Below are 48,661 nucleotides of genomic sequence, written 5' to 3' on the forward strand. Positions count from 1 at the left end.
GAAGGCAATCGCAGGTGGCGGAGTTCCGGTGTCAGCCCTGGTTGGCCGAGCGGATATCATGAAGTTGCTTGTAGACAAAAAAGTAATTCATGCGGGTACGTTTAATGGCTATCCATTAGGTACAGCTGCTGTAAAAGCTACGCTGGAAATGTTGGGACGCAATGGAGGACAGGCGATGCACAGCATGAACCGCCACGCTGAGATGATGCATGACATACTCTGCCAGGAAGCAGTGAAGGTAGGTCTGCCTTTAATTGTTCAGGGTCCGTCTGGCTGTGCTTCTTATCACTGCTGCACGGAGCCGCTTACGGATACGGCTGATTATACGTTTGAATTGATGTCTTTTGATATTTTGTTAAATAGCAAGCTTGCTGAGCACGGTGTTCTGGTATCTACGCTCTCGCGGATGTATCCGAATATCCTGCTTGATATGCAAGATGTTGCCTGGTTCGGTGAGCGTGTCCCCGCAGCACTTGCAGAAATGAAAGAGATCTACGACGAGCTGATCTAACGGTAGCTCAATAAGGAGGTGATTAGGTATGCATAATCGACTCATTGCAATCATTGGCGCAGGGGTGATGGGATGCGCCACAGCACTGGATGTCGCGAGGGCTGGTTATCGTGTAATTTTGCAGGATATTTCGGCGTCGGTCATCGAACACGCCCCTGATGTTATACGTCGTGAATATCGTTCAGCTTGCTTTCTGAAGCAAGGGTACGGTCAGGTGCCCCTGGATCAGATCATGGAACGGATCTCGTTCCAGACACAAGATGAAGGTGTGGAAGAGGCAAGTATCATTATTGAAAATGTAACCGAGAACCTGGAGTTGAAAAAGGAAGTTTATGCACGACTATCCCACAAGGTTCGTCCGGATGTTTTATTTGCGCTAAATACAAGCTGTATTTCCGTGACAAAGCTCGCTTCATTTTTGCCTGACCCAGGTCGAGTCATTGGGGTGCATCTGATGAATCCGGTTCCCGTTAAATCCATGGTGGAGGTGATCAAAGGACATCATACAACGCAGGGTACGGAACATGAGATGGTAGCGTTTTTGGAAACTCTTGATAAAAGTCCAGTTGTCATAGAGGATCTGCCCGGGTTTGTCTCTAATCGCCTCTCGCACTTGTTAATGAATGAAGCGGCGTACATTGTACAGGATGGAATCGCTACACCCGAGCAGGTGGACGCCATTATGAAGAAGGGCTTCAATTATCAGATGGGGCCGCTGGAGACGGCGGATCTGATTGGTCTGGATACGGTAGTGCATTCATTGAAAGTATTGTACGACAGCTATCAGGACCCCAAATTCCGATGCTGTCCGATGTTGCAGAAAATGGTTGATGCAGGACAGTGGGGGCGGAAGACGGGTCAAGGATTCTATGCCTACTAAGATGAAAGGTGGCAAGACCATGGAAAAGCTCAAGGATATCAAGTGTATCGTTTGGGATCTGGACCACACCATATGGGATGGGGTTTTGCTTGAATCTGCAGATGTGCAACTGAAGCCGGGCTTAAAGGAGGTGATTGAAAAACTGGACCAGCGAGGTGTTTTGCACTCTGTTGCCAGTAAAAATGATGCAGAGCTGGCTTGGGCGAAACTAAACGAACTGGGCATCGCCGAATATTTTCTGTATCCCGAGATCCATTGGGATGCGAAGTCCGTCTCTGTTCAGCGGATTCAGCAGAACATTAATATCGGCATGGATGCCATTCTGTTTGTGGATGATCAACCTTTTGAACTGGAAGAAGTGCAAAGTGTACATGCTGACATTCAGGTACTTCATGCGGATCAATATGAAACCATGCTTGATGACCCAAGGCTGATGCCTCGATTCATTACAGCCGACTCTGCGTGCAGAAGGCAGATGTACCAGGCGGATACGCTCCGTAAACAGGCTGAGGAACAGTATGAGGGACCTTCAGAACAATTTCTGGCTACGCTTGGCATGAAATTTTCCATCTACGAGGCTACTGAGGATGACCTTCAACGTGCAGAGGAACTTACCGTTCGCACCAATCAGCTAAATGCAACGGGAATTACCTACAGTTACGAGGAGCTGTACCAACTGATGACCTCGCAGGACCATATGTTATTGGTGTGTGAACTCGAAGACAAATACGGGACGTATGGCAAAATTGGGCTTGCACTAATTCACATGCAGCAGAAAGTATGGCGGCTAAACATGCTTCTGATGTCTTGCAGAGTGATGTCTAGGGGAGCAGGGAGTGTACTGCTAACGTATATCATGCGTGAAGCTCAGAAGCAGGGCAAACAGATGCTTGCAGACTTCAGGGATACCGGAAGGAACCGGATGATGAATATCAGCTATCGCTTTGCCGGTTTCAAGCAGCAATCTGCAGATCAGGAAGGAAGAGTACTGTTTTATCATGATTTGCAGCAGGCTGTAGAATTTCCAGATTACATTGAGGTTTTAGTGCCCGAGGGGCAACATCAATAACAAGGGGGAAGGGCAGTGGATTATCGTCAGGAAATTCGGGAGTTTATCGGGAACAACCTCACCATGGATCATGAGGACACTCAAATTAATGATAATGACAATTATTTTGAGCAGCGGTTCGTCAATTCGCTCTTTGCGATGCGTTTGGTGGACTTTGTAGAGCGTAGATTCCAGATTGAGATAGCAAATGAAGATCTGGATTTGGCTAATTTCTGCACGATTAACCGTTTGCATGATCTTATTGAGAGAAAGTTGACTGAGAAGGAGGCGGCACTATGATTACAGCTAATCAGGCATCCATTCGTCCAGTCACAAGTCCGGCAACCAGCCCGTCCAACAAATATATGTATTTGTTTTTGGGAATTTCCTTTGGCACATGTTATGGAATCGCAAGTTTGTTCATGTTCTTTGCGGATTTTATTGTACCCATAACAGGTGAGTTAACCTTGATGCATCCACTTGCGATCGTTGCTCTGTATTCACCTTCCATTGCCGGATTAATTACATGTTATGTGATGGGCGGAAAGGAAGCATTAAAAGGAATGTTTATGAAGCTGGTTCCGCGCAGACAGGACCTGTTCTGGATACCGCTCATTATTGGAATTTCCATCATCTTTGCATCAACAATGCACTTTGGTTCCTTGTTATTCGGCATACCGGTCCCTGAACTGACATATAGTGTACCTGAAATGATCTGGTTGGGGATTGTGAATCTGATCAAGGAGACGGGGCTGATTGGTGGGCTGTTTGGCTGGATCGGATTTTTGCTTCCATTCTTGCAAGGGAAGTTAAAAAATAATATAACAAGTGGTCTGATTACCGGCCTGTTGTTCGGATTATGGGTGCTTCCGGGATACTTGATTTCCTCTTTTGGCACCTCAACCACTTACATATACTACGTTGTTCAGCTTATGGCATTTATCGTGTTCCAAAGTTATATCTTCAATGCAACCAAAGGTACACTTCTGTTTTATCTGCTTGCATTCTGGCTTGTAGCTACAGGAAGTCAAATTGATTTGTACTACTTTAATCCGCAAGTTCAAATTATGCAATTCTTCTTTTTTGCAATATCGGCTATTGTCATACATGTCATCTTCAAGCGTAAAAATGTGGATACTTCACTTCAGACATTCCCTGCATATGTTCTGGAAAGAAAGTAAGCCTGGTTATGGTGGTGGATAAGTGATGGAACCGATCTATTTGGAGCAGCTACAAAAGGGGGAGGGAAACAGACAAATGGTCTGTTTTCCTTATCTCGGTGGCAACTCCAACAGTTTTCAGCCCCTAGTGCCGTACCTTCCTGACACGGAAATTTGGGCGTTTACGCCCCCGGGTCATGGTCTGAACACCGAAACACCCCTGGAGCATATGCAGCAACTCGTAGAACTGTATACCAGCAAGCTGCTGGATGTTATACAGCCTGGCAGTCTGTTATTTGGACATAGTCTGGGAGGAATTACAGCCTACTTCGTTGCGCAGCGCTTATATCAGGAACGTCCAGATGTAGCTAAAACGCTACGGCTTGTGTTATCAGCCTGCAACACGCCTGACGAATGCGGGATGCAGAATTATGATCGGATGTCAGACGAAAATCTGATTGATCATCTGTTTTCCTATGAAGCTCTCCCGCATGAACTGATACATGAAAAAGAATTATTGAATTATTTTCTGCCCGTCATCCGGGCGGATTTCAGGATGCTGGAATCTGCAGCAACGCTTGAATATGAGCCGCTCTCATTGCCGGTGTTGTATCTGTGGGGAGAACGGGATCGTACCGTTACCCTTCAATCCGCGTTGAGATGGGGCCGATATTTTGGCACATCCATGAAGCTTCAAACCATCAAAGAGGGTGCTCACATGTTCATGATGCATCAACCTTCAACGGTGGCGCATTGTCTGACAAGCTTTATGACTCCAGATAAATAGGAACAACTTGTAGATGAGAGGAGCCATGTTCGTTTATGCTGCTACGAATGCTGAGAAACGATATAACGAGAAAAAAAGGGATTACGGCTGCTTTATTTATTTTTGTACTGCTGGCCGCCTTGCTGGTATCTTCGGGGTCACGAATGATTATGGAACTGACGAGTTCCATCCAATATCTATTTTCTGAATCCAAAACACCACATTTTGTGCAAATGCATGCCGGAGAACTCGATCAGGTCAAAGTGAATACATGGGCTGAAGAAAATGCCATGGTCCAGCAGCATCAGATTGTGGAAATGGTTAACATTGACGGCTCTAATCTGTTTCTCGGAGCAGAGTCCGAAAAGAACAGCGTTATGGACATTGACTTTGTTACACAGAATCAGGGTTTCGACTATTTGTTGAATCTGGACAGTGAGATTATTCAGGTGAACGATGGCGAGATCGCGGTTCCGGTATATTACATGCAGCAAAAAAAATTGAGCGTGGGCGACCAGGTTCGGATCGATAATGGTCAATTTGAGCGTTCTTACACCATCGTTGATTTTGTCCGTGATGCTCAGATGAATCCATCGGTTGTGCACTCCAAACGTTTTATCGTGAGTGCAGGGAATTTGCAAGAACTGAAGCAGAGCATCGGAGAGATGGAGTATCTCATCGAATTCCGGTTGACCGATCCCGGACTGACAAGTGAATTTACCCAGGCTTACCAAAATGCCGGACTTCCCAACGCGGGTCCAGTCGTAACCTATGGGCTGTTCCAGGTATTGAATGCCATGACCGACGGAGTTATTGCAGCCGTTATTATTTTGGTCAGTCTTGTGCTGATTCTGATTGCAATGCTCTGCATCCGATTCACGATGCTTGCGACCATCGAAGAGGATTATCGTGAGATTAGTGTCATGAAAGCGATAGGGATTGCAGAGAAGGATATTAAAAGACTGTATCTGATGAAGTATGTATTTATGGCGGGATTTGCATCCGTGCTTGGTTACATTGCATCACTTGGCGTTAACAGATTATTTGTTTCCAACATCATGTTGTATATGGGAAAAGCACCTGCAACCCTGTTGCATTTCGCGATTCCGTTATTAGCCGCTGGAATAATATTTGCCATGGTTGTTCTGTTTTGTCGAACGGTACTGCGGCGTTTTCGTTCCATCTCCGCGGTGGATGCTCTCCGTACCGGGAGCCTGGGAGATACACAGATCATTCGAAACCGGCTTAGTTTGTCCCGCAATCGCTGGTCTTCCGTACCTGTCTTTCTTGGTCTGAAGGAAGTGATACAGCGAATCAAGATGTTCCGATTATTGTTATTTGTCTTTGTAGTCAGTTCATTTATCATGATTGTGCCGGTCAACTTCCTGAACACTTTGCAGGCGCCAAGTTTTATCTCTTATATGGGTGTTGGACAAAGTGATATTCGCATTGACTTGAGGCACACAGACGATGTGGAGCAGCGTTATGACAATCTGGTTGCCCAGATCCAAAATGATAAAGACATCAAAACGTATTCCCCATTGGTAACAAGCCAGTTCAAGATTAAAAATGCGGAAGGAAGTTACGACAATCTGAGTGTAGAAACTGGGGATTTCAGTATTTTCCCATTGTCTTATGTTAGCGGTAATGCGCCAACAACCGAGAATGAAATTGCGTTATCTGATGCCAACAGTAGCGAGCTGCGCCTGAAGACTGGTGAGCAACTTACCTTGCTGGTTAATGGCAAGGACCAGATGATGACGGTCAGCGGAATATACCAGGACGTTACGAATGGTGGGAAAACGGCGAAGGCCTTATTACCTTACAACAAGGATAGTGTGTTGTGGTATGTGGTCAGTTTGGATCTGAATAATCGCGGGGACATGGCTACCAAAATTGCTGAATATGAGGCGGCTTTCTCGCCAGCCAAAGTAACCGATCTTCAAGGTTATCTGGATCAGACGTTAGGCGGAACCATCCAACAATTGAAAATGGTGACGATGCTGGCCTTGGTCATCGGTGTCTTCATATCTATTTTAATTACAGCACTGTTCCTTCAGATGTTAGTAGCCAAGGACAACAACGACATTGCTGTACTAAGAAGCCTTGGGTTTGCCTTGTCTAAAATCAAGTTCAAGTATGTCGTGATGTCACTTGTCATATTAATCTTAGGGGTTGTTACTGGAACGATATTGTCCAATACGTTGGGTCCGTTGCTGGTTAGTGCCATTATGTCGACGTTTGGTGCTTCCAATATTGTCTTTGTTGTTAACCCGTTACAAGCATATATTTTGTGTCCATTGTTACTTGCAGGCACGATTGTACTGACAGCATGGATTAGTATCCAATCGATCAAGGAAACGAGCATATCCAAAATGATTGTCGAATAGGGAGGATCAACGATGACAACTATACTTGAGGCTAAAGACGTGAATAAATCCGTAGCGATCGGCGAGAATGAAGAACATAACATCTTAAAAGATATCAACCTTCAATTAAAAAAGGGAGAATTTGTTTCCATCATGGGGCCATCTGGCTCAGGCAAGTCTACCTTACTGTACAACATAAGTGGTATGGATCAGATTAGTGCTGGAAGTGTCTATTTTAATGGCAAAAAAATATCGGCATTTGAGGAGAGGGATCTGGCAAGTCTACGTTTGACCAAGATGGGATTCATCTTTCAAAATATTCATCTGCTCAAGAATCTGAATCTATTAGACAATATCGTACTTTCCGCGTATCTGGCCAAGAATAGCAGCAGAGAAACGATTAATACACGGGCAATGTCATTAATGAAAAAAATGGGGATTGATGAGCTTGCTGGGCATAACATCACCCAAGCCTCAGGCGGACAGCTTCAACGGATTGCCATCTGCCGTGCGCTGATCAATAATCCAGATATTTTATTCGGCGATGAACCAACGGGGGCGCTGAATTCCAAATCAACGTATGAGATCATGGATATTCTGGGCGATATTAATGCAACGGGTACAACCATTCTGCTGGTGACCCATGATGTGAAAGTCGCTGCCAGATCGGAACGTGTACTGTTTATGATGGACGGTAAGCTGGTTGCAGACAGAAATATTGGAAAATATGCAAGAGAGCGTCAGGATCTGAAAACAAGGGAAAGCCATTTGGCGCAATGGTTGACTGAAATGGGGTTCTAAAAAAAGAACTCCATGACTACAATAGACCGACAGTCGGTCGAACGTATCGGAGGCCAGGATATGAGACTGATAAAAAACCCGGAAGAACGCAGGAACGAGATTTTGGATGCCGCCGAGATTCTGTTCATAACAAAAGGGTACACCAAAGCTACGGTCATGGATATCCTTCAGGCGTGCAACATTGCCAAGGGTACATTTTATTATTATTTTCAGTCCAAGGAAGAGGTCATGAACGCCATCGTCATGCGTTTTATTCTGAGCGGGGAGGCATCGGCCAGGCACGTGGTGTCCGATCCCAAACTGAATGCCCATGACAAAATTTTTCGCATCATGATGGCGCAGAATCAGCCTGACGGCAGAAAACATGATCTCATCGAGCAATTGCACAGTGTTCATAATGTGGAGATGCACCAAAAGAGTCTTGTTGAGACGGTAATTCGATTAAGTCCCATCTTGGCCGAGGTGGTAGAGCAGGGCATTCAGGAGGGGGTATTTCATACACCTAACCCAAAGGAATCCATCGAATTCCTGCTCGTATCGTCACAATTTTTGCTGGATCGAGGCATCTTTCAATGGGAGGAGGAAGAACTCCAAAAAAAGGTTGAAGCATTCACACATATTATGGAACGTGTGCTGGGAGCAGAACAAGGAAGCTTCGCCTACGTCACTCGCCTTTATTTTCCGAATCAAGGTTAGCCGAGAAAGGAGTATTATCCATGGAACATACCGTTCAAAAATCATTTAAAAAGTTTCTGGTCGTATGGTTCGGTCAGCTCATCTCCATGATTGGGATTGGACTTACGGCCTTCTCCCTGGGGGTGTATGCCTTCGAAAAAACGAATACGGCAACAAGTGTTGCATTGATTACCTTATTCACGTTTCTGCCGAATATCCTGCTTCGACCTATTGGAGGGGTACTGGCAGACCGATTCGACCGTCGAACGATGATGATTATCGGCGACCTGGGGTCGGCAGCCGGTTTGATTTTCATTCTGTCCATTATGCTCACAGGTGATATCCAATTATGGCATATCTATGTGGGAGTGGCCTTTAGTTCGGTGTTTTCCGCGTTGCAGAGCCCGGCATATAAGGCCTCTGCTACGGACCTGCTGGATAAGGATCAATTCTCAAAAGGAAGCGGTCTTGTACAACTGGCTGAATCCTCGAAGTTTCTGTTTTCACCCATCATTGCGGGCATTCTGCTTAGTATAACAACCATTGAAGTCATTCTGGTCATTAATATTCTGACATTCCTGGTTGCCATTCTGGCTGTGCTGGTTATTCGGAAGAGCATGAAGGTGGAGCGAGAGGATCGAGAAGGAAAAAACTGGATCACCGATATTCAAGAGGGCTGGAGAGAAGTTGTAACCAACAAGGGAGTACTGTTGCTGGTGGTGATTATTTCACTTGTCACCTTTTATCTGGGATTCCTGGAGACACTCATTGGTCCGATGCTTCTGTCATTCACGGATGCAAAGACACTTGGAACGTTTCAGTCTGTTAGTGCCATCGGCATGCTGATTAGCAGCTTGTGCATCGGCATATTTACAATAACAAAGAGATATGCAAGTGTACTTGTGATGGGGCTGATTTTGTGCGGTTTGTCCTTTTCGCTTCTGGGGATATCCACTAACATTTATTTTATTATCTTCGCAGGTTTTCTGTTCCTGTCATCGCTGCCGTTTGTCAATATGAGCGCAGATGTGCTGGTGCGAAACAATATCGCCAACGATAAGCAGGGCAGGGTATGGGGAATCATTGGTATTCTGTCACAACTCGGGTTTATTATCGCGTACAGTTTGGCTGGATTTCTGGCCGACCATGTGTTTAATCCGTTGCTGATGGAGGGGGGAGCACTGGCTTCGTCTGTTGGTCAAATTATTGGAACTGGGCCAGGCAGAGGTATTGCCTTTCTGTTTATCATCGCGGGTCTGTTTGTTATTCTGATCGCAATAATCACATCCCGTTTGAAAATGATCAAATCTCTGGAGCAGAGCCCAGATATAGCGGCTCCATCCGATGTTGGCGGGTTGGCGCACGATTAATTCGAATCCAACAGCGTAAGCCCTTGTCCGCAGCAGCGTGTGATACTTCTTCTGTACGAAGAAGTTGTTCACACGATGAAGCAGACAAGGGCTTTTTGTGCTGAGGAGTCAGCAGATGTACTTAGAAAAGATGGGTTTGTGTATTTAGATTGTCGGTGGAGCTTACCCTTTAACCGCCCCAGAAGTTAGTCCTCCTACAATATACTTTTGCCCAATGAGGAACACAATCAACACAGGCAATGACGTGAGCACGATATCGGCACTGACCAGATTCCACTGGGCACTGAATTGTCCAAAGAAGTTATATACAGCCAGCGTCATCGGCCACATCTCCACTGTATTCAGCATATAGAGTGGGGCAGTAAACTCATTCCAGACACTCAGGAAATTAAGAACAAATACCGTTACCAGCACCGAGGTTAACAAAGGTACAATGATTCTCAGGAACAGCTTGATCCCGTTACATCCGTCCATGATCGCGGCTTCATCCAGCTCCTTCGGGATGTTAGACACAAACGCATACGTAATGAACAGCGAGATTGGAATCCCCATAGCCGTGTAGAGCAGAATCATGCCGACATGTGAATTGATCATACCCATGGACTTCATGACTTCCATCAGCGGAATGTAGTTAAGCGGTAGGGTGATACCAAGAATCAGGAAGAAGTACAGAAACTTGCTGAGCCTCGAATGGTTGCGAGATAACGTGAAGGCCGAGAAGGCCACAACAAACACCAGTAGCAGAGAAGAAGCCCCAGAATGCAGCAGACTGTTGAAAAAGGAACCGCCCAAATGTCCCTGTTCATAGACAATTTTGTAATTTTCGAAAATAAACTTCTTGGGCAACGTCAGTTTAAGCACTTTGGCCTCGGCGTCCGACTTGAATGAATTCAGTACAATGACGACAAAAGGAATCAGGACCACCAGGCTAAGCAGCCAGGCGAGTACATTTAACCCGATCGAAGCCAATCTTTTTCTCAATCGCATGTCAGTATTCCACCTTTCGGTTCATCAAACGAATGATGAAAAAGGAGATGATTGCCATGATGACAAACAGGATGGTGGATAGTGCACTTCCGAGTCCCCAATACCCTTTGGCAAAAGAGGAATAGACCGCTGTGTTAATCACATCTGTTGCGTTACCGGGTCCACCATTGGTTAACACGTATACGGCATCGAAAACTCTCAGCCCATATGTAATATTAAGCACCGTGGCGATGGTAATGGTAGGCATCAGCATCGGAATCGTGATTCGGAACAGCTTCTGCCCGAATCCGGCGCCATCAATGGATGCTGCTTCGTAATAATCACGGGGAATGGCGAGCAGTCCGGCGATGAACAGCACCATGATGTATCCCATGCCTTTCCACGTATCCACTGCCATAATGGATGGCATGGCCCAGGTCAGGGAGCCCAGCCAGTTCTGGGCGAGAACGTCCAGTCCCATGGAACGCAGGGTTACGTTAACGAACCCGTTGTTGGGGTCAAGCAGACTTTTGAACACAAGTCCAACAATCAGGAACGATAGCACCTGTGGTGAGAAGATAATCATCCGATGCAGATTGGCGGCCTTTACACCGCTAACCAAGAGTAGAGCCAGAAATAAGCCCAGCACGGTCTTGGCGATGGATGTAACCAGGGTGAAGAGGACTGTGTTTTTGATAAAAAGCAGATAGGTCGGATCCCCCGCCAGAATGGTGCGGAAATGCTCCAGACCGATAAAGTTCTTCTCCGAACTATAACTGTTCCAGTCGGTGAAGGAGTAATAGATGCCCAGCAGGGCGGGAGCGACAATGAACAGCAGATATAACACAATCGCTCCAGATGAGAAATACCAGGGATAGATTTTGTTCGCATTCATAATCCGTAACACCTTTCCTTCCTGCCAAAATACATGAGCGGGCAAACGCCCGCTGCATGTAACGTTGTTCAGCGTTTATATTTATCTGAGATGAGCGCTGTTACTACCACTTCTCATCTTTCAGCACTTTGGCTTGTTCAGCACGACGTTTATCAATATTTTGCAGAATCTGATCCGGTGTCATTGCGCCAGCGAACATGCCTGACAAGTCCTTGCCAATATCCATCCATTGTGGATCAATGTATTTCACAGCGGCCTGCATAACCGTACCTTTTTCATGATCTTTCTCATAGTCGATGTAGTCCTGTGTCAGCTTTGGTTCGATTTCCGGCCAGCAGATCGTCAGGTTGCCTTCACCTTCATCGAACACACGCTGCAGATGATCATGCTCGGTAATCCAGCGGAAGAATTTCAGCACTTCTTCGGGATGTTTACTGTTTTTGTTACCAAACATCGCAGCCGATCCGCCCGGATTCACTCCAATCGTCTGATTATCTCCCCACGGCATGACGAAGAACCCCATATTGTCTTCCATTTCCTGATACGCTTCGGACACTTCCTTTTCCGTACCTGGCACCCGTAGCAGCATGGCCGCTTTCTCCTGACCAAACGCTTCAATGCCCGCTTCTACCGTATTGGACAAGAAGTCTTTGCCGAAATAACCGAGATCCGCAAATTCTTTCAACTGTTCAATGACCGTCCTAAGCTGTGTCATATCTGCGACTTTCATCTCATTGTTGTTTAATTTCTCGTAAGTTCCCGCTGTTGTTTGCTCATAGTTAGGTCCCGTTTCGAACAAAGGCAGAACCTGATACCACCCGCTGGCAGGTGCTTGATAGAACGGAATGATGTCTTTATCCTTAATTTTCTGGCTGATGGCCTTGAATTCCGCATAGGATGTAGGAGGCTCTATGCCGAGCTCTTGGAAGATACGTTTGTTATAGTACACATACCAGATTTTCGTTGGCGCAAAAGAAACCCCGTACACCTTGTCATTATGACTGACAGTTGGCAAAATCTCTTCAGACATCCGACCTGTGAATTCCTCATTGGTCAGGTCAATGGCATTCTCCTCCGGTCTTACGTTAGCCGGCATGCTCAGTGGGTCCACATCGACATTGAAAATATCAGGTGCTTCGCCAGAAGCGAGCTTCACCTTGATCAGGTCACGCCACTGTGCGTCAGGCACGACCTGGAAGTCAATTTTGACACCCGTCTCCTGCTCATATTCCTTGGCCATCGTCTGCATGATGCCTGTACGCGGAATACCGGATTGACTTGTTCCAAACGTGAGAGTCACCTTACCCGAACCTTCCGTACTTTTACCTGAGTTGCACCCGACAAGCAGCAGAGTGGAGAGCAGGAGCACACTTGCAAGCGAAAATAGAAATCGTTTTCTCATCATTGAACCTCCCGGAATATAAAGAAAATTGTCACTTGCCGAAACGCTTTATGTAAGCGTATTCTTATGTGGATAACTTTACTGTGAACAAGGGATGTGCTCAATAGACAAAAGCGTTCTGTTGGGTGGACATTTTCGAATGGTGTGACAGATATCATCATAGGACGAGGTGTGTGAGGATTGCGATATCGATTTGGAACGCTTCAGCAAAGTCTGTTTGCCTATTACTCTGCGGTATTTATTATCTTTTCGCTGATTGTGGCGGGGCTTCTGTATGTATTTCTCGCAAGTGACATTCGTCAGCGAAGTGAAGAACAGCAAAGACAACTGGGGGTATCAATTGTCAGTAACCTGGATCAGGAAGTGGTGAAAATGAACAACTTCTCCATGAATATCGTGTATTCCAATCTGGTCAAAGAACACTTCAGTCACTACTTGGCACCAGCAGAAGACAGTGAGCAGACAATGACGAGTGATCCGGCATTGTATAAGGATACAACCACACTAATTGACGTCATTCTCGCGATCATCAGCAGCTCCAATACAGCCAAGCAGGCCAACATCTATGATGTGAACGGCAAGATGCTGGGAGCGGGTGCATTCAACGGTCAACTGTCGGTAGACCTGACTCAGCGACCGTGGTACAAGGAAACCTGGGAGCGGAGTGGCTGGCGAGTGATCCAATTGTTAGAGGGCGGAGCCTTGCCCATGCCGACCGGCGAGGGTAACTCAGATCAACCTTACATTTCGCTTACCCGTGTATACAAAGATGGCAATTATGTCAGCCAGGGTGTCGTTGAGATTTTGCAGGATGCCGGAACCCTGTTCCAGCATTTGAATGATTTGCAGACAAATAACGACGATCTTCGGATCTATGTAGTGGATGAACAAAATACAAGGTTGTATCCACTTTCTTCGGATGCCGATGCTTCTCAAGCAGGCCATTTCGATGATGTGGACTTGATTCAAAATCTTTCATTTCCGCCTGATACGATGCAGGAGATCACCGATCCTATGAGTCAGTCCAAACAGATGATGACGTACATGACGTCACAGGAGACGGGATGGACCGTTATTGTCATGCAGTCCAAACAGTCCCTTTTCGCGAGTCTCAACCGGATGGCTATGATGTTTATCGGTGCCACGTTAGCTACTCTCATGCTGATTCTGGTTCTCTCGTATCTGATCTCCAAACGGGTTACTTTGCCGCTACATCGTTTGCAGCGCATTATTCAGAAAACGGGTGTGAATGATCTGGTATCGGGTCAGGATTCCGGTCAGTTGTTCAAGCTGGAGCATCCCGGTTCTATTCGGGAGATGGATGAGCTGAATGATACGTTTATCCGGCTGAATCAACAGCTTGTGCAATCGTTTCAGGACAGGCTGGCGATGAAATCTCAGGAGACAGAAGCGAGATTACTGGCGCTGCAATCCCAGATGAACCCGCATTTTCTCTATAACAACATCACTAATATTAGCATCATGGCGGAAGAGGGCATGAATGAGCAGATTGTCGCGTTCTGCGCCAATATTGCGTCTATGCTGCGTTATATTTCTACTCCGGGAAAGAATGGGGTTCCCCTGTCTCAAGAATTGGATTATTGTGAGCGATATCTGGAGTGTATGAAGATTAGGTTTGAGGATGATCTACACTACGAGTTTCATATTCCGGAAGAGATGAAGTATATCCAGGTTCCGATGCTGATGGTACAACCACTACTCGAAAATGCCATGAAATATGGACTGGGTGATACCCCGCCATGGAAACTGAATATTACTGGAGATATGGATGCGGCACAGCAGACCTGGCAGATCCACGTGGAAGACAACGGACCTGGCATGGAACCCGAGGCACTTGCCAAGATCATGCATTACATCGAACAGTCACAGGAGTGGGAGCGTATGCCTGACCTCGAAATCAACGGCATGGGACTCAAGAATATATGGGTCCGATTGAAATTATGGTATGGCACGGCAGCCCACATGCAGATTACAAACAAGCCTTCCGGCGGTGTCCAGATTACAATAGGTGGTTCCATTCGAAAGGAGCATGACTGAACCCGTGACAATCAAATATAGAACGATTATTGTGGAAGATGAAGCCCTGATTCGCCGGAATGTCTCGCGCAAATTCAGAGAGTTGGACACCCGGTTCGAGGTGATCGGTGAAGCGCGGAACGGTCAGGAAGCATTACAGCTCATTGAACATTCTGTACCTGATCTGGTTGTAACCGATATACAGATGCCGGTAATGAATGGATTGGAACTCGCCAAACATCTGTACTTTGCCTATCCGCATGTGAAAATTGTCATTCTGAGTGGTTATCATGAATTCGAATATGCACGGCAGGCGATCAGTTACAAGGTGGAGGATTATCTGCTCAAACCATTATCGGAAGACCAGCTTCGTACACTGCTGGATGCGATGGAATTGAAGCTTGGGAGCGCTGTGGATTCGCTTGCCCATGTCAGTGCCGTACTGGATGAGCAGGTGAAGCCGGAGGATATCGCAGAGGCCGTTAAGTTGTATTTGAAGCAGAATTACATGCATGAGATTACACTCCAGGACATGGCGGGACAGATGTATTTTAGTGTGGACTATCTGGGAAAGTGTTTTAAGAAAGTAACGGGTGAGACTCCGCTAAAATATATGACAGGCCTGCGGATTAATGAAGCGAAGCGCATGCTCGTTACGCACGAGAATATGGATATCAAGACTATTGGTGGAGCGGTAGGGTATAGTGATTCCCACTATTTCAGCCGGATCTTCAAAAACAAAACGGGCATGTACCCTAGCGAGTACCGACTGCAATTGCAGGAACGAAAAAAAGCCCTGTCCATGGATGATGAGCACCATGTTGACTTGAGCTGATTACTGGGCCAGAGCTTCTTCGGTTATTTTGCGAATATCAAACGGGGAGCGGATACCTTCTTCGATCATGTCGGGGAGAATCTGTTCCAGGAAATACTGCACACAGTGGAGGTCGATATTTTTGATTTTTACCAACGCATAACGGTACATAACGATAAATTCTTTCTCCGTATTGCCACGTTGGAGCTCAGCAAAGGCTTCATATACCTGATCCATCTTGTCTGCGACTTCGAGAATCAGTCCTTCAACCGATTGGTCTTTGCCCTCACGCAGCTGTCTGCGGAAAATAGGCTGGAACTCTTCAGGAATATTTTCATTAATAAAATGTTCAACCATGCCTTCTTCCACCTTTTGCAGCATCGAACGCAGCTCCAGTGAATAATGTTTGACGGGTGTTTTGATATCACCGATGAAGATTTCGCCATAATCGTGACTGCTCGTAATTTCGTATAACTTCTTCCAATCGATGGTGGTTCCATGTTGCTCCTCAATATCTGCGAGCGTTTTGGCGTACTGTACGACTTTCCAGGAATGGGCGGATACGCTGTGTTCTTCGAATTTGAATTTGCCAGGTGTACGAATAATACGTTCAAGATCGTTTAGTGACCTGAAGTACGTGTGAATTCCCATATAAGCGTTCATCCTTTGCTGGTTGAGTATAAGTGTGAGTATCCATCGACTATACGCCAGTTATGTCAACTGTGGATTAACGCGGATAGCGACGAAGGTAAAATGAAGTTTTAATTCTCTATAGAAGGACAAGAGGATGAAAGGGAAACGTACAAGAGAGTAGCAGCTTATCGACAAACAATAAAAAGCCACGATGTGTGACTGAACGTGAGTTCGGCATCCATCGTGGCTTCAGTGTGTAGATGTTGTGCTCTAGCGCTACATAAGTGCAGTTGAATCAAGAATTATGATTTTTTACGTACCGGCGAAGTATACCAGTACGCCATTCCAACAAAGAGGGCACCGCCGATGATATTACCAAGCGTTACCGGAATCATGTTATGGAACCAGCCTGCCATCGTGATTGTATCCGGGTGGTTTGGCAGCAACCAGGATAAAGACAGCAAAGTCATATTGGCAACACTGTGCTCATAACCACTTGCGATAAATGCGTACAGACACCACCAGATCAGAACAAGTTTGGCGATATCTTCTTTGGAGCGAGCTGCCATCCAGATCGCCAGACAGACGAGCCAGTTACAGAGAATGCCGCGGAAGAACAACTCAGACACGGGCGCCGCCATCTTTTTGGCAGAGACAACGAATAACAGATGTTCCGGTGTGGCCGTTTTGAATAGACCGCTACCGACTATAAGTAAACTTAATAGAATTGCGCCGAGCAGGTTACCAACAAAGACGAGCCCCCAGTTCTTCAGCGTTTCGTTCACTGTGGTTCGGCCTGCCAGTGTACTCATGGTAAAGAACATATTGTTACCTGTAAACAGTTCCGATCCGGCAAAGATAACCAGCGTGAGCGCGAGTCCGAAGGACATGCCCATCAACATAGTTTGCAGTGGTGACTGTGCCGCAAGGAGCGGAGCACCAATACTGAAGATCAGAACGATGCCAAGCCCTACATAGGCACCAGCCATCAAGGCAGCAACCATATATCGTGACAGGCTTGCGTTCATTTGATCCCGTTTTTTAACCGCAGCTTCAATAATTCCCTCAACACTTGGTGTATACATCATGGTTTCCCCCATTATTTTGCATCAATCTTCGAACGTTTCAATGGAGCTATATTTCAATCCAGACCTGGCCGTTCTCTACCTTCACTGGATACATCTGTACTTGACCGTTGTCTGGTGCTTGCACAAGACCGGTAGTCAGGTCGATTTTCCAATCATACAGCGGATCGTACAGATAATGCCCGGACACGATGCCTTCAGCCAGCGGCCCACCCTTAGGATGGGGGTTGTGATTATCCGCAGCGAAGATGGTACCATCCGATGCAAGAAAGACAGCAAGCTGATGATCCTTAATCTCAACTACTCTTCCGATTCGTGGCAGGAATTCTTCAACTACTCCGGCAGGGAAGTAGGTGCCTGATTGTTTTGTCGTCATCTTAAACCACTCCTTATCTATATTTAACATTCCGGCAGTATTAATCTGCAAGCTTACTTATGGACGAGCTGATACTTCGATGCCATGGAACATTTTACTTTGGCCTTCTTCATTGCGAATCGCTTTTTGCCAAGGTTCTTCAACATGCTCAAGTGCAAATTCAATCCGCTGCATCAACGCTTTACGTTCCTCAAGGTTATCCACAACAACCGAACGAATATGCTCCAGACCCATGCGTTCCACCCACTCGGACGTCCGTTCCAGATAGTTACCTGTCTCGCGGTAATATTGCATGATGGCGCCGCACAGTTCAATCAACTCTTCATCCGTTTTCACTTTGCATAAGGAATCAGCCAGTCTTGCTTTAATACCGCCGTTACCACCGATGAAGATCTCCCAGCCTCCGTCGTTACCAACGATACCGATATCTTTGGTACATGCCTCTGCACAGTTTCGCGGACAACCGTTGACGGCATATTTAAACTTGGCTGGCAGATCCAGACGTTCGAATTTACGTTCGATGCGAGCACCCATGGCCATGGAATCCTGTGTACCGAAGCGGCAGAATTGGGAGCCGACACATGTTTTGACCGTACGCAGCGATTTGGCGTATGCATAACCTGAAGGCATATCCAGTTCAGCCCAGACTTTGGTCAAATCTTCTTTTTTGACACCAATCAAGTCGAGACGCTGACCGCCAGTCACTTTGACTGCTTTCACATCATATTTGACCGAAACGTCAGCGATGCGTTTGAGGTCTGCCGGTGTAGTTACACCGCCATACATCCGAGGTACAACCGTATACGTTCCATCTTTTTGAATATTCGCGTTCATACGTTCGTTAACAAAACGGGATTCTTTCTCATCTTCGTGTGTGTCTGGTGCAATCATGCCAAGGTAATAGTTGATCGCCGGACGACATTTGGAACAACCTTCTGGCTGACTCCAACCCAGTACATTCATGACCTCTTTGGTCGTTTGTAATCCTTTTTCACGAATCTCGGCTACGATTTCATCTCGACCCATGGAAGTACATCCGCAGATGCCCTGTTTGGCTCCAGTACTGAAACTGTCTCCAAGTACATATTGCAGAATCTGTTCCACAACCGGTTTACACCCACCGCAAGAGCGTGTTGCACCGGTACAGGCTTTGATTTCATCAACAGTGGTAAGGCCCTGGTTTGTAATTACATCAACAATGGCTCCTTTGGTTACCCCGTTACATCCACAGACGATTTCGTCCTCGGGCATCGTTTCAACAGAAGTTGCTTTCTTATGACCGCCGCAGCCTGTACCCATGAGTGAACCGTACAATTCCTCGGTCATTTCGGTTTGATTTTTAATCAGTTTCTGCAATTCGGCAGAATCCGTAATGTCACCGAAAAGAACAGCGCCGACCATTTTATTATCACGAAGCAGAATTTTTTTGTAAGTCCGTTTCCAGTCATCTTTGTGCGAAATGACGGTGTGCTCTGGACTGTCGATGAATTCACCGGTTGAAAAGACATCTACACCCGAAATTTTCAATTTCGTGGATACAACTGAACCTTCATAAGGAGCGGTCTCCACACCGCAGATATGTTTCGCCAGAATCATACCTTGTTCAAACAATGGGGCAACGAGGCCGTAACATACCCCGCGGTGCTCTGTACATTCCCCGACCGAGTACACATTCTCAAGTGAAGTCTGCATATAGTCATTCACGACAATGCCCCGGTTGACTTCCATACCGCTTTCCCGAGCTACGACCGTATTAGGTTTAATCCCTACAGCCATGACAACAAAATCAACATTCAGAACCGTATCATCTGCAAAACGTATCCCTTCAACGCGTTCGCCGCCCAGTAGTTCGGAGGTCTGCGCACCCATTTTGAAGCGGATACCCTGACGTTCGAGTTCCGCCTTCAACATGGCTGAAGCTTGTGGATCAAGCTGACGCTCCATCAGATCTTCCATCAGATGCACTACGGTAACTTCCATGCCAAGTTGTACCAAACCTTTGGCAGCTTCAAGGCCTAGCAGTCCGCCCCCGATAACGGCCGCTCGTTTATACTGCTTAGCAGCTTCCAGCATGACATTACAATCGGCGATATCGCGGAAACCGACAACACCTTCTTTGTCATGTCCTGGTACAGGGAGAATGAAGGAGTTGGAGCCAGTCGCAATGATGATTTTGTCATAAGGAACGCGAGTTCCATCTTCAGTCACAACTTCGTGTGTCTCGGCATCGATTCGTGTAACCGTTGTGCCTGTGTGCAATGTAATGCCGTAATCTTCATACCAGTGAAGGTCGTTCAGCACGATGTCATCCAGTGTTTTGCTTCCTTCCAATACATAGGACAACATAATGCGGTTGTAGTTAGGGTAGGGCTCTGTGCCAAAAACAGTAATATCAAATCGCGATGTTAATTTCAAAATTTGTTCTACGGTACTGATTCCTGCCATTCCGTTACCTATGATAACGAGTTTCTCTTTTTTTCCGTTCATGTGTGTATGCCTCCTTGGATAGACGCTGTACATTACCAACAATTTTAGTGGTTTATATTTGAAATTATACAAGTAGTTGACGACAGTTTATGTGATTTAATTCACTAATAAAGATAGAAGAGTCATAAATATAATAGTGTGAGCCCTATCACAGAAAGTTATATTTATTTTCATACAAATAAGAAATGCGAACTATTGTTCTTATTTTGTTTTCGTTGTAAAATCGGAACTGGGCCGTATTGTTCCCGATTTCTTCGAAAGGACGTTTTTGCATCATGATGGGAAGATCCCACCTTATTATCGGGACAGGCGTGTCGCTTTCTGTTCTGCAGTTGGCCGGTATGCCGGTGACTGCACCGGCAGTTACGGTTGCTCTGATTGGTTCGTTATTGCCTGACATTGATGAGCCAAATTCGCTGCTGGTATCCAGAGCCTTGCCTAACAGTCTGATCAGGTTGTTACAGACGATTCTGTTGCCCACAGCTGTATTTGTGTACTTCTATGTTCATGCCAAACCATGGAACCTGTTGCTTGCGATCCTCATTGCGCTCGTGTCATTCCTGCCTTCACGTTCGCTTCGCAAAGTGTTGATGTTTGTGATTGGACTTGGGCTGGTCTTCTATGGTCACGCGTTCGCACCGTGGAACTTGATTGCAGGCAGTTTGTTAATGCTCTGCACCACACTGACTCATAGGGGACTGACACATACCCTATACGGAACCGCAATATGGGCGGGCTTGTTGTACAGCACGACCCAGCAGCAGGGACCGGAGATTTGGGTAGCGGGAGGCACGGCATATGCGATGCATCTGTTGGCCGATTCACTAACCAATCGGGGTATTCGTCCGTTACCACCACTTAAGTGGCGCATACGGGTGAATCTGATGAGTACAGGGACCAAGCGTGGGGCCGTTGTAGAGAATGTCTGCATTGTGCTTACTCTTATTTTGGCCTGGATTGCATTCTCACCGCTATTTCTATAGCCATCCAAAAACGCCAGCCCGCATATTGTGGGCTGGCGTTTACAGGTATGGATTTCATAATGAATAAATCGTAATAACCTAGCCAATTCAGGATTGAGAAGGAGAATCAGTCAGGTCGTCAATATCGGAAGAACCGAATACAAATAAAACAACAAGAATGACAATGATCAGTAGTTCAGCGAACCCATTTCCGTCAAAGTCAGACATCACTTCAACCTCATTTCTTGGCGTTTAGGAATTGATTCTCTGTTGGAAAGCCCGTATAACGTCATTCAACGTCATATCGCCACCGATCTCATCGAGGAATTGCACCAGTTTGTCTTGATTCGAGGGTGTAATATTTTGTAGCGATTTATACTGCCCGACCAGTTCAACGACCAGTGTAGCTTCTCGAAACAACGTGACCGCATCCACTCTTAACTTCCCACTTACCAGTAATGCTGCAACGATAAGTTCCAGATTTCTTCCTTTAAGGTTGCCATTGAGAAGGGTGTTTGCGGCATTTGTTTTTTTGGAACCTTTATTCGATTTTCCGTTCCTTCTCACTGCCATAAAAGGTCCCCCGCTGCTTGGTGTTTAATTCATCTTCCGTTATTGTATCTTATGTGTAATTCCCTATAATGTTCGGCCTATTAATCTACGTGTCTAACTGATATCGTTGTGAATATAAAAAAAGAGACCTCCCGATGGTTAGGAGGTCTCTTGTCAACTGTTACGCGTTATTAATTATGGTATTCATCGTTGTCCGATCCAGACCTTTGACCAACTTCACGATCAGTTCTTTGGCCGCATCGTAGTCATCCGTATGAATGATGGAAGAAGAGGTATGGATATAACGTGCGCAGATACCAACAACTATTGATGGTACACCAATGCCACTCAGGTGAACTTGACCTGCATCCGTACCCCCTGGTGAGATGAAATACTGCATTTTAATCTGATTGGATGAAGCCGTATCTTGAACATATTCCACCATTCCGCGATGGGTGAACATACCCGGGTCAAAAATACGAAGCAATGCTCCTTCTCCGATATGTCCAAATGACTGTTTGTCACCTGTCATATCATTCGCCGCGCTACAGTCAAGTGCAAAGAAGATATCAGGCTGAATCAGATTGGCCGCCGTACGTGCACCGCGAAGCCCCAGCTCTTCCTGAACCGTTGCACCAGCATAAAGCGTGTTAGGCAGTTTTTCCTTGTGCAGCGCTTCAACCAGTTCAAGTGCAAGTCCTACGCCGTAACGATTATCCCACGCTTTAGCCATAATTTTCTTAGGATTGGCCATAGGCGTAAATTCACAGATCGGCACGATCTGCATCCCTGGATGAATGCCCCAGGATTCTGCTTCCGCACGGTTGTCTGCTCCAATATCGAGATACATGGAATTCAGATCAACAGGTTTGTTCCGCTGGGACTCGTCCAGCAAGTGTGCAGGTGTAGAACCTACAACTCCGGTAATCCGACGATCAGGTGTGATGATTTCCAATCGTTGAGACAGTACAGCCTGACTCCACCATCCACCCAGTGGACGGAACTTGATCATACCTGTTTCGGTAATGCCAGTAGTCATGAAACCCACTTCGTCAAAGTGTCCGGCTACCATAACTTTGGGACCGGATTCCTCCCCGCGTAATACACCAAATAGACTCCCCAGGCGATCCTGGACGAACTCATCGGTATAAGCGGAAAGCTTATCTTTCATCCAGCCGCGAAGCTCACGTTCAAAACCGGATGCGGAAGGAAATTCCGTCAACGTACGGAACATATCCATCGTTTTTTCATTCATGTGTCAACAACTCCTCTGTTGGTATGTATTTCAGGTCACAGTAGAACGGCTACCCGCCTGTTGTCCTTTTAAGATGTAGTTCAAAAAGTCTTTTATCTTTTTGAACATGCACTTTAATATGCTGAGGACTTGTTATTTAACCACTGGTCACATTACAGTATGAACCTTGCGCAAGTGATTGTCCATGTTTATGTCACGTATTTAAGGCATATTTTGGGCGCTTACCGTGTCCAAGTTTCATGACTCTATCCGCTGTAGTCGCAGTCCTGATGCCACTTCAATGAATATGAATATATGGAGGAGATGTCATCATTTTGTGAAGTTCTTTATTTCAATATTTGTTTGTCTGTTTACAGGAAGGAGCTAAATATCCAATGAAGCCTCCAGAAGAGGGCACGGAAAAAGTACTGTTTATCGTTCTTTTTATCTTGCTCGTGATTGTTCTTCTTTATTTATAGACGTCTCTAAAAGTCCTCAGATCCGGCGTATTCCCATCTTGCTTTCACAACATGATCTTGTTGGAAACATATGCTGTCTGTCGCCGGATACATAACCTTCCGATTATTAACAAACAATGAATATAGGATTACACACATTGGCATTCAGCCGTAGCTTTGAACCATTTTCACATAGAGGAGGTCTTGTATCTTGCCAGCTCAATCTGCATCCGGAAGCGAAAAAAAATCATCGTCCCTGTCCATGGATGAAAAGGAGTACAAAAAAGTCGCAAAAAAACATGAGCCGCCTCGTCCAATCCTGAAAAATTGCCTCAAAGCATTTCTGGTTGGGGGTACCGTCTGTTTGATTGGACAGGCCATTCAAGAGGCTTTTATGGCCGGTTTCGACATGACATCGAAGGAAGCTTCCAGTCCTACGGTGGCGGTCATGATTCTCATATCGGTTATTCTAACGTGTCTCGGCGTTTACGATAAAATGGCTCAATGGGCAGGAGCGGGAACGGCTGTACCGGTTACCGGATTTGCCAATTCCATGTGTTCTGCTGCACTGGAACATCGTGCTGAAGGACTGGTGCTCGGTGTAGGGGCCAACATGTTTAAACTTGCTGGTTCCGTTATTGTGTTTGGTGTCGTGGCAGCATTTGTCGTAGGGATCGTTTATGCCTTTTTGGGATTTGGAGGTGGGCACCTGTGAAACGATTGGGTCGCCAGACATGGCAGTTTGAGAATCGTCCGCGGATCATCGGTAAATCCGCAGTTGTAGGACCAGAAGAAGGCGAGGGTCCACTGTCATCTGATTTCGATTATGTCTACGACAACCTCGAGATCGGCGAGAAAACGTGGGAAAAGGGAGAACGTAAACTGCTCGAACAGGCCTCCCAACTGGCTTTGATAAATGCAAATATCACCAAGGAAGAGCTTCAATTTTTTGTTGGTGGAGATCTGATGAACCAGATTATCAGCAGTTCCTTTTCAGCGCGAAAACTGGGTGTGCCTTACTTGGGTGTCTTTGGAGCCTGTTCTACTTCCATGGAAACGTTAGCGTTAGCGTCCATGATTGTTGACTCCGGAGCTGGCGATTATGTTCTTGCAGGAACGGTGAGCCACAACTGTACGGTGGAGAAACAATTTCGGTATCCGACGGAGTATGGCTCCCAAAAGCCGCCTTATGCGCAATATACCGTCACAGGAGCAGGGTGTGGTGTGGTCTCCCGTACTGGTGATGGTCCCGTTGTTACCAAAGCCACCATTGGACGCATTATGGATTTGGGCATCAAAGATCCCTTTAATATGGGTTCAGCCATGGCGCCAGCAGCAGCCGACACTATAATCTCTCATTTCAGGGATACGGGATTGGAACCCGGCTATTATGATCTCATTGTGACCGGGGATCTGGCTTCCGTCGGTCTGCCAATTACGAAAGAGCTTTTGCAAAAAGAAGGCATTCCAATGGAACAGACAGTTTTTAATGACTGCGGCCTGATGATCTATGATCGGGAGAAACAGCCTTATGTGGTTGCCGGGGGAAGTGGCTGCGGATGTTCTGCCACCGTCACCTATGGTCATATTTTGAACCGGATGCAGAAGGGTGATCTTAAACGGGTGCTCGTTGTTGCTACCGGGGCGCTGTTATCTCCGATTTCGTACCAGCAGGGTGAAAGTATTCCTTGTATTGCACATGCCGTAGCCATAGAAAAGGAGGGATAAAGGTAATGCAGTTCTTGTGGGCATTTATTGTTGGCGGTTTAATCTGTGTTATCGGACAGCTTCTAATGGATGGGGTTAAACTGACGCCAGCTCATACCATGAGTACACTTGTTGTGACAGGTGCGCTTGCGGATGCATTTGGCGTGTATGACCCCTTGGTTAAATTTGCAGGTGCGGGTGCTACCATCCCCATCACAAGTTTCGGTAATTCCTTGGTGCACGGGGCATTGACGGAGCTGGAAAAAGAGGGATGGCTGGGTGTGATTACAGGGATTTTCGATCTGACTGCTGCGGGAATATCGTCAGCGATCATCTTTTCTTTTCTCGCGGCATTGGTCGTTAGACCAAAAGGCTAACATAGAATGAGGAATCTCCTTGAACATATTGCGATTCAGCAGAGGCTCCGGATAACTTTTATCCGGGGCTTTTTTGTCGTATTCATGCGAGAACTGCGGTGAATCTGACGGGCTGGAAACAAATTGTGAGTTCCTTCGAGTGTACTCGTGACTCTGGATCATGTACAATAAAAGGAAATCTGTATGCTTTTTTAGGAGGTTAGACCACATGCCTGTGCGCAAAGAGTCGATCCAAATCATATCCGCAGTTCGTTCTAATCTGGAATCCTGCATTATGGGGAAATCCTTTGAAATTCAACTTTTACTTACAGCTTTGCTTGCAGGCGGGCACGTTCTGATTGAAGACGTACCGGGAACTGGCAAAACGCAGTTAATCAAGGCATTATCGAAATCCATGCGCGGTGAGTACCGACGTATTCAATGTAATCCTGATATTTTACCTAGTGATATTACGGGCGTATCTGTGTTCCATCCGAAGGATGAGCGTTTTTATTTCCGGCCAGGTCCTGTGATGACCAACATTTTGCTAGCTGATGAGATTAACCGGGCCACAACAAAAACCCAATCGGCTCTGCTCGAAGTGATGGAGGAGCGCAGCGTAACCGTTGATGGCGATACGTATGATCTGCCACATCCATTCATGCTCTGTGCAACTCAGAATCCGATTGATTTTGAAGGTACGTATACGTTGCCGGAAGCACAACTCGACCGGTTTATGTTGAAAATAAGTCTAGGTTATCCCGATAAGGAAATTGAGAAAATCCTATTGAAACAGCATCAGCTCGGTCAGCCTGTAGATCGCCTTGAATCCGTGACTCATATGGACCAGATCTCGGCAATTCAGCAGGAGATTAAAGAGGTCTTTATCGGTGATCCGGTTATGGACTATTTGCTGGATGTTGTTCGTCAAACCCGCTCCCACCCATCTGTATTGCTGGGTGCCAGCCCACGGGCAGCCATATCGTTCATGATGGCCGTAAAAGCCTTTGCATTCTTGCAGGAACGTGATTATGTGCTTCCGGATGATGTGAAAACGATGGCCCCTTATGTGATCTCTCATCGTATTGTGCTTCGTCCCGAATCGAGACTGGACAGTATGAGTTCCGAGGCCGTTTTGAATGCCGTACTCCAGCAAGTACGCGTGCCCGTCTCCATGGGGCAATAGTTCATGAAGCCGCTTTTGAGAACAGTGAATAGAGGGTTACGCCACCCACGCGTATGGAGCATCGCAATGGTGTGGATGTGCTGTCTGGCTTATGTTTTGTTTCAGGGCGGGAAGACATCCCTTATGTTGCTGTCGATGGTGACCCTGCTCGGTGTATACCTTGCCATTGCTGGATTTAGCGGGGTAAGACGTGCTCAAGGAGTTCGTAGGTTATCTTCTGGTCCAGACCACGAAGAATTGCTGCATGCGGGTGACCAGGTTCAAGTACAGCTGAGTCTGACGATTCCGGGATTCCTCCCGCTTCCCTATGTTGTTGTGCGTGAAATGCTGCATCGGCATAACGGAGAATCGTGGTCGTTCAAGGAAAGTTTGATTCCCAATATGCGAGGTAATGGGGAGCTGTCATTCCAGACGCCACCACTTGAGCGGGGGAAGTATGTTTTTTCAGAAACGGAATGTGCCAGCGAGGACATATTTGGACTGATTGAACATCGAGGAAAGTTTAAGGCCAAAGGTGAGTTTCGCGTACTGCCAAGAACGGCATTTATTCCATATTGGCAGCTTTACGACCGCAAATCACGGTTATCCGGTCCTCAGACGGCGTTAACCCGCTCACGGAGAGAGACCACTCAGATCAATGGTGTACGTGACTACGTATACGGAGATCGACTTTCCCGCATTCACTGGAATGCAACGGCAAAGACAGGGAACTGGAAGTCCAAGGAGTTTGAACATGAGTCTGTGCCCAAAACCGTTCTGGTTCTGGATGCGCTGGCATCAAGTTATGAACATGGGGATGCATTTGAAATTGCCGTTTCCACGGCTGCTTCTCTGCTGGAGTATGGTGTCAGGGAACGAATGGGGATGGGGTTGTTGACATTGTCAGACCAGACATCCTTCATGGCCCCCAGTGAAAGTCTGATGGAACGACAGAAGATGATGCATCATCTGGTGGATATTCAATATAACGGTCAGGATACCCATCTGTTGCCCGGCGTGGAAAGAATTGCACGTCAACTGCCTCAGGGAGCTTACTTTGTTGTGATTTCTCCCCAGAAGGATGAAAAAATAATGGAACTGTTGCGCTGGGCCGATACGCGGGGTATGACTCCATGTCATATTCTGATCGATACCAGTGAATCCCGCCGGAGTGCCGAGTGGAATGCCATGTTGCGTGGAAGAGGCACGAGGTCATTCACTGTTTCTCACTTGCAGGAGCTTCCAACGGTGATGGGGGGAGGTTCTGTATGAGTACAAAAGGAAATGAAAGTATTGCAGGCAAACGATCCTGGTACCATGCAGCATCATTGCTCTGGATTTTCCTGATTGGAATGCAGTGGATTTCATTTACGCAGGAATCGTGGTACACGGAGACAACTTCTCTGGTGTTATGGACACTTGCAGCGGTCAGTGTACTGGAGGTCATTCTGCCCTTCAAAACGATCTATCGGGCGATCATCAAGGCGGTCGTTGTTGGTTACATTTTGCATAAAACGCTAATTGATTATACGGTATACATCCCTTATGGCTCTTTAACGGACCGAGCGGAGCAATTCATATTACACATGACGCCGTACATCTGGTTCTCCCTGTGTGCATGGGTGATGCTTGAAGCTGCGCTTCGACTCGTGACCACAACACGTCGCATTCTTGTTTTTCTGGGTGTTAACATCATTTCGATGGGGATTCTCGATTCTTTCACCCAGATTCCACTCTGGATTGAAATCGCGTGGGTGATGTTTGCGGGGATGGGATGGCTCGTATGCCAGCATTTCCGTAACTATCAGCTACAGTATCCACAAGGTTGGAAACGAATCATCCGGTATCCTTATAAAGTCCTGGCCAATATTGCCATTATCTTTTCTTTGATTATTGTAGCCAGCGTTAATATGCCTGAGATTCCACCCACCTTGACGGACCCATATACGGCGTGGCGTAACTATACCGGAACTTCCACAAGTCAGGCTGGTAACGGAAACCTTGATATTCCCGCGGGTACCGAATCGGGATACAGCAGGGAAGACAATCAGCTTGGTGGAGGATTCAACTTCGACTATACCCCTGTCATGTCTGTCACGACCAATGAGCGTAGTTACTGGCGCGGTGAGACACGTGCAGAGTATACAGGCACAGGTTGGGATGACCGTGGACGGGGTACGACAGAGAATGTTCAAGCTGGACAGCCTCTGGAGAACCAAGAATCCGGTAATGTGAATACCAAACAAGTGACTCAGAATGTAACGATGCTGAATGATAATGTCTATCCGATTCTCTTTGGTGCTTATTCGATCTCGGAAGTGAGCTCAATTAATGGTGAGGACAGAACGGAACGGATGTTGTGGAATGCTGAACAGGCTGAACTGCATGTGGTGACAGACCGTCAGCAACCGCAGTATCCCAAGACGTATACTATCGTATCGGAAGCCCCTGTGATTGTGGAAGATGAGCTTCGTACGAAGTCATTTGAAGATCTGTATAACAGTAATCCGGCAGATGATATGTACTTGCAGTTACCATCCCGTTTCCCTGACCGGGTGTCGAATCTGGCAGCCGAGATAACGGCATCTGCGAATACTCCGTATGAAAAAGTGGCATTACTGCAAAACTATTTACAAACTAATTTTGAATACACAAACAATCCGGATTTATCTCGAAAAGTAAGCAGCGACTTTGTGGAAGGTTTCCTGTTCGATATTATGGAAGGCTACTGTGACTACTTCTCCACTGCGCTGGTGATGATGGCGCGCTCGGAGGGCATTCCTGCTAGGTGGGTTAAAGGTTATGCGCCTGGACAACTGTCTCTGAATTCGGACATGCAGGCCCCACGTCAACCTGGCGCGGAGATTGAGACGACCTACACCGTTACCAATGCAGATGCACACTCCTGGGCAGAGGTTTATTTTGGTGAGTATGGCTGGATTCCTGTTGAAGCAACGCCGGGCTTTGATATGCCGCTGCTGACGGAACAGCCTGATGTACAGCCTGTAGATGAGCCTGAAGAACAGCCAGAAGAGGAGCCGGTACAAGAGGAAGAACAGACCCCTGCACCTGAGCAGACATCGTCTGCCATCCCAACTTTTGTTATCTGGGCTGCAGGAGCCATTATTGTATTGTGGGTAGCCTATATGTTCTGGCGTAATCGTTTCTCCATGCGATTCTTCCTGCTTCGTCTACGGACAGGTGGACCGCTCACCCCTGAACAGAAGGTAGTGGCAGAGACCGAGCGTTGGATTCAGTATGTGAAACGCAAAGGGTTGACCCGGAGCGGAGACGAGACACTTCGTGAATCGGTAGCCCGCTGGAGCCAGGCAAAACCTGCTGCAGAAGCAACATTGTATGAGCTTCTCACGAAGTTTGAACAGACTCGTTACAGTCCGGCGTCCGTAACTGCCGACGACTGGAAGGGCGTCTATCAGACCGCCTTGAAGCTGCGGAAGGAACTGAAAGCGGAACGGGCATAGTTGTTGCCCGTCCCGTTTTTCCTTTTTTCCTATGCCATCAGGCGCTGTATGCATTTTCAGGAAAGACGGATTTGTGATATAGTGTGTCGTATGAAACTGAGGTGACTTCTTTGTTTAAAATGTTAATGCCCAAGCTGCGTGTAGACACGGTTTTTGACATTAATCTGGAAGAGCTGTACGCTCAAGGCTACCGTGGAATTATAACTGATCTGGATAACACACTCGTTGGAGCCAAAGCCCCTGACGCTACGCCCGAACTGATTGAATGGTTTGCACGTGTGAAAGAGGCAGGTTTCAAGCTGATGATTGTGTCCAATAACAATTTGAATCGTGTATCCCTGTTTGCGACCCCGCTGGATATCCAGTTTGTGCATAGTGCACGCAAACCATCGAATGTACCGTTTCGTAGAGCAATGAAAATGATGGAGTTATCTCCTGAAAAAACGATTGTAGTAGGTGATCAGATGCTTACGGACGTCTATGGAGGGAACCGAATGGGGTTATATACCGTTCTGGTACTGCCAATCTCCATTGGGGACGAAGGTTTTATGACCCGCTTCAATCGACGCGTGGAACGGATTGCTCTAACGAGTTTACGCAAGAAAGGCTTATGGCTTGAGGAGGAAAAGAAGAAATGACAGAACCGCATAACGGCAACCTTGCCGTAAGGTGCAGCGGATGCGGCGTGCATCTGCAAACAGAAAATTCGGAATTACCAGGGTTTATCCCCGAGAAGGCATTGGATCGTGAACCGGTTATATGCCAACGCTGTTTCCGTATCAAAAACTACAATGAGTCATCATCCGTTACGGTGGATCAGGACGAATTCCTGGCGCTGCTTAGCAAAATCGGGGATAAGGATGCACTTGTCATCCATATCGTTGATTTGTTTGACTTTGATGGCAGTATTATCTCCGGTCTGCAACGTTTTGTAGGCAACAATCCGGTATTGCTTGCTGTGAACAAAACGGACTTGCTTCCGAAAGTAACTAACTGGAACAAGATTCGCAACTGGGTACAAAAGCAAGCCAAAGAACAGGGTTTGCGTACCGTGGATGTAGTCTTGTGCAGTGCAAAGCAAAATCAGGGCTTCGACCGTCTGCTTGAGCTTGTTGGAACCTATCGCGAAGATCGTGACGTATATGTGGTTGGCGGCACCAATGTGGGCAAATCCACACTGATTAACCGTCTGATCCGTGATTACAGCGATCTGGAGCAGGAACTGACCACATCCCGTTATCCGGGAACAACGCTGGACATGGTGAACATTCCGTTGGATGATGGAAAATATATCATTGATACGCCCGGAATCGTTTATCCATGGCGTTTCAGCGAGATTGTTTCACGTAAGGATCTCGCTGCCATCATGCCGGAAAAACCGCTTAAACCCGCTGTGTATCAGTTGAATTCCGGTCAGACGCTGTTCTTTGGCGGCATGGCTCGATTTGACTTTGTGGAAGGTGATCGCCAGTCGTTCACTTGTTTTATCAGCACTGCGCTTGATATTCACCGGACGAAGCTGGAGCGTGCAGATGATCTGTACCGCGACCATCTGGGAGAATTGTTGTCTCCGCCAACCCGTGAGGATGCAGCAGAGATGGCTGAATGGACCAGACATGAATTCCGCATCAAACGCGGCAGTCAATCGGATGTATTCATCTCGGGTCTGGGCTGGATTAAGGTTAATGGCGATATTGGAGCGCTTGTTGCTGTTCATGCTCCAAAAGGCATTCGTGTACAGATCCGCCCATCCTTGATCTAGTAATCTCAGAAGCTGTACATCAGATGGATCGGAGGCGGACCTATGTCTGAGCAGAACAAATTCAACTCTTCACTTCCCGTGTTGCTTGGTGTTATGGGTGATCCTATTGCTCACTCCAAGTCTCCGGCAATGCACAATGCGGCTCTGCAGGCTGCAGGAGTGAATGGAATGTATATGCCACTGCATGTTCATCCGGATCAACTGGAAGCGGCCGTTCGCGGAATTGTGGCACTGGGCTATCGTGGTGTTAATGTGACCATCCCGCACAAAGAGCAGGTGATGCAGTATCTGGATGTGATCGATGAAAGTGCTCGCCTGATTGGTGCGGTGAATACCATCGTTAATGAAGGTGGAACACTGACAGGGTACAATACGGATGGTATTGGTTATGTCCGATCGTTGAAGGAAGAGGCTGTGCCTGAGCTTGCGGGCAAACGTATCGCTGTCCTGGGAGCAGGTGGAGCAGCGAGAGGTGTCATATATGCACTTGCACTGGAGAAGCCTGAACGGATCCACATTCTGAACCGTACAGCGGACAGGGCTATTACACTTGCTTCGGATTTACGAGGCCATGGCTTGGGAGAAATCTCGGGCAGTGGCATGGAAGACGCTACAACGGTACTGGCTACGGCTGATATCGTGATTAACACAACGGCTGCCGGAATGCACCCGCATGTTGATGACGTACCGGTTGATCCTGCACTAATTCGTGAAGGCGCAGCTGTGAGTGATCTGATCTATAATCCGCTGGAAACTCGCCTGCTTCGGGAGTCGCGGTTACGTGGATGCACAGTGCACGGTGGTCTGGGTATGTTTGTATATCAGGGCGCTGTAGCCTTTGAACATTGGCTCGGCATCCCGGCTCCTGTGGAGACGATGAGACGTGCAGTGCTAAACAGTTTTGAAGTGTGAAAATGATATTAAGAGTACAGGCAGACGACGAGTGCAGAACCAATCTGAAGAAACGAAGTGGTCGCATTTATCACCGGATTTTCCCTTTGTGAAAAGGGATCAGAAAAATCTGGGGATAACAGCGATCGGAAGATGGTACTGCAATCGGAGTCACCTTGTGTACTCAGTGATCATTTTCACCATTGAAAAATAATAATTGAATGGTCAGGTCCGGACAGTTTTTGCGCTGTCGATCAGGGCCTGCTCAACATAAGGAGTATGGAGTATTCATGTTAAACGGTAAACAAAAGCGCTTTTTGCGGTCACAGGCACATCACCTGACCCCTGTATTTCAGATTGGTAAAGGTGGAACCAACGAGCACCTGTTCCGTCACATCGAAGATGCGATTGAGAAGCGCGAATTGATGAAAGTGCAAGTGTTGAACAACAATGACGAGGACAGAAAAGAGATGGCAGAAGAAGTTGCCCGTGAAACGGGAAGTGAGCTTGTACAACTCATCGGTAACACAATCATCCTGTACAAAGAATCTCGCGATAACAAACAAATCGAACTACCTAGATAAGGGAGCGTGACGCAGGTGAAGATCGGCATCATGGGTGGTACGTTTGATCCGATCCACATGGGACACCTCCTGGCAGCTGAAGCGGCAAGGGATTCACATGCACTGGATGAGATCTGGTTCATGCCTTCCCATGTTCCACCTCACAAACGCGGAGCCGGAGCTTCGGGACAGCAACGTCTCGATATGACGGAAGCGGCTGTGAATGGTGTGCAGCAATATGAGGTGCTGGGTATCGAGATGGAATTGGGCGGCGTGTCTTATACCATCGATACGATGAAGGAACTGTGGCGTCGCCATCCTGAACATGAATTTTATTTCATTATCGGGGCGGATATGGTGAACTATCTCCCCAAATGGGAGCAGATTGAAGAGCTTGCAGAACGCTTAACCTTTATCGGAGTTGGTCGGCCGGGCTTCCAGTTACATCTGGATGATTTACCAGACGAGTTACAGGATCGGGTCCTGCTGGCCGAGATGCCCTTGGTCGATATTTCATCGACAGCCGTACGCAGACGTCTGGCCAAAGGTCATTCGGTACGCTTCATGATTCCTGATGAAGTGCACCAATACATTGTAAGGAGCGGTTTATATGGCACTAAGCCGTGATGAACTGATTCAAGCCGTATCCGGACAAATGCCGGAAAAACGCTGGAAGCATACACTGGGTGTAATGGAATCGTCAGTGATGTTGGCTGAAAAATACGGTGCTGATCCTGTGAAAGCAGATCTGGCAGCGATATTGCATGATGTGGCGAAGTACTGGCCCGTAGCGAAGATGGAAGCGGTCATCCGTGATAACGGGTTAAACCAGGAACTTCTGCAGCATGACAAGCAACTCTGGCATTCCGAAGTCGGTGCTTTTGTAGCCAAGCGTGATTACGGTGTGGAAGATTCCGAAGTTATTAATGCCATCCGGTGGCATACCTCGGGTCGGGTAGGCATGAGCTTGCTGGACAAAGTGGTATGTCTTGCCGATTACATTGAACCGGGACGAGATTTCCCGGGAGTGGATCACATTCGCGAACAGGCTGAACGTAGTCTGGAGGAAGGTTTAATTGCCGGATTCGATTCGACGATCAGCTTGCTGATCTCGCAACGACGTGTCATTTATCCTTTGACCATGCTGTCGCGGAATGACTTAATTGCACAATTATAGATTATGGAGGTTGGTTCATGACAGTATCATCGAAAGAACTTATGAATATGGCGGTTGCTGCCGCTGACGACAAAAAGGCATCCAACATTGTAGCGTTGGATCTGATTAATGTTTCCCTGGTGGCAGATTATTTTGTTATTTGTCACGGGAATTCCGATACACAGGTACAAGCCATTGCCACTGAAATTCGCAAACAGGCTCATGCAGCCGGAGCGACGATCAAAGGTATCGAAGGTATGGATTCCGCACGTTGGGTATTGATGGACATGGGCGATGTTGTTGTTCATATCTTCCACCGTGACGAGCGCGAATATTACAACATTGAACGACTATGGTCTGATGCCAAAGTGGTGGAAACTGTATGAGTTTGATTGCTGGAACAGTCGTCTCTTTGCCGGTTTCACGTGAAGTGTCTCCGTTTGGCTTCTTTTTGACGACAGGATCGGAAGATGTACTGCTTCACTACACCGAGTTAACACGGGATATTAAAATTGGTGAGACGCTTGAGGTATTTGTATTCTTTGATACAGAAGATCGTCTGGCCGTAACGATGAAAAAGCCTTATCTCATGCTTGGCGAAATGGCACGACTGGTTGTGGCTGATGTTCACCCACGACTGGGCTGTTTCTTGGAAATGGGTCTTGGACGGCAATTGCTGCTTCCTATTCGTGAATTGCCTGAACTGGAAGAACTGCGTCCTCAAGTGGGGGATGAAGTCTTTGTAATCATGGAACATGACAAGCAGGGACGTCTGCGTGCCAAATTGGCCGGGGAACGTGAGCTTTCACCATTGTCTTTCCATGCGCCAACTTCATGGTTAAACGAGTGGGTTGAAGCGACGGTATACAAGCCACTGCAGATGGGTACTTTTGTACTTGTAGAGGGCGGTGTACTGGGCTTTGGCGCAATTGGTATGATTCATTCATCCGAACGTAGTCATATGCTGCGTCTTGGTGAAAAAGTGAAATGTCGGGTGACACTGGTACGTGAAGACGGACGTGTGAATCTGGCGATGACTCAACTCAAACAAGTTGGACGTAACGAAGATGCAGACAAGCTGCTCGCCTTTATGAAAGAACGCCCTATGGGTGGCATGCCATACTCGGATGCAACTCCGCCGGATATCATCAAGCAACGCTTTGGCATCAGTAAGTCTGCCTTCAAGCGTGCCTTGGGCAAATTGATGAAAGACGGATTGGTGGTCCAAAAGGAAAGCTGGACGTATCTGTCCGAATCTGCTCCTGCGGATCAAAGTGAAAACAAGTAATCTTCCTGATTAAATAGTTGTAATATGGAACTCGGATAAGGCAGGGATAGGCTGGGTAAACACCGGATGCCCCTGTTTTTTCTTTTGTTAACAGGATTGGAAAATGAAATTGAAAGTGCGGTGCCTGACATGTCTTACCGGAAATTTGCCTATGTGTATGATGAATTAATGGAAGATATGCCTTATCCGGACTGGATAAGGTTTGCAAGAACAGCATGGGAAAAGCATGGAATGCCCAAAAGTGTCGCTGAACTTGGCTGTGGAACGGGCTCCATTACGATCCCGCTCGTGAACTCCGGTTTCGAAGTTACAGGCATTGACCTCTCATCAGATATGCTGTCGGTTGCACGCAGCAAGATGGAGGCTACGCCTCAGGGTCATCGCTTGTATCGTGAGGGCAGTGTCCGTTGGGTGCAGCAGGATATGCGGGAATGGCGAGTTCCGGAACCTGTGGATTCGGTGATATCTTTCTGTGATTGCGTCAATTATTTGCTTGAACAAGAAGATGTCGTTCGAACATTCCAGCGGACATACGAGATGCTGAAGCCTGATGGAACGTTCCTGTTTGATGTGCATCATCCCAATACCCTTATTCGTTATGATGAAGAGCAGCCTTTTGTACTGGATGAGCGCTCCGTGTCGTATATTTGGACATGTGATCTGGATCAGGATCGCTGTGAGATCGAACATCATCTCAGTATTTTTTCGCGTGTGGATGATGGTAGCAAGGATATGTATCAGCGGTTTGAAGAAGTTCATGTCCAGCGTGCATATAACCCGGACTGGATGAAGCTTGAGTTGTCCAAGGCAGGTTTTAGAGACGTGAAGGTATATGCGGATTTTGAATGGAAAGAAGCTGGAGACAGCGCACAGCGCTTGTTCTACGTGGCTGTGAAGTAAGAGCGAATAATGAGAACTGTCCTTATGGTGCATAAGGGCAGTTTTTTGTTTGATTTTTTTATGGAGAATGAATAGCAATAGTCTTAAATAGGGTAGAGGAATGCAAGAAAAGACATAACGACGTGACAAAAAGTATTGCCAGTTAAAGTAAAGAAGGTGATAATAGTCGGATAGAAAGCGTTTTCTGAGGAAATAAATCAAATGTCAATGTGAGGTGTAGAAATGGAAAGTACATATAAAACAAGACTTACGTCAGAACAGTTGAATGCCATAATAGAGCAGCATTTCTCTGCAAGTATACAGGACTACAAGGAAATGGTGGATGGCTGGGCCAATCATGCATATCTCATTACACTGAGTGACGCACAGCGAGTGGTACTCAAAATTGCACCGTCGGCTTCGACAAATCTGATGCGCTGTGAGCAGGATTTCATGATTGCTGAGATTGAGGCACTACGCCTCATCACGGAGCTACAGGATGTTCCCGTACCCCAAGTGCTGGCTTATGATGATTCGTTAACTATGGCTTCAGCGCGTTATTTTATCATGGAGTACATGTCTGGAACACCCTATAATCAGGTCAAGGATCAATATTCTGCGGAAGAGCAGGAGGCCATTGAACACCAGCTCGGTCGGTACAATCGTCGAATTAATGAAATCAAAGGCGAGAAGTTTGGATATTTCTCGGAGCAAAAACAGCAATATTCCACATGGAAAGAAGCATTTATGAATCTGATGGATGATATTCTTACCGACGGGGAAGAAGCCGGAATTACATTTTCAATCGATTATCCTGAATTGAGACGCTTGATTGAAGAGAAATCGGATGTGCTGGACGATGTAAAAGAACCTGTTCTTGTGAGTTGGGATCTGTGGGATGGCAATGTTCTAGTAGACAAAGGTCGTATCACAGCGATTATTGATTTTGAACGTTCACTGTGGGCAGATCCTCTGATGGAGCATTATTTCAGTCATTTTAACTATACACCCGGTTTTGTGAAAGGGTATGGGCATGAGATTACGACTGAAAGTGAGCTGAAAAGAAGAAGTCTCTATGACTTGTACTTTGATCTGGTGCTGCGCATTGAGTGCGCTTATCGTCAATATGATAATCAGGAACATGTGAATTGGACCATTCATAATCTGGAGGAAGGCATTGAGCGTTTTCGGTTATCCTGAACAGCAACGAGTATTATTGAACGGTACGAACCGTGTGACTTAAAAGGGTCATTATAACGTGTAATATTGACTTTGGGCTTGCTTTTTTATATAATGGTCCCGATATTGTATACATATTTCGATGATAAGGATCAGTAGTAATTCCTGTACATAACAGAGAGCCGGCGGTTGGTGCAAGCCGGTTGACAGTGATTTGCGAACTCGCCTTGGAGAAATGCGGTGATTACACCATTCTGTTTAACCTGCTTGTATAAAGCTTGGGTTCAGGAATGGAAATCCGCATCGGTTAACCGCCGTTACAGGTCCAAAGGGAGTGGATGACGAAGCACGTTCGTCCACTAACTAGGGTGGTACCACGGGAATTCAACCTCTCGTCCCTAGCGCTGCAAACGCTACGGGATGCTGAGGTTTTTTTGTTGCAATTAAAGCTAAAGTGAATAACCTGAAGGAGGAACAATAGATGAGTGAGAATAACCAGCCGAAACACGGCTATCAGCCACAAGTCATGGAAAAAAGTTGGCAGCAATATTGGGATGCAAATAAAACGTTTAAAACGGGTGAGGACCCTGCTAAACCGAAATTTTATGCACTGGATATGTTCCCTTATCCATCCGGTTCAGGTCTGCACGTAGGTCACCCGGAAGGATATACGGCAACGGATATCGTTTCCCGTTACAAACGTATGCGCGGTTACAACGTATTGCACCCAATGGGTTGGGATGCTTTCGGTCTGCCTGCTGAGCAGCATGCACTGGATACAGGTGAACATCCACGAGATATTACATTCCGTAATATTGACAATTTCCGTCGCCAGATCAAATCGCTTGGTTTCTCCTATGACTGGGATCGTGAGATCAGCACAACGGACCCTGAATACTATAAATGGACGCAATGGATCTTTATTCAGCTGTACAACAAAGGTCTGGCTTATGTAGATGAAGTTGCAGTTAACTGGTGTGAAGCCCTTGGAACGGTACTTGCTAATGAAGAGGTTATTGATGGCAAGAGTGAACGCGGAGGACATCCGGTTGTACGCAAACCGATGCGTCAATGGGTTCTGAGAATTACCGAGTATGCAGAGCGTCTGTTGGAAGACCTGGAAGAGCTGGATTGGTCTGAAAGCATCAAGGATATGCAGCGCAACTGGATCGGTAAATCGACAGGGGCGGAAGTTGTATTTGCCATTGAGGGTCGCGAGGAAGTTATCAAGGTGTTCACTACCCGTGCGGACACATTGTTCGGTGCGAGCTTTGCAGTACTGGCTCCGGAACATGAGTTGGTAGAAGCAATTACAACCGATGACCAACGTGAAGCTATTCAGGCTTATCAGGAGCAGGCTTCTCGTAAGAGTGATCTGGAACGTACAGATTTGGCCAAAGACAAAACAGGTGTATTCACTGGCGCTTATGCAATCAACCCTGTTAATGGTGCAAAACTGCCGATCTGGATTGCTGATTACGTTCTTGCAGGTTACGGCACAGGTGCGGTTATGGCAGTTCCGGGTCATGATGCGCGTGATTGGGAATTTGCGAAGCAGTTCGGTCTGGATATCATCGAGGTTATTCAAGGTGGAGACGTTACACAAGAGGCATATTCGGGTGATGGCGCACATGTGAATTCCGATTTCTTGAACGGACTGAACAATGAAGAAGCGGTTGCCAAGATGATTGCTTGGTTGGAAGAGAACGGTAAAGGACAAGGGAAAGTGACCTATCGTCTGCGCGATTGGCTGTTCAGCCGTCAGCGTTACTGGGGTGAGCCAATCCCGATTCTGCATCTGGAAGACGGAACGATGAAGACAGTACCTGAGGATCAACTTCCACTGCTGCTGCCTGATATCGACCAGATCAAACCTTCGGGTACAGGAGAATCACCACTGGCGAATGTTACGGAGTGGGTGAATACGGTAGATCCGGAAACGGGAATGAAGGCACGTCGCGAGACCAATACCATGCCACAATGGGCGGGTAGCTGCTGGTATTACCTGCGCTTTATCGATCCGCGCAATGACAAGGAACTGATCTCCAAGGAGAAACAGCAGCAGTGGCTGCCAGTTGATCTGTACATTGGCGGAGCAGAGCACGCCGTACTTCACTTGCTGTACGCTCGTTTCTGGCACAAAGTGCTGTATGATCTGGGTGTTGTGGAGACCAAAGAGCCTTTCCACAAACTGGTCAACCAAGGTATGATCCTGGGTACCAATAATGAGAAAATGAGTAAATCTCGTGGTAATGTCATTAACCCGGATGAAATCGTGAATGAATTCGGTGCAGATACATTGCGTCTGTACGAGATGTTCATGGGACCATTGGAAGCGACAAAACCGTGGAATGCAAACGGGGTTGAAGGCATGCACCGCTTCCTGTCACGTGTATGGCGTCTCTTCATTAACGAAGACACAGGAGCCATCAATGACAAGATTACGGTGGACGGTGGAACGGATGAGTTCAAACGAACTGCTCACAAAACGATCAAAAAGGTTACGGATGATCTGGAACATCTGCGCTTCAACACATCCATCAGCCAGCTGATGATTTTCATCAACGATGCATACAAAGCGGACACACTGCCTCGTGAAGCGATGGAGAAATTTGTGCAGCTGTTGTCACCACTGGCACCGCATATGGCAGAGGAACTGTGGAGCCGTTTGGGTCACGAAGGTGGGATCTCTTACGTGGCTTGGCCTGAATATGATGAGTCCATGACAGTGGATGCGGAAGTAGAAATCGTTGTTCAGGTAAATGGTAAAATTGTAACTCGTGCTACGATCGCGAAGGATCTGGATGCACAGGGTATGCAGGACTTTACGATGGAGCTGGCACCTGTTAAGCAGGCGCTGGAAGGCAAGACCATTCGCAAGGTCATTGCCGTTCCAGGCAAACTCGTTAATATTGTTGCCGGTTAATCTCACCGGCTCGGAATAGTTCATCCAGCTTTAACAAATCTTCATCATATTTGTCATGTGTCGTGTGGATCAGGTTGTCGAAAACGCCGTCAAGACTAACCTTCAGCAGTGCGAGTGCCTGAGCGGTAATACCGCCAGGTACAGCGACACGAGCCTGAAGCTCTTGCGGGGTGTATCCTCCTTCGGTGAGCAGCTTGCCTGTTCCCAGGAGCATTTCGCCAGCCAGAGCGCAGGCATCTGCCCTTTTGATGCCTGTCAGCTTCACTGCACTTTCGATCCACTGTTCCAAAAAGAACGATATGAATGCAGGTCCGCAGCTGGAGAAGTCGGATGTGATTCGTGTACAGGCTTCATCCACTTGGTACGGCCTGCCTATATGACTGAGCAGACTTTCCAACACAGCGCGGTCTTCACTGGTCATTCGTTCGCCATGTATGCAGAGGGATGCTCCACTGCCGACTTGGTGTGTGACGCTGGGAATTACCTTGGAGACTTTGCAAGGAAGTGAAGATTCCAGATGTCGCAGCTGCACGGGACTGGTGATCGAGACAATTATATGATTGGGATTCACGACAGGCAGGATGTCGTCAATAACATGTTTGAATTCAAGCGGCTTCACGCACAGGAAGATGATGTTGCTTCGGATCACCGTTTCCCGATTGCTCTGGGATTCATGCAGACCGGGGTAACGGAGGGATAACTGACGTACTTTGGACGGGGTTCGATTGCTGGCCGCGATCTGCCGGGGCTCAAGTGCACCCGATTGGATCAGGGCATAGATTAGCAGGCTGCCCATGCTGCCGGTTCCGATAAATCCAACCTTCATTGTTTCAGGCCTCCTTTCATGCTTTACGGTACTGGCGCAGTTCATTCCCTCTATTCTATGCGTGAGGACCTGTTTCACATGACATGAAAAATGCACAACTTGTTTCATCAGGAAAGTTCAACGGTTCGGAAGCACCGCCCGTGTTCGAAATGAATGATTTTGAATTCAGGGAGAGGTGTGGAAGAATGAGATGGAACAAAGGGATGACCATTGCTGCTGCGGTGGTTGGAAGTATACTTATATTATGGTCGGGCAAAAGTGAACAACCACCTAGTGGCTGGGAACCCTTGCAGCTCGGCACCGAGAAGCCGACGATAGAGCAGGAACTCCCTGTTGTACAGTCGGCTACTTCGGTTCAGGGCAATACAGGAGCATCTTCGGGAGCTGATGCAAGTGGGATGCAGACTGGGAATGAGACAAAGGCAGAAGAGTCTAAAGGGCTTGCGAGCGTTAGGGTTGAAGGTGATACAGCTGTTCGAACTACAAGTCAGACGAATGATAATCCACCGGACACCTCAAATTCGATTGAACCAGTTGCGCAGGGTACGAATTCTGATCTTTCGGTTACCTCGGAGACGGCATCAAGCAGTAATCCACCTGTAGTTCGTGAGGAATCTGGCGACAATGGCAAGATTGATGTGAATACCGCTCCTGTCTCCAAGCTTATCGAGCTTCCCGGAATTGGGGAGAAGAAGGCTCAAGCTATTGTGGACTATCGGAATGCACATGGTCCTTTTGCGAAAGTCAGTGATCTGACAAAGGTCAAAGGAATCGGGATGAAGATGCTGGAGAAGATGGCGCCGTATGTGCAGATCCGGTAAAATTAAAATATAAATTGTATTAAGCGGGAGGAAAGCAGCATGAGTACAGAGGTACGCAAGGACTGGGATACGTATTTTATGGACATCGCGTATATGGTTTCCACCCGTTCCCGCTGTTCGCGTCGTCATGTGGGCGCCGTTCTTGTTCAGGGAAAGAAACTGCTGGGAACAGCCTATAATGGTGCACCCACCGGCGTCCCGGATTGTTCTGAAGCAGGTTGCATGATATCGGAAGAGTATGAGTTGGTCGTGACCGATGGGCAAGAAGAAATGGTGAAAAAGCAAAGATGCATTCGCACAATTCATGCGGAGCAAAATTTGCTTTTATTCACAGATCGAATCGACCGCGAAGGCTCGTCCGTGTATGTGACCGACGAACCTTGCTGGACATGTGCCAATATGCTGGCGAATAGCGGGATTACAGAAATCGTGTTTCATCGTTCTTATCCTAAAGATACCGGCAAGGTTACCAATATGATGGAACAGAAGGGCATAACGTTCCGCAGGCTGGAGAATTACCAGCCCCCGCGGGAAACGATGATGACTGTGAGCAATTAATGTAAATATGGTCGAATACGTGAGGGAGAACCTCCGGCAAGCCTGAATGGGCTTTCCGGGGGTTTTTCTGCGTTCAACGGGTGAAATGAAGGAGGGGTAGAGATGAAAGGCAGACCATTATTAAGCTTTACGATTTGTTGGTTGTGCGGGAGCGGGATAGCATGCGCGTTAACAGGCTGGACGTTAATCTGGGGGTTAATTGGAGCTCTGGCATGTCTGCCACTTTTGCTTCGTTTTATGGATGTGCGTGGATGGTCTGTTTTATTTTTACTCGCTGCCTTTATTGGAGGTGCTGCACATTGGGAGTGGAATGACGTAAGCAATCATAGCAGTCTGCCGGAGACCATGCATATCGCTACTCACGAGTTGGACGGATGGTCAGCTGAAATTCAGGGTGAGCTGGTGTCAGATGTACGTATTGATGGAGATCGGGCTGACTTTAAGATTCAGATGTCTTCAATATTGGCAACATCGGATTCGTCAGCAGATGCAGATCTGACAGCATCATCTGCATTCAAAATAGATGAACAATTGATGGTACAAGTCAGACTGTTGGAGGAAGAAGAACAACAGGTAGCAGCGGGCTGGAAGAGGGGCGATTTGATTACGCTTAATGGTTCTTTTGTCCTTCCTGGTGAAGCCAGGAACTTTGGCGGGTTTGATTATCGCAGTTACTTGCGTACCCTGCATATCCACTGGTTGTTCAAAGTGAAAGGAGCCAGTTCGGTAACAGCAGTTGCTCCTGAGGGACTTGGACAATATAACATACTAAGGTGGACGGATTGGACTAGGCATAAGTTGGGCTCGGCGGTTGAGCAGTTATTTCCAGAGCCTCATGCTGGATATATGAAGGGTCTTATTATCGGGATGGCTACTGATATCGATCCAGGTACCTATGGTCAGTTTTCACAACTGGGTTTAACGCATATCCTGGCAATCTCCGGAACCCATGTCGCAGTATATGTTGCTTCGTTGCTTCTCATTCTATCTTGGCTAAGGCTTACCAGAGAGACGGCACTCACGATTGTTCTGATCCTGGTGCCAGCTTATGTACTGTTATCCGGAGGTTCACCTTCAGTGATTCGGGCAGGAATGATGTCCATGATTGGGTTGTATATGGCACGTCGTGGTCTCGCCAGAGACGGTCTTCAGATGATCAGTGCAGCAGCGTTGCTGATGATGTGGTGGGACCCGTACTTTTTGCTAAGCGTGAGCTTCCAGTTATCCTTTCTCGTGACCGCAGGTTTGATGATCTACATGCCATTGATTAACCGGCTGTTCAGCGGCTGGCCGAAATCTCTGGCTGCAACGGCATCCGTTACAGTGACCGCTCAGTTGATTTCGTTCCCAGTAACCATTCTGTATTTCAATCAGTTCTCATTACTCTCATTTGTGGCCAACTTTCTGCTGGTTTCTTTGATTAGTGCCATTGTATTACCTCTGGGGACGGTCGCCATGTTACTGTCATTCATATGGGTTCCCTTGGCGAAACCCCTCGCATGGATAGTGATGCAACTGAATCAACTGACTTTTGTAAGCGTGGAGTGGATGAACAGCCTGCCAGGTTTTGTATTGATCTGGGCAACACCGTCCTTGTTATGGATTGCCGCATATTATGCTGTGTTGTATGCCTTACTCTACCTGTTGCATCGTGGCAATGGTGAGCAGCAAGAAACAGCGTTTGTTGAGGAAGAGACGGCTCCTCTTGTGAGGGGGCAACCTTCAGTTTCAATGGCGAATATGGGCATTCGCTCTTCGATGTCTACCGTGTTACAGAATCAAGGTAAGAATCGTGTAGATGGAAAAGAAACTTCATTAACGACATTAGGAGCCAGTATTGCCTGGCCGGAATATACAAGTGCATTTACCGCACGAGGTGCAGGATATTATGCACATGAACGAATGAGTATAGCTCAGCAATGGTTGTGCAGGCTGCTCGCAATCAGCTTTATTGCTGGATTATGGTGGGCATATCAGACTCCCAAGCCTGCTGGAGCTGGCATCGTGCAGTTTTTGGATATTGGTCAGGGAGACAGCACATTGATTACAACCCCGGAAGGCAAACATATTCTGGTGGATGGCGGGGGAACGGTTAGTTTTGGGAACACCGAACAATCGTGGAAAACAAGACGTGATCCGTATGAGGTAGGTGCCAAGGTGGTTGTTCCTCTATTGAAAAAAAGAGGTATCCATCAACTGGACGCTGTCATTGTAACGCATGCTGACCAGGATCATGCCGGAGGACTACAGGCTGTGCTGGAACAGATTCCGGTTAAACGTTTCATGTTTAATGGCACGACCAGCGGTAAGGATAACTTTGATAAGTTGCTGAATACAGCCATGGAACGGAAAATTCCTTTATACGCCATTCAGCAGGGCATGTCCTATAAGGCTGATAAAGAGACAAGTTTACATTTTATAGCTCCGGATCTGGCAGATATGGATGTAAATGTATCGGGCAATTTGCCTGTATCTGAACATCAGAATCATGATTCCGTTGTCTTTTTGCTGGAAATGGCGGGGGCTTCCATGTTGTTCACCGGAGATATGGATGCAGTAGCCGAGCAAGACCTGCTCTATATGATTCAGGATGGCTCTTTGGCTGCCCAGTTTGAACAGAAAGGTGCAGATATTGGAGTTACAGAGGGAGTTGTTCAAAGGATACTTACACGCCCGTTGCAGGTTGATTCAAAAGATGCTTCAGCAGCATCTGTCTCCATTGATGTTCTAAAGGTCGCTCATCATGGTAGTAAAACGTCGTCCACTGAAGCCTGGCTCCAATACTGGAACGCCAAAACAGCTGTGATATCTGCAGGAGTTAACAATACATATGGGCATCCCAATCCGGGAGTGATGGAACGTCTGGAGGCTACCGGGTCAGATATTTATCGGACAGATCAGATGGGTGAGGTACAGATGAGGGTCAAAGATGGGGAGATTGAAATTCGGTACAAGTTGGTCGGGGTTGAGTGACGGCACGCAATCTATTTATCAGTGTGAAGATGAGTGAAGAAAACTCCGATTTAATACCAACTGGAAGGTTAAAAAGACAAGAGAACATACAACAATGTGGATAGTTTGAGCAGAAAAAGTATTGAAGTTACGTGTAAATATCGAGTAGATTATCCCACCTATGCAGCCTAATAGACCATATGCAACGATTGCAACGAGCAATCTTTTATACGTATTATCTTTTTTTCTGTATAAAAGTAATCCATCCACCAATATAGAAAGTGGCGTAAGTAAGAAAAGTAAAATAGCGAGGTTAATCAATAATCCAACCGCAAATGTATACCCGAATGAATAATAGTAAGTATTCTCTAATCTTTCATCTATAGGGACATAGTGATATATCCCCATTGCAAGTGAAATGAGAACTGCAGTTAATACAGCTGCAACTATTTTTCCGCGCGGCCTATTGATTCTATGGGTGTTTGTCATTTAAATATTGACCTCCCTAAATAACTATATTCAATAAGAGATAGGCTAAGGCGTTACTATATTTTAACATACAGAGGTTGAGGAAAAGTGGGAATTAGAGAAAGAAAGTACTTAGTTGACCTATAAAAGAAAGAAGTCGTTTCGCTGCGAAACGACTTTTTTCTTAATTGCATGGTGGTGACATATTTTTTGGTAGTGGCAGGGTAGGAAATGAGGGAGGGGAGCGTGGTTCCACCGGCACAGATCAGAAGGAGACGGATTAAAAATATGAAATATCGTTACTATAGAAAGCCTACAACGACAAAAGCGCTACAGACTACCAAACAACTTTCGGTTCCGAGTGATACATTGTTTTTTCGGAAAGAAACCTTCGAAAGTTTCAAATGAATTCGGTCATCGGTAGTAGACTGGTATTCGGTAAGTGAAGGATGGGAAGATTATTTTTAAAAGGACGAGGTGCATTTAATAGAGGCACCGAGGTTTACGCTGAGCTGCTTGTGAGGGCCTTGAACGATTTGCAGAAGTGAAAAAAATTTTGGATGCCAAAACTTTTTGGGAACCCGTATACGTCTTACTTCTTGTTACGACAAAAGATTTATATAGAAAAGGAATAATCGGCCATGTTCAATAGGAAAACTGAAAAAATTCTGACACACTGTATTACCGAGCATAAAGAGAACGTATACCGACTTGCGTATAGCTATGTCAAAAATAAGGATGATGCCCTGGATATCGTACAAGACTCCATATACAAAGCGATGACGCATCTCGAACTTTTGAAGAACCCAGATGCGGTCAAAAGCTGGTTTTACCGGATTGTGGTGAATACCGCCCTGGATTTTCTGCGCAGTAACAAAAAGGTTCAGGCGATGGATCATGAAATGATCGAAACCTACAGCCCCGGGGAAGAAGATACGTATACGGACATTGATTTGAAGCGAATGCTCGAATCCTTGCCGGATAAATACAAGAGCGTCATTATACTGAGATATTTTGAAGACATGAAGATCGAAGAAGTTGCGGCTGTGCTGGATGAGAATGTGAATACGATTAAAACAAGGCTGTATCAGGCGCATCAGCTATTGCGAATCAAAATGAATGATGAAACAACCAAAGGAGATCGAGTAAGATGAACAATAACATGGAACAGCTGCGAAAAGAATATCAAGAAATACCCATTCCAGATGAATTGGATAGCATTGTAAACCAATCGATTCATAAATTCTCTAAGGAGGGAAGGAGGGGCCGCGGCTCAAATTACAGATGGTTAGCTGTTTCCAGTGCGGCTGCGGTCATGTTCCTTGTTGCGATCAATGTGAGCCCTCCTGTAGCGAAAGCATTGTCATCCATACCGGGTGTGGACCGGGTTATCCAAGTGCTCACGTTCAAGGAATACGTGGTTGACGAGTCTAATTACAATGCGATTATCAAAGTGCCTTCCATTACCGATATGGAGAATGAGCAGTTGCAAAGCGGGTTGAACGAGAAATATATGAAGGAGAACAAAGCGCTTTACGAAAAGTTCCAGGCGGAAATCAGCGAATTGAAGAAGCAAGGCGGAGGCCATCTGGGACTTGATGTCGGATATGAAGTAAAGACGGACAACGACGAGATTTTATCTATACAAAGATACGTGGTCAAGACCGCTGCTTCATCCTCGGAGGAGCTTCAGTTTGATACGATCGATAAGAAAAACCAAATCCTCATAACTCTGCCGATGCTGTTCAAGGACGATCGTTATGTACGGCTCATCAGCGACAACGTTAAAGAGCAGATGCAGGTGCAAATGAAAGCGGACCCTAATAAGATTTACTGGGCTCCGGGAGCTACCGACGTGCCGATCACCAGTGAGTTCCAGAGCATCGCGAAGGATCAAGGCTTCTATATCAACAACGACGGCAAGCTGGTGATTGCTTTCAACGAATATGACGTTGCGCCAGGCTATATGGGTTCTGTGGAATTCGTCATTCCCACGGATGTGTTGAAAGACGTTCTGATTAATAACAAATACATTAAGTAATGGAAGAGACCGGTGATGGGGTACCCCGCGCCGGTTTTTCGTATTGTCAGGTTAGCCAGTAATTACTGGTTGGCCTTTTTTTGTGGTCGTTTTACGATGGGGGAAGCCGGGAGAACGTGGCGGTTTTAGGGGCTAGGACCTCGTAACAAAAACAGTTCTC

General features: G+C 46.8%; 46 protein-coding genes and 1 other annotated feature (1 of these 47 running past the window's edge). Of the genes, 35 read left to right on the forward strand and 11 right to left on the reverse strand.

The features are described from left to right. The 10 genes in view from CXK86_RS28670 to CXK86_RS28715 are tightly spaced (at most 60 nt apart) and all read left to right on the forward strand, a layout consistent with a single transcriptional unit that may run on beyond the window. A protein-coding gene (locus tag CXK86_RS28670) for an aspartate aminotransferase family protein (RefSeq protein ID WP_076254388.1) crosses the window boundary here: on the forward strand, positions 1–511 show its 3' end. The gene continues 809 nt to the left of window position 1, outside the view; 511 of the gene's 1,320 nt are visible here — the last part of the coding sequence; its start codon lies beyond the left edge, outside the window; its stop codon occupies positions 509–511. A 28-nt stretch (positions 512–539) separates the two neighbouring features. Next, positions 540–1,391: a 3-hydroxyacyl-CoA dehydrogenase family protein gene (locus CXK86_RS28675; protein WP_047843827.1), complete on the forward strand. Its 852-nt coding sequence runs from the start codon at positions 540–542 to the stop codon at positions 1,389–1,391. Between the two features lie 19 nt (positions 1,392–1,410). Beyond that, positions 1,411–2,460 (forward strand): HAD-IIIC family phosphatase, encoded by a 1,050-nt coding sequence (locus tag CXK86_RS28680; RefSeq protein WP_076254433.1) that lies wholly within the window; start codon positions 1,411–1,413, stop codon positions 2,458–2,460. 15 nt (positions 2,461–2,475) lie between these two features. After that, complete coding sequence (locus CXK86_RS28685; protein WP_017687156.1) at positions 2,476–2,739, forward strand: acyl carrier protein; 264 nt, start codon at positions 2,476–2,478, stop codon at positions 2,737–2,739. Then, entirely contained in the window at positions 2,736–3,620 is an 885-nt protein-coding gene (locus CXK86_RS32355; protein WP_017687157.1) for a hypothetical protein, read from the forward strand. Before CXK86_RS28685 ends, CXK86_RS32355 begins: the two co-directional genes overlap by 4 nt. Before the next feature lie 25 nt (positions 3,621–3,645). Then, positions 3,646–4,386, forward strand: coding sequence for a thioesterase II family protein (locus CXK86_RS28695; protein WP_076254390.1), 741 nt, complete (start codon positions 3,646–3,648; stop codon positions 4,384–4,386). 35 nt (positions 4,387–4,421) lie between these two features. Then, complete coding sequence (locus CXK86_RS28700; protein WP_076254392.1) at positions 4,422–6,755, forward strand: ABC transporter permease; 2,334 nt, start codon at positions 4,422–4,424, stop codon at positions 6,753–6,755. 12 nt (positions 6,756–6,767) lie between these two features. Beyond that, on the forward strand, positions 6,768–7,535 hold the full coding sequence (locus tag CXK86_RS28705; RefSeq protein ID WP_047843824.1) for an ABC transporter ATP-binding protein: 768 nt from the start codon (positions 6,768–6,770) through the stop codon (positions 7,533–7,535). Between the two features lie 60 nt (positions 7,536–7,595). After that, positions 7,596–8,231 (forward strand): TetR/AcrR family transcriptional regulator, encoded by a 636-nt coding sequence (locus tag CXK86_RS28710; protein WP_036615194.1) that lies wholly within the window; start codon positions 7,596–7,598, stop codon positions 8,229–8,231. 20 nt (positions 8,232–8,251) lie between these two features. Then, on the forward strand, positions 8,252–9,580 hold the full coding sequence (locus CXK86_RS28715) for an MFS transporter (protein WP_036615192.1): 1,329 nt from the start codon (positions 8,252–8,254) through the stop codon (positions 9,578–9,580). Between the two features lie 162 nt (positions 9,581–9,742). On the opposite strand, the gene CXK86_RS28720 is transcribed toward CXK86_RS28715, so the two are convergent. From CXK86_RS28720 to CXK86_RS28730, 3 genes are all read right to left on the reverse strand, one after another. Then, the gene (locus CXK86_RS28720; RefSeq protein ID WP_076254393.1) at positions 9,743–10,567 is read right to left on the reverse strand and encodes a carbohydrate ABC transporter permease; all 825 of its coding nucleotides are present in this window, start codon (positions 10,565–10,567) and stop codon (positions 9,743–9,745) included. Position 10,568: 1 nt separating this feature from the next. Further along, on the reverse strand, positions 10,569–11,441 hold the full coding sequence (locus CXK86_RS28725; RefSeq protein ID WP_017687164.1) for a carbohydrate ABC transporter permease: 873 nt from the start codon (positions 11,439–11,441) through the stop codon (positions 10,569–10,571). A gap of 103 nt (positions 11,442–11,544) precedes the next feature. Beyond that, positions 11,545–12,843 carry an ABC transporter substrate-binding protein gene (locus CXK86_RS28730; RefSeq protein ID WP_076254395.1) on the reverse strand — a complete coding sequence of 433 codons (1,299 nt, stop codon included), beginning with the start codon at positions 12,841–12,843 and terminating at the stop codon, positions 11,545–11,547. 180 nt (positions 12,844–13,023) lie between these two features. Here CXK86_RS28730 and CXK86_RS28735 point away from each other — a divergent pair, with 180 nt between their 5' ends. Continuing rightward, the gene (locus CXK86_RS28735; protein WP_076254397.1) at positions 13,024–14,901 is read left to right on the forward strand and encodes a cache domain-containing sensor histidine kinase; all 1,878 of its coding nucleotides are present in this window, start codon (positions 13,024–13,026) and stop codon (positions 14,899–14,901) included. Further along, the gene (locus CXK86_RS28740; protein ID WP_076254399.1) at positions 14,894–15,715 is read left to right on the forward strand and encodes a response regulator transcription factor; all 822 of its coding nucleotides are present in this window, start codon (positions 14,894–14,896) and stop codon (positions 15,713–15,715) included. The genes CXK86_RS28735 and CXK86_RS28740 overlap by 8 nt, the downstream gene beginning before the upstream one ends. Here the strand turns inward: CXK86_RS28740 and CXK86_RS28745 are convergent, their stop codons facing one another. From CXK86_RS28745 to nirB, 4 genes are all read right to left on the reverse strand, one after another. Beyond that, positions 15,716–16,345 (reverse strand): YfbR-like 5'-deoxynucleotidase, encoded by a 630-nt coding sequence (locus CXK86_RS28745; RefSeq protein WP_074095934.1) that lies wholly within the window; start codon positions 16,343–16,345, stop codon positions 15,716–15,718. Positions 16,346–16,629: 284 nt separating this feature from the next. Beyond that, positions 16,630–17,412, reverse strand: a complete 783-nt coding sequence (locus CXK86_RS28750; protein ID WP_076214272.1) for a formate/nitrite transporter family protein — start codon at positions 17,410–17,412, stop codon at positions 16,630–16,632. 49 nt (positions 17,413–17,461) lie between these two features. Then, positions 17,462–17,788, reverse strand: coding sequence for a nitrite reductase small subunit NirD (nirD, locus tag CXK86_RS28755; RefSeq protein ID WP_076254401.1), 327 nt, complete (start codon positions 17,786–17,788; stop codon positions 17,462–17,464). Positions 17,789–17,845: 57 nt separating this feature from the next. Further along, the gene (gene nirB, locus CXK86_RS28760) at positions 17,846–20,275 is read right to left on the reverse strand and encodes a nitrite reductase large subunit NirB (RefSeq protein WP_076254402.1); all 2,430 of its coding nucleotides are present in this window, start codon (positions 20,273–20,275) and stop codon (positions 17,846–17,848) included. Between the two features lie 275 nt (positions 20,276–20,550). Here nirB and CXK86_RS28765 point away from each other — a divergent pair, with 275 nt between their 5' ends. Next, entirely contained in the window at positions 20,551–21,258 is a 708-nt protein-coding gene (locus CXK86_RS28765; RefSeq protein WP_076254404.1) for a metal-dependent hydrolase, read from the forward strand. A gap of 231 nt (positions 21,259–21,489) precedes the next feature. On the opposite strand, the gene CXK86_RS28770 is transcribed toward CXK86_RS28765, so the two are convergent. Further along, positions 21,490–21,810: a hypothetical protein gene (locus CXK86_RS28770; RefSeq protein ID WP_036615167.1), complete on the reverse strand. Its 321-nt coding sequence runs from the start codon at positions 21,808–21,810 to the stop codon at positions 21,490–21,492. Positions 21,811–21,970: 160 nt separating this feature from the next. Continuing rightward, entirely contained in the window at positions 21,971–23,044 is a 1,074-nt protein-coding gene (locus tag CXK86_RS28775) for a M42 family metallopeptidase (RefSeq protein ID WP_036615166.1), read from the reverse strand. 648 nt (positions 23,045–23,692) lie between these two features. Between CXK86_RS28775 and spoVAC the strand changes: the two genes are divergently transcribed. From spoVAC to leuS, 17 genes are all read left to right on the forward strand, one after another. Next, complete coding sequence (gene spoVAC, locus CXK86_RS28780) at positions 23,693–24,196, forward strand: stage V sporulation protein AC (protein ID WP_036615164.1); 504 nt, start codon at positions 23,693–23,695, stop codon at positions 24,194–24,196. Continuing rightward, the gene (gene spoVAD / locus CXK86_RS28785; protein WP_036615162.1) at positions 24,193–25,209 is read left to right on the forward strand and encodes a stage V sporulation protein AD; all 1,017 of its coding nucleotides are present in this window, start codon (positions 24,193–24,195) and stop codon (positions 25,207–25,209) included. Before spoVAC ends, spoVAD begins: the two co-directional genes overlap by 4 nt. A 5-nt stretch (positions 25,210–25,214) precedes the next feature. Then, positions 25,215–25,565, forward strand: a complete 351-nt coding sequence (gene spoVAE / locus CXK86_RS28790) for a stage V sporulation protein AE (RefSeq protein WP_036615159.1) — start codon at positions 25,215–25,217, stop codon at positions 25,563–25,565. Positions 25,566–25,773: 208 nt separating this feature from the next. Beyond that, positions 25,774–26,730 carry an AAA family ATPase gene (locus CXK86_RS28795; RefSeq protein ID WP_036615157.1) on the forward strand — a complete coding sequence of 319 codons (957 nt, stop codon included), beginning with the start codon at positions 25,774–25,776 and terminating at the stop codon, positions 26,728–26,730. A gap of 3 nt (positions 26,731–26,733) precedes the next feature. Beyond that, the gene (locus tag CXK86_RS28800) at positions 26,734–27,981 is read left to right on the forward strand and encodes a DUF58 domain-containing protein (RefSeq protein WP_179087962.1); all 1,248 of its coding nucleotides are present in this window, start codon (positions 26,734–26,736) and stop codon (positions 27,979–27,981) included. Beyond that, positions 27,978–30,191 carry a DUF4129 domain-containing transglutaminase family protein gene (locus tag CXK86_RS28805; RefSeq protein ID WP_076254408.1) on the forward strand — a complete coding sequence of 738 codons (2,214 nt, stop codon included), beginning with the start codon at positions 27,978–27,980 and terminating at the stop codon, positions 30,189–30,191. The genes CXK86_RS28800 and CXK86_RS28805 overlap by 4 nt, the downstream gene beginning before the upstream one ends. 110 nt (positions 30,192–30,301) lie before the next feature. Next, positions 30,302–30,829, forward strand: coding sequence for a YqeG family HAD IIIA-type phosphatase (locus tag CXK86_RS28810; RefSeq protein WP_036668542.1), 528 nt, complete (start codon positions 30,302–30,304; stop codon positions 30,827–30,829). Continuing rightward, entirely contained in the window at positions 30,826–31,953 is a 1,128-nt protein-coding gene (gene yqeH, locus CXK86_RS28815; protein ID WP_036615146.1) for a ribosome biogenesis GTPase YqeH, read from the forward strand. The genes CXK86_RS28810 and yqeH overlap by 4 nt, the downstream gene beginning before the upstream one ends. Positions 31,954–31,995: 42 nt before the next feature. After that, positions 31,996–32,865 (forward strand): shikimate dehydrogenase, encoded by an 870-nt coding sequence (gene aroE, locus CXK86_RS28820; protein ID WP_076254410.1) that lies wholly within the window; start codon positions 31,996–31,998, stop codon positions 32,863–32,865. 269 nt (positions 32,866–33,134) lie between these two features. Then, the gene (yhbY, locus tag CXK86_RS28825; protein ID WP_017687186.1) at positions 33,135–33,428 is read left to right on the forward strand and encodes a ribosome assembly RNA-binding protein YhbY; all 294 of its coding nucleotides are present in this window, start codon (positions 33,135–33,137) and stop codon (positions 33,426–33,428) included. A gap of 15 nt (positions 33,429–33,443) precedes the next feature. Further along, entirely contained in the window at positions 33,444–34,034 is a 591-nt protein-coding gene (locus tag CXK86_RS28830) for a nicotinate-nucleotide adenylyltransferase (protein WP_076254412.1), read from the forward strand. Beyond that, a complete protein-coding gene (yqeK, locus tag CXK86_RS28835; RefSeq protein WP_076254414.1) occupies positions 34,018–34,584 on the forward strand; it encodes a bis(5'-nucleosyl)-tetraphosphatase (symmetrical) YqeK in 567 nt (188 codons plus the stop codon). The genes CXK86_RS28830 and yqeK overlap by 17 nt, the downstream gene beginning before the upstream one ends. Before the next feature lie 17 nt (positions 34,585–34,601). Continuing rightward, entirely contained in the window at positions 34,602–34,949 is a 348-nt protein-coding gene (gene rsfS / locus CXK86_RS28840) for a ribosome silencing factor (RefSeq protein WP_036615136.1), read from the forward strand. Then, positions 34,946–35,851, forward strand: a complete 906-nt coding sequence (locus CXK86_RS28845; RefSeq protein WP_036668546.1) for a CvfB family protein — start codon at positions 34,946–34,948, stop codon at positions 35,849–35,851. The genes rsfS and CXK86_RS28845 overlap by 4 nt, the downstream gene beginning before the upstream one ends. 129 nt (positions 35,852–35,980) lie before the next feature. Then, entirely contained in the window at positions 35,981–36,751 is a 771-nt protein-coding gene (locus CXK86_RS28850) for a class I SAM-dependent DNA methyltransferase (protein ID WP_076254435.1), read from the forward strand. Positions 36,752–36,973: 222 nt separating this feature from the next. Continuing rightward, positions 36,974–37,930, forward strand: coding sequence for a phosphotransferase family protein (locus CXK86_RS28855; protein WP_101314970.1), 957 nt, complete (start codon positions 36,974–36,976; stop codon positions 37,928–37,930). Positions 37,931–38,042: 112 nt separating this feature from the next. Next, positions 38,043–38,312: a binding site (T-box leader), on the forward strand. A 78-nt stretch (positions 38,313–38,390) separates the two neighbouring features. Further along, a complete protein-coding gene (gene leuS / locus CXK86_RS28860; RefSeq protein ID WP_036615125.1) occupies positions 38,391–40,835 on the forward strand; it encodes a leucine--tRNA ligase in 2,445 nt (814 codons plus the stop codon). Here leuS and comER read toward each other — a convergent pair. Beyond that, positions 40,816–41,661, reverse strand: coding sequence for a late competence protein ComER (comER, locus tag CXK86_RS28865; RefSeq protein ID WP_036668550.1), 846 nt, complete (start codon positions 41,659–41,661; stop codon positions 40,816–40,818). The two genes, leuS and comER, sit on opposite strands and share 20 nt — an antisense overlap. Positions 41,662–41,846: 185 nt before the next feature. Here comER and CXK86_RS28870 point away from each other — a divergent pair, with 185 nt between their 5' ends. The 3 genes from CXK86_RS28870 (at position 41,847) to CXK86_RS28880 (ending at position 46,013) form a co-directional block, all read left to right on the forward strand. Beyond that, positions 41,847–42,482 (forward strand): ComEA family DNA-binding protein, encoded by a 636-nt coding sequence (locus tag CXK86_RS28870; RefSeq protein WP_076254417.1) that lies wholly within the window; start codon positions 41,847–41,849, stop codon positions 42,480–42,482. 39 nt (positions 42,483–42,521) lie between these two features. Further along, positions 42,522–43,040, forward strand: a complete 519-nt coding sequence (locus tag CXK86_RS28875) for a deoxycytidylate deaminase (RefSeq protein WP_017687196.1) — start codon at positions 42,522–42,524, stop codon at positions 43,038–43,040. Between the two features lie 102 nt (positions 43,041–43,142). Further along, positions 43,143–46,013 (forward strand): ComEC/Rec2 family competence protein, encoded by a 2,871-nt coding sequence (locus CXK86_RS28880; RefSeq protein ID WP_101314971.1) that lies wholly within the window; start codon positions 43,143–43,145, stop codon positions 46,011–46,013. A gap of 18 nt (positions 46,014–46,031) precedes the next feature. Here CXK86_RS28880 and CXK86_RS28885 read toward each other — a convergent pair whose 3' ends face one another. After that, the gene (locus CXK86_RS28885; protein WP_101314972.1) at positions 46,032–46,481 is read right to left on the reverse strand and encodes a hypothetical protein; all 450 of its coding nucleotides are present in this window, start codon (positions 46,479–46,481) and stop codon (positions 46,032–46,034) included. Between the two features lie 620 nt (positions 46,482–47,101). On the opposite strand from CXK86_RS28885, the gene CXK86_RS28890 reads away from it, so the two are divergent. Further along, positions 47,102–47,614 carry an RNA polymerase sigma factor SigV gene (locus CXK86_RS28890; protein ID WP_036615117.1) on the forward strand — a complete coding sequence of 171 codons (513 nt, stop codon included), beginning with the start codon at positions 47,102–47,104 and terminating at the stop codon, positions 47,612–47,614. Further along, on the forward strand, positions 47,611–48,501 hold the full coding sequence (gene rsiV / locus CXK86_RS28895) for an anti-sigma-V factor RsiV (protein ID WP_076254424.1): 891 nt from the start codon (positions 47,611–47,613) through the stop codon (positions 48,499–48,501). Before CXK86_RS28890 ends, rsiV begins: the two co-directional genes overlap by 4 nt. The last annotated feature ends 160 nt before the right edge of the window (positions 48,502–48,661 follow it).

This window comes from Paenibacillus sp. BGI2013 (assembly GCF_002843485.1).
In the GTDB taxonomy this organism is placed as follows: Bacteria; Bacillota; Bacilli; order Paenibacillales; family Paenibacillaceae; genus Paenibacillus; species Paenibacillus amylolyticus.

What these genes read in the sequence shown, in the direction of transcription:
- CXK86_RS28675 (WP_047843827.1), top strand. Translation starts at nt 540, where the DNA reads ATGCATAATCGACTCATTGCAATCATTGGCGCAGGGGTGATGGGATGC.
- CXK86_RS28680 (WP_076254433.1), top strand. Translation starts at nt 1,411, where the DNA reads ATGGAAAAGCTCAAGGATATCAAGTGTATCGTTTGGGATCTGGACCAC.
- CXK86_RS32355 (WP_017687157.1), top strand. Translation starts at nt 2,736, where the DNA reads ATGATTACAGCTAATCAGGCATCCATTCGTCCAGTCACAAGTCCGGCA.
- CXK86_RS28695 (WP_076254390.1), top strand. Translation starts at nt 3,646, where the DNA reads ATGGAACCGATCTATTTGGAGCAGCTACAAAAGGGGGAGGGAAACAGA.
- CXK86_RS28700 (WP_076254392.1), top strand. Translation starts at nt 4,422, where the DNA reads ATGCTGCTACGAATGCTGAGAAACGATATAACGAGAAAAAAAGGGATT.
- CXK86_RS28705 (WP_047843824.1), top strand. Translation starts at nt 6,768, where the DNA reads ATGACAACTATACTTGAGGCTAAAGACGTGAATAAATCCGTAGCGATC.
- CXK86_RS28710 (WP_036615194.1), top strand. Translation starts at nt 7,596, where the DNA reads ATGAGACTGATAAAAAACCCGGAAGAACGCAGGAACGAGATTTTGGAT.
- CXK86_RS28715 (WP_036615192.1), top strand. Translation starts at nt 8,252, where the DNA reads ATGGAACATACCGTTCAAAAATCATTTAAAAAGTTTCTGGTCGTATGG.
- CXK86_RS28720 (WP_076254393.1), bottom strand. Translation starts at nt 10,567, where the DNA reads ATGCGATTGAGAAAAAGATTGGCTTCGATCGGGTTAAATGTACTCGCC.
- CXK86_RS28725 (WP_017687164.1), bottom strand. Translation starts at nt 11,441, where the DNA reads ATGAATGCGAACAAAATCTATCCCTGGTATTTCTCATCTGGAGCGATT.
- CXK86_RS28730 (WP_076254395.1), bottom strand. Translation starts at nt 12,843, where the DNA reads ATGAGAAAACGATTTCTATTTTCGCTTGCAAGTGTGCTCCTGCTCTCC.
- CXK86_RS28740 (WP_076254399.1), top strand. Translation starts at nt 14,894, where the DNA reads ATGACTGAACCCGTGACAATCAAATATAGAACGATTATTGTGGAAGAT.
- CXK86_RS28745 (WP_074095934.1), bottom strand. Translation starts at nt 16,345, where the DNA reads ATGGGAATTCACACGTACTTCAGGTCACTAAACGATCTTGAACGTATT.
- CXK86_RS28750 (WP_076214272.1), bottom strand. Translation starts at nt 17,412, where the DNA reads ATGTATACACCAAGTGTTGAGGGAATTATTGAAGCTGCGGTTAAAAAA.
- nirD (WP_076254401.1), bottom strand. Translation starts at nt 17,788, where the DNA reads ATGACGACAAAACAATCAGGCACCTACTTCCCTGCCGGAGTAGTTGAA.
- nirB (WP_076254402.1), bottom strand. Translation starts at nt 20,275, where the DNA reads ATGAACGGAAAAAAAGAGAAACTCGTTATCATAGGTAACGGAATGGCA.
- CXK86_RS28765 (WP_076254404.1), top strand. Translation starts at nt 20,551, where the DNA reads ATGATGGGAAGATCCCACCTTATTATCGGGACAGGCGTGTCGCTTTCT.
- CXK86_RS28770 (WP_036615167.1), bottom strand. Translation starts at nt 21,810, where the DNA reads ATGGCAGTGAGAAGGAACGGAAAATCGAATAAAGGTTCCAAAAAAACA.
- CXK86_RS28775 (WP_036615166.1), bottom strand. Translation starts at nt 23,044, where the DNA reads ATGAATGAAAAAACGATGGATATGTTCCGTACGTTGACGGAATTTCCT.
- spoVAE (WP_036615159.1), top strand. Translation starts at nt 25,215, where the DNA reads ATGCAGTTCTTGTGGGCATTTATTGTTGGCGGTTTAATCTGTGTTATC.
- CXK86_RS28795 (WP_036615157.1), top strand. Translation starts at nt 25,774, where the DNA reads ATGCCTGTGCGCAAAGAGTCGATCCAAATCATATCCGCAGTTCGTTCT.
- CXK86_RS28800 (WP_179087962.1), top strand. Translation starts at nt 26,734, where the DNA reads ATGAAGCCGCTTTTGAGAACAGTGAATAGAGGGTTACGCCACCCACGC.
- CXK86_RS28805 (WP_076254408.1), top strand. Translation starts at nt 27,978, where the DNA reads ATGAGTACAAAAGGAAATGAAAGTATTGCAGGCAAACGATCCTGGTAC.
- yqeH (WP_036615146.1), top strand. Translation starts at nt 30,826, where the DNA reads ATGACAGAACCGCATAACGGCAACCTTGCCGTAAGGTGCAGCGGATGC.
- aroE (WP_076254410.1), top strand. Translation starts at nt 31,996, where the DNA reads ATGTCTGAGCAGAACAAATTCAACTCTTCACTTCCCGTGTTGCTTGGT.
- yhbY (WP_017687186.1), top strand. Translation starts at nt 33,135, where the DNA reads ATGTTAAACGGTAAACAAAAGCGCTTTTTGCGGTCACAGGCACATCAC.
- yqeK (WP_076254414.1), top strand. Translation starts at nt 34,018, where the DNA reads ATGGCACTAAGCCGTGATGAACTGATTCAAGCCGTATCCGGACAAATG.
- rsfS (WP_036615136.1), top strand. Translation starts at nt 34,602, where the DNA reads ATGACAGTATCATCGAAAGAACTTATGAATATGGCGGTTGCTGCCGCT.
- CXK86_RS28845 (WP_036668546.1), top strand. Translation starts at nt 34,946, where the DNA reads ATGAGTTTGATTGCTGGAACAGTCGTCTCTTTGCCGGTTTCACGTGAA.
- CXK86_RS28850 (WP_076254435.1), top strand. Translation starts at nt 35,981, where the DNA reads ATGTCTTACCGGAAATTTGCCTATGTGTATGATGAATTAATGGAAGAT.
- CXK86_RS28855 (WP_101314970.1), top strand. Translation starts at nt 36,974, where the DNA reads ATGGAAAGTACATATAAAACAAGACTTACGTCAGAACAGTTGAATGCC.
- leuS (WP_036615125.1), top strand. Translation starts at nt 38,391, where the DNA reads ATGAGTGAGAATAACCAGCCGAAACACGGCTATCAGCCACAAGTCATG.
- comER (WP_036668550.1), bottom strand. Translation starts at nt 41,661, where the DNA reads ATGAAGGTTGGATTTATCGGAACCGGCAGCATGGGCAGCCTGCTAATC.
- CXK86_RS28870 (WP_076254417.1), top strand. Translation starts at nt 41,847, where the DNA reads ATGAGATGGAACAAAGGGATGACCATTGCTGCTGCGGTGGTTGGAAGT.
- CXK86_RS28875 (WP_017687196.1), top strand. Translation starts at nt 42,522, where the DNA reads ATGAGTACAGAGGTACGCAAGGACTGGGATACGTATTTTATGGACATC.
- CXK86_RS28880 (WP_101314971.1), top strand. Translation starts at nt 43,143, where the DNA reads ATGAAAGGCAGACCATTATTAAGCTTTACGATTTGTTGGTTGTGCGGG.
- CXK86_RS28885 (WP_101314972.1), bottom strand. Translation starts at nt 46,481, where the DNA reads ATGACAAACACCCATAGAATCAATAGGCCGCGCGGAAAAATAGTTGCA.
- CXK86_RS28890 (WP_036615117.1), top strand. Translation starts at nt 47,102, where the DNA reads ATGTTCAATAGGAAAACTGAAAAAATTCTGACACACTGTATTACCGAG.
- rsiV (WP_076254424.1), top strand. Translation starts at nt 47,611, where the DNA reads ATGAACAATAACATGGAACAGCTGCGAAAAGAATATCAAGAAATACCC.